Raw genomic sequence first — 57,671 nt, 5'->3', positions numbered from 1 at the left:
TTGATTATACCGCTAATCTCTCACAAGAATTAATTGAAAAATATTGTTTAGCTCAGGGTGAGATTATTCCTGTTGTGTACAAATAAAAAAAGCTGAACTAAAAATAATTTTTAGAACAACTTTTTTAGATATTGATTAATAGCACTATTAAGACACTACATATTTATCAAAGTCACATGCTGTTTTTATTCAGGAAATGAATTCAAATTCAATGTTTCGAGTTCTTGTTTTTCGTTTTCGAAAATAATAAACACTTTAAATTCTGGGTGCGATGCTAAAAACGTTTTGACCTTTTCAATTCCCATAGCTTGAAATGCAGTAGCATAGGCATCGGCAATCATGCAATTTTTAGTAATTACTGATACACTTAAAATATTTGTTTTTGTTGGATAGCCCGTTTTAGTATTGATGATATGCGCATATCTATTTCCATTGTCATCAATTTTAAATTTTCTATACGTCCCAGAGGTGGCCATAGCTTCATCTTTTAAACTTATAGCTTTGTAAACAGATTGTCCACCATCAAACCTTGGTTCATCTAGGCCTACACGCCAGGGTGTGTTTTTTTCCAAATTTTTTCCTCTAGCACGTATTTCGCCTCCAATTTCTACTAAATAATTGGTTATCATCTTATGCTCAAGAAATTCACCAATAACGTCTACACCATAACCTTTGGCAATAGCATTGAATTCTAAATAGGCGCCTTTAGGTTTTTCTATTTTTAGAGTACCATCTCCTAAATAAATTGGACGAATTTTATCTAATCCTACAAATTGCATTAAACTATCAATAGTCTTACTATCTGTTAAAAATTTATTTTTATCGGCTCCAAAACTCCAAGCGTTAACAACATTCCCAATGGTTGGATCAAAGGTGCCTTCTGTAGCTTTAAAAATGTCTTGAGACATTACCAGTACCTTTGCAAAATGATCGTCCAAAACAATAGTTTCATTTCTGTTTAATTTAGAAATATCAGAATCTGGTATATAAGTAGACATGGATTGGTTAACAACATTAAACAAACTATCAAATTGTTTACTGTAGTCCTTTTCAGAATTATATATGACATTGTAAGTGGTTCCAAAAACAGGCCCAGATAATGTCATATTTTGAATAGCTTCACTTTGTGTTTTTGTTTCCTTTTTACATGAAAAGAAGGCACAAAGAATAAGTACCAATGTTAACTGTTTCATTTAATTTAAATTTGGTTCTATGACCTGAATGCCGTTATATTCTATTAAATAATCTTCATTAAGGTGTACTGGTAAATCTTCACCATTAGGGTTTCCTAGACCAACACCAGCATACAATACTTTGGCGTCTTTTTCAAAAGCATGCTTTTTAAAAGTTTCCATCCAAACAACATCATAATTATTAGGGTTTTCTGGAAGTTTCACCGCTCTTACAATCACAAAAAAGTATTGACTTTTTTTATCAATACAAACAAATTGTGGATGCCGTTTCAATTTACTATTAATAGCTACAAATTCAAATCCACGCTGTTCTAAATCTTTTCCAACATGGTTCATAGCTAGATTATGAAGTTCTTGTTCTGTTAAGGCTTTACTCATGACACAAAGATACGATAAATGCTTTTTTTGATGACATTAAATAACAATTACGATACTTAGATATAATATAAAATCTTTTACAATGAAATTATTAAAATACATCAAAGTAGTTATCGTCATTTTTACATTGTTTTCTTGCAGCAGTGGAGACGACAACAACCCAAATGAAAATATAGCGGGTAGAATCTCAAGTTGCGACAATGCTATTGGGTATACAGGTTTGTACTGGGATTTCGCAAATGCCAAACCAACTGGTTTAACACAAGTTCCGTTAATACAAAATCCTGGTCAGCAATTTGTTCACAGTCAAATACCACTTCTAGGATTTACAATACCTCAAGGTTTTACAGCCTTTGAAGTTACAGATCCGCAAACTCAAACTTTAGGTGTTAATGTATTTAGAGATGACAATGCCGTTTTATTCCGTTGGGTACCAACAAGTACTATATTTAACCAAGCGGTACCTTCTCAAAGTGTTATTGCCAACGAAATAAATACAATGTTTAACTTCTACGGTTTTAACGGAACACCAGATGTGCTCTGTTCTGAATTTAAGCAACAGGTCATATCAACAATTCCAATGGAGTTTAATGCACGATTACTTCGTTTTAATGGGAGAATTGCCCAAGTTTGGGTTATTACCACTTATGCTGCTGGAAACACTTATGTTACAGTATCTGTAACCACAGCTCCCGAAACAGAATATGACACACAAGTAGCCAATACTTTTCTGCCAATAAACTTTCAGTTGTACGTTAATGAAAGTGGAGGCATCGTAGACAATGATATGGATGGATTTGATATTCTTCGTGATCCAGACGACAACGACCCAACTGTACCAGGAAACAATTAACGGTTTGAATTAGTCTCTGAAAAGTCTTCAATATGATATTGAAGGCTTTTTTTATGATGACATTTTAAAACCACTACGATGTTTAATAAAACAACAATACGATGATAACAGCAAAACATCCTTTCTTAAGTATTATGATAAGTACAATTCTAGTCTCTTGTACCTTTTCTAACTCAGGAAATAGCCAAACGAACAGCACTAACCTTTCTGCTAAAAGAAACAACAATGAACTTCATCAAAATAATTTAAAGTATAACAATGTATACGACAAAAACAACGGTTTAGTTATCTGTAGAACACCATTACCAAAAGATTGGAATTATGATTCTCGAGAAAATGCAGAATTCACCATAACTGGAGATCATAACATTAAAGTATCCAAAACAGAAACGCACAATTATGCTTATGCCAGTGATAATTTTTCACTACAATCACTAAGCCAAATGCAATCTCAAGATTTACAAATTGCGCCTGTAGAGTCTCTCCGTCAGATTTTACAAAACTATGTTATTCCTTCTGCACAATCTCAAGGGTATTCACTTATTAAACAATATGATCTCCCAAGTGTTCTAAAGTTTTGGCATCAATTTGAATCAGGAATGTTAAATACAGGAAGTAAAAGACAGTATAATGTTCTGGGAACTGACTGGAAAGACGCTAATGGAAACAGATCCTTTATAGTATTTGTTCAATCTATCATTTACAAAGACAGTTTTGTGTATTGGACCTTTCAATCTACAGAACTTGAAGCGCCTTCAACTCATTTTGAAAAAGCTAAAAACGCCTATATCTATGGCCTAGCAAACACTCAAATTAACATGCAATGGCAACAGGCTAAAAACACAGAACTATTAAACACTATCAGGCGAAACAATGCCTTCTGGGAAAATGCAACTAGGCAAAGTAAAATAGCTCATAACCAACGTATGGCAGCGATAAATGCTAGAGGAAACAGCACAAGATCTATTGGAGACACCTATAGCGACATTCTAGATATTAGTCATGCCGGTTATCTTAAAAGAAACGATATGAATAATGCTGGCCAGTCAAAAACAATAAATATGATTGGAGAACGATCTACAATTTCTAATATGGCCACAGGTGAACGCTATAACGTAAATGCCGGAAGTAAATATTATTGGGTAAATACTAATGGCGAATATTTTGGTACTGACAATTCTTTTTATGATCCAAGAATAGATAAACGCATTAATCATGAGCAATGGTCTCAATTTGAAATCGAAAACTAATTGAACAAATGTGCAATACCATAAAATTTTTAGCATCCTTTGATGACATTATTTGAGGTTTTCGATGTAATAGAAACAAGTTCTTAATTAAAATCAAACTTATTATGAAACAGTATATTTACATATTAGCATTAGCCCTTATTTTTTCAAGCTGCTCGTCTGATGACACTAGTGACCCTAGCAACTCAAATCCAAGTAACTTTTCTGCAAATACAACAGATTTGAGGTTTGATGGAGCCACGATAGAATGGACAGATGCCATAGACCCCGATGGAGACAATGTTACTTATGCCATTATTCTAGAAGGGCGGGAAATAGCTTCTGGAGGCACAACTTTAGTTTATAGTTTTTCCGGACTGGAGCCAGAAACAAATTACGAAGGTTATATTGAAGCCAGAGATGGTAATGGAGGAACATCTCGAGCAGATTTCTTTTTTACCACAGAACCCGAAGTAATAATAATGAACGTCGAAATAGAATATAGAAGCTGGACTGGAGCAGGAGGATATGGCATAGTTGCCTATTTTGAAGTGCCAGCGGTGGATAATGCCGTAAGTTATTTTTTAGAGATTTTGGATTATACGCCAGATGTTATCCCTTCTAATGTGGGACGAACTTATTCATGGACACCAGACGACAACTTACCGCAAGGCAATAACGTTGGTTCTGGAGCTAGTCATCTCGTTGAGTATACTCCAGGTATTTATCATGCCAATACGAGTACATCGAGTGGTCCATTATCTGGATTTTCTGATGTAGAAAATTATTATGCATCTATAGTCGCTAATGCACAGCTAACCATTACAGTGGGAGAATGAAACTAGAAAATCTTAAAACACCTTAATTGTTCACTGAAGTTTTTTAAATGGATAAATATCTTTATCCATTTAAAAAACTATTCAAACGACTACTGTTTGTTAGAAAATGAAATAATTGTATCTTTCTAATGTTTAGCTATTAACATGAGGAGAGTTTACGAAACTGACTATAAACTACAATTAATTAGAGATATTAAGGACAATGATGCCGTTGCCTTAAAAAGCATCTACGCCGCTAATTATTTTAAGGTAGAGGCACTTGTACTTAAAAACAATGGGACTAAAGAACATGCTAAAGACATTTATCAAGAAGCCTTTCTAGCGGTATGGCAAAACATAAAACAAGACAAATTCACACCAAAGAATGAATCTTCTGTACATGGTTATCTATACACAATAGCAAAGAATAAATGGATGGATTTTTTAAGATCAAAAGAGTACAAAAAAACAATGGTTTCAGATCAAATAAACAATTTTAACGCTCCTGAACTTGATGTCGATACAGACACTAACAAACTGAAAGAGCAACAATTAACAAATGTCATGCAAGCATTTAAAACACTTGGGGAGCCCTGTAAGTCGCTCTTGCGTCAGTTTTATTTTGATAAAAAATCTATGAAAGACATTGCACAACACCTACAATTAGACGCAGCATCAACCCGAAATAAAAAATACAGATGCATGCAACAACTAAGAGCATTAGCATTAAAAACTAATACCCAATAATGAACCCAAACACCAACATATCGCAAGAGTTATTAGAATCTGTTGAACGTTATTTCAACGGAAACATGACTGCAGATGAACTTAGTGCTTTTGAAGGCAAACTTAAAAGCGATATAGATTTTCAAACGCAAGTTGAAGATATTAGAACATTACTTTTTGGAATAGAATCACAATCACTAAAAGAACAACTAGACGATTTCCACAATGAAATCCCTAATACTTCTGCTAAAAAAGCCCAATCTAAAGTACGATTTTTACATTTCGGAAAAATTGCAGCAGCAGCAATTGTTGTTATTGCTATAGCTAATTTTTGGTTTTTCAATCAAAGTCCCAATGAAAAATTATATGCTAACTTTTTTTCTCCAGATCCTGGTTTAGCAACAACCATGAGTTCAAATTCTAATTTTGAGTTTTACGATGCCATGGTAAATTATAAACAAGGTGATTATAAAGCGGCTATTTCAAAATGGACGACAATTCACCAGAGCAAACCAAAAAATGATACACTAAATTATTTTTTAGGTGTAGCGTATATGGCTAATAAAAATGAATCTAAAGCCATCACCTATCTTGAAAAAGCTATTGAAGAACCAACCAGTAACTTTAAAAGCGAGGCCTACTATTATTTAGGCTTAGCATATTTGAAAGAAGGGCATATTGAAAAAGCCAAATCTAGTCTTGAAAACTCTAATAACAACAATAGTAAAGCCCTCTTATCTGCTTTAAATAACTAAGCAACTTTTAAAATTGATGTTTTATGAAACAATGGCGTAATTGTTTAAAAATGACCATTTTATTTGGAGGATTCTTGAGTGTTTTTAGTAGTTACTCTCAAAGTACCATATGGGATGGTGCGCAAACTATCGATTCTTTAATTTCGGTCAAAGCATTTAAAAAAGCTGATACACTCATCCTTACTAATATTAACGATTTAAGGCATAAAAAATCCTATTTAGAACTAACCAAGCGGATCTACTATTTTGGTAAAATAGCGTTGAACTTAAATCCTAAAGACGTGGCTATTAAAAAAGTCAATGACTTTGCTAATAGTATTACAGATGCCACAGACTCTCTCGCAGTTTCGCGCCAAAAACACTTGGTTCTTGCTAGGTTCTATGTGTTCCTTCGTGATTATCAAAACGCAGCAAATCAGAACTTACTGGCTCTTGAAGAGACAAAAAAAATGCCAGATGCCACAGGTGATCTATTTGGTTTAATACATCATAATTTAAGCATAGATAACAGAAGACAAGGAAATATCAAAAAAGCAACATGGCATAGTCGTAAATCTTTAGATTATTATTTGTCGTATCCTAAATCTGACAAATCTAAAGTACTAGATGCGTACAATTCTTTAGGTGCCAGAATGTGGGATGTCTTTAAAATTGACAGCGCTTTGTTTTATTTTAAAAAAGGAGAAAAAATCATAGATGAACTGGAGCCTACAGCTATGAATAAATTTTACCATAGAGCTAAATCGCAATCAAACATTAGCTCTGTTAGTTCACTTCTAGGAAATTCTATTGAAGCCATGCTTTACAATGAAAAAGCCATTAAAAATTATTCTAACTTTATTAAATCTGATTCAGACGGTAAAGATTTCTTCAAAGAAGAGGCGCGATTATTTTTATTTTTAACGATTGAAAATTATGCAGACGATTTCAGCAAGCAAGCAAACTATACCAAAGCAAGAGATCTTATTCAATATGTCTATGACCAAAAGCTAAAATTTCTGTCTCCAGACGACTCTGAAATTGCATATTCTGCGTTGCAATTGGGTAATATATATTTAAAACTAAAACAGCATAAACTTGCCGAAGAATTATTTAATAAAGGATTAGAAATCTATACGAAAAGTGAGCAAAAAAATTACTTAGGAATTGCTGATGCCTATTACTATAAAGGTGTTATTAACGAGTATTATAACAAGGTCGATTTAGCTAAAACATATTACGAAAAAAGCAAAACCTATTACGAAACTATTTTTGGTGAGAATTATGATAAATTTTATCTGGATGCCATGGTCAATTATTCAAATTTCTATTCCAATAATGGTTATGCAGAAAAGGCCATAGAAATGGCTACCAATGCTTATGATTACGTTGTGAAAAATCAAGGACAAACAACAGCTTTAGAAAGTTCACAGTTATTAAATTTAGCTTCCATTCATTTTAACTCTAAAAACTATAACAAGGCATTTAATTATATAAACAAAACACTAAAACTTCTCAATACTTCGAGTAACGAACAAATTAATGAGTTCAGCATTGAAAAGCCTAAAGCGCTCTTACTGAAATCAAAAATAGAAGTCGAGTTACATAATTCGAAAGACTCTTTGTTTTTAAAAGATCAATATGTAAATATAAAAAAGGCTATTTCAATTTTAGAAAAACAAAAAACGGTAATAACCGAAGACCAAAATTTATCCATTATTCTTTATAATAATGATGAAATTTTTGAATTTTCAAAGCAACTTGCATTAAGACTATACAATCAAACTAAAAACCCTATTTACCTCAAAGAACTGCTTAGTTTGCACGAGTCTAAACTTTATAATAAAATTAGACAGCAACTTAATGTAAAACAGTCTTTTACCACAAAAGATATTCCTGAATCTGTTTTAGCAAAAGAACAACAGTTAAAAGCAGATCTTAATTCAATTTTAAAAAATCAAAATAACATTGAGTTCTTTATTGAAACCAATAAGACATGGCAAAACTTTCTTGAAACACTTCAAAAAGATTATCCAAAATACTACAACCTAAAATACGCATCTGTTGCAAAGTCTCTAGACTATTTTGACACACATTTTCCTGAGAATTCATCAATAATTAGATATGTATTTATCGATAAAAACCTCTATGCTTTCGTGATTGAAAAAAAGAAAATAGAAGTGCATAATATCGATGTTACTGCATTAAATAAACTTTTATTTGATCATAAAAACAATCAGCCAATCCTAGAAAACAACTTAGAGACCAACCACAATCTTTATAAGGTTTTATGGAAACCTTTCGAAAATACTATCACTAATAAAGACATCATTATTATTCCAGACAGAGATCTTTTTAATTTGAGTTTTGATGTACTTACACCTAAGCATGTCGCAAATTTTAAAGCGTTGCATACCGAAAGTTTATTAAGCAAATACAACCTGTCTTATAATTACAGTCTACTCTTAATCAACAAAAATAAAACTCCAAGTTTTTTCGAAAATAACTTTGTTGCCTTTACGCCAGAATTTAATGATCAAATGAAGACTAAATATAAAGCGGCTATTACCGACTCTGTGTTTCTAGACAAAACATACCTAACACTTTTACCTCAACCTTTTGCCGTAGATTTAGCAGAAGAATATTCTAAATTATTTGATGGTACCTCCTTTCTTAATGAAGACGCATCAAAGCAAATATTTACCGAGCAAGCGAAAGAGCATAAGATAATACACATTGGCACGCATGCCGAATCTAATAACGTTTCGCCAGAATTGTCTCGCCTCATTTTTGCTAAAAGTGCTGCGAAAGAAGACAATTCACTCTATACTTACGAAATTTACAATCAAAACTTATCCTCAAATCTCGCTATTTTAACCGCATGCGAAACTGGAAAGCCAACGTATCAATCTGGTGAAGGTATGATATCATTAGCCCATGCGTTTAATTATGCTGGTAGTGAAAGTATATTAACAAGTCTTTGGAAAATAGATGAAAAATCCAGTTCTGAAATATTAAAACTATTCTACAACAATTTAGCTAATGGTTTAAAAAAAGATGAGGCACTTAGACGCGCTAAATTAGATTATATCGCATCTGCAGAGGGAAGAACAGCAGCACCTGAGTATTGGGCTGGGTTAATTTTAATAGGAGACTCCAACCCAATCGAGATACAAACGTCATCCAATATTATATTTTGGTTAACTATTGCATTTGTGTTTTTAATTCTAATGATAGTTGTTGCAAAGAAAAAAAGCGTTTTCTAAATATAGAAAACGCCTTATATATAATAAACTCCTTTAAATTTTCCCCAAAACAAATAACATTCGAGTTTATACCTTCTCATCGGAGTTTTATTTAAATGTGAGCATTTCTCACTTAAACCTAACAAATTTTGAACTACTAAAAGTGTAATTAGAAACCGGTATAACCGCATCTTTTTCAAGTTGATACCAAGGCGACAGTGTAGCGTCTTCTAAATTTTTTACCAAATGAACACTTTGCGCAGGTGTATTACCTTGAAACAGTAAAAAACGTTTTTCTCCTTTTTCATTAATAACCTCATCACATATCATCACAATATGTCCTGGCGTTCCTCCTTTAATAAGCATATCTCCTATTTTAAGTTGACTTACATCTTCAATTTCTGAGAGTTCGTTAAATAACGATAAGGTTCCTGAGTAGGTGTAGATTAAATTCAAATACTTGTAAAAATTGGCTTCTGTATCATTAGGACTTGCTGTTTTACTAAAGGTCACCTTACTTCCGTTAATTTTTGGACGATACCCTTCGGCATATTTTTTCCATGAGCAATAATGTCCAGAAGTGAAATTAAAGCCTATCTCATCTTTTCTATTATTTTTCCATAGATATTCACTCCTAATTCTAATAAGCGCATCGGCACACTGCTGAAGTCCATTTTGAGGCACAGGTATTTCTAAAATACCCACATGACCACCTTGCCAAAAATAAGCAGTATCATCATAATTTATAATCTTACTCCCAAATGGTTTTAACTTATAATGTCTAAGATATTCTTCAAAACTCCCTTTTGCATAAGCCACACGTTTATAGCCTTCAGGACAATTAACACGCGATTTGATAGTTAAACTATCCTTATTTATTAGACTAGGTGTTTCTAAACTTGCCTTTACTGTATGCACTACTCTTTTTACCGGTTTTAACTGAAACGCTAAAAGAATAAGACATATAATAATACCAATAGTGAGTAATAGTTTTTTCATAGTATAATTAACGTTAATACATTAAGCTTTGTTATTCAACAGATAAAAAACTTAGTATATTTATCATATTAAGACAAACATATGAGTTCATCAGCTTCGGAAAAAGCATTAACATCAGAAAAATTTAATGACCTGAAATTAAAAAAACCAGCAACAAATAGTGTTGGTTTGCCTGCAGTAACATCGGCCATTAAGCATGCATTAAAATATATGGATGCGAAGACAGCTTTTGAAATATCTAAGAAAATAAATCAAAAAGGAGGTTTTGATTGCCCAGGATGTGCATGGCCTGATCCAGATGACGAGCGTTCTTCACTTGGTGAATATTGCGAAAATGGATTAAAAGCCATGGCAGAAGAAGCTCAAAACAAAATAATTGACGCCTCTTTTTTCGCTAAAAATAGTGTTGATGAGTTAGCCGAACTCTCAGATTTTCAGATTGGAAAATCTGGTAGATTAGCACAACCCATGTATCTCGCTAAAGGCGCTGCGCATTATACAGCTATTAATTGGGAAGATGCATATAAAAAAGTTGCTGATCATCTTAATAATTTAAGCACTCCTGATGAAGCCATTTTCTATACCTCAGGCCGAACAAGTAATGAAGCTGCTTTTTTATACCAACTATTTGTTAGAGCCTACGGAACTTCAAATCTTCCTGATTGCTCAAACATGTGCCATGAAGCAAGTGGTAAAGCCTTATCTGAAACCCTTGGTATAGGAAAAGGCTCAGTAAAACTTGACGATATATACAAAGCCGAATTAATTCTGGTTGTTGGTCAAAACCCTGCAACAAACCACCCAAGAATGTTGACAGCTCTTGAAAAGTGCAAAAAAAATGGCGGAAAAATAGTAGCCATAAACCCCTTACCAGAGGCAGGTCTAATAAAGTTTATCAACCCACAAAGTCCTCAAAAAATCATAACAGGAGGCACCAAGATTGCTGATGTCTTTGCTCAGGTTATGATTAATGGAGATGTCGCTCTGATAAAAGCCATCTTACTTAAATTGGTAGAAGCCGATGTGACTAATAATGCCGTTTTTGATCATGAATTTATTCAAAAGAATACAAGTTTCTATTCTGAATTTATTTCAGATTTAAAAACGTACAATTTTGACGATTGTGTGAAACGTTCTGGTGTTTCTGAAAGTGTCATTTTAGACATTGTTGATTTAATTATCAAGCGAGATAAAATTATTATCTGTTGGGCTATGGGTTTAACTCAGCATAAAAATGCTGTAGACAATATTAGAGAGTTTGTAAATATTCTACTTTTAAAAGGAAGTATTGGAAAAGAAGGTGCAGGAACTTGCCCAGTTAGAGGGCATTCTAATGTTCAAGGGGATCGTACTGTTGGTATTTGGGAAGCTGCTCCTCAAGCCTTTTTAGATAAAATTGAAGCCAAGTTTAACTTCAAACCACCAGTAAAGCATGGCTATGCCGTTATTGATGCTATAAAAGCAATGCATGAGAAAAAAGCAAAAGTTTTTTTTGGTTTAGGAGGAAATTTTATTTCAGCGGCACCAGATACAGTGTATACGGCAGAGGCCTTAGGAAATTGCGATTTAACCGTTCATGTGAGTACTAAACTTAATCGGTCTCATTTAGTAACAGGAAAAGAAGCATTGATACTTCCGTGTTTAGCCCGTTCTGAAAAAGACGTACAAAATGGTCAGGAACAACTCCAAAGTGTCGAAAATTCAATGGGTGTGGTCTCGGCTACAAAAGGAATTCTAACACCTTGTTCAAATCAGCTTCAAAGTGAAGTTGCCATTGTTTGTAATATCGCTCATGAAACTTTAAACGAAAAATCCACTGTAAACTGGTTACGTTATATAGATAATTATGCGCTTATAAGAGATGATATTCAAGAGGTGGTAGCAGGATTCGAAGATTATAACAATAAACTTCAACGACCTGAAGGCTTTTATTTACCTAATGGTGCCCGAACCAGACATTTCAAAACTAAAACAGGGAAGGCACACTTTTCTATTAATAAATTACCTGATTGGCAGTTAAAAGAAGGCGAGTTTATGATGACCACCATAAGAAGTCACGATCAATTTAACACTACTATTTATGGCTTAAATGACAGATATCGCGGTGTTTTTAATGAACGACGTGTTGTTTTCATAAATCCTGAAGACATGGAACAAAAAGGTTTAATGGCGAAAGACATTGTTAATATAACATCTACGTTTAATGGCGTGATGAGATCAGCACAAAAATTTAAAGTTATTCCTTATAAAATCCCTAGGCATTGTTGCGCCACATATTTTCCTGAGGCCAATGTTTTAGTGCCAATAGATAGCTATGCACATACAGCAAAAACACCATCCTCTAAAAGTGTCATTGTTACTATAGAAAAAGAAATCATTCAAAACATACCAAAATAACAGTTTAATATTATGAAAACACATTGCACACCTCTACTTTTTTTGTTTTTATTTTTTAATTCAATATTACAAGCACAGGAAGCCTATTTTCAAACAGATCCAACACTGACTCCAGATGGAAAAACTATAGTATTTAGTTATGATGGTGATTTATGGAAAACTCCTACTTCTGGTGGTGAAGCCTTACGAATCACAGCTATGGATGGTGAAGAAACTCTACCTCGAATTTCTCCAAATGGGAATTGGATTGCATTTAGTGGTACACAATACGGCAACAAGGATATTTATATTATGCCTATTAATGGTGGAGAGATTAAACAGCTTACATTTCATGATGCAGCAGATGATGTAGACAGCTGGTCTTGGGACTCAAAGCAAATTTATTTTACTTCTTCGCGTTACAATCGATTTGCTGGCTATGCTTTAAACATAGATGGAGGGACACCTGTGCGATTGTTTGATCATTATTTTAACAATGTGCACAATGTTGTTGAACACCCAAACACTGGTGAAATCTTCTTTAATGAGAGTTGGGAAAGTAAAAACTTCACTCATCGTAAACGTTATAAAGGTGATTACAATCCTGATATTAAGTCGTATAATCCAAAAACCGACACCTATAAAGAATATACAAGCTATAGAGGTAAGGATATGTGGGCAACAGTAGATCGAAATGGTCAAATATTCTTTGCTTCAGATGAGAACAACGATGAGTATAACCTCTATACATTTTTAAACAATTCTAAAATAGCTCTAACTAAGTTTTCATCGTCTATAGGGAGACCACAAGTAAGTGCAAATGGTCAAAAGGTAGTATTCACGAAAGACTACCAAATCTTTATATATGATGTGGCCACTAAAAAAGCACAGAAAGTGGCAATAAGACTAAATAGAAACAATACCCTTTCTAAATCGCAAGATTTCAAGGTAAAAGACAATATAAGTTACTTCGACATTTCGCCAGATAACAAAAAAATAGCCTTTGTATCACGTGGAGAGTTATTTGTATCTGATATCAAAGGTCAATTTATCAAAAAGCTAAATACCACTTCAAATGAGCGTGTTTTAGAAGTGAAATGGCTAAAAGATAGTAGAACATTATTGTACAATCAAACGGCAAATGGTTACAGTAATTTATTCACCATTTCGGCCGATAGAGATGGCACAGAAAAGCGTGTCACCAATGAAGCCAAGAATAACATCAATATTGTTCTGGATCACAAACTTGAAAACGCATGTTATATAAGCGGAAGAGACGAACTCAAACTTATGAGTTTAGGTTCATTTAAAAGTAAAACTATTGTTAAGGACGAGTTTTGGGCACTATATGCAGGTGCGGCTTACTTCTCTCCAGATGATTCTTATCTGCTTTATAATGCATATCGAAATTTTGAACTCGATATTTTTACATATCATATTCCATCAAAAAAAGTCATCAACTTAACCAATACAGGGGTTAGCGAATCTAATCCTGTATGGTCGCCAGATGGCAAGTACATTTTCTTTGAATCTAACTTAACTGAGCCGGGTTTTCCTAGAGGAAATAGAGAAGTTCATATTTACAGAATGGCATTAGATAAGTATGAAGCTCCTTATAAACTGGATAAATTTGATGCGCTTTTCAAAGAAGAAAGCAAAGACGATAACGATGATAAGGACAAAAATGATGACAAAGAAGATGCATCTTCTAGCGCTGTTACTATCGTAATTAATGAAAACGGCCTAATGGAACGTATAGAGCGTATAGGTCCTAATTTTGGATTACAAGGTGGTATAGATATTATTGGTAAAGATGAAACTACTTATATTTATTATTTTTCTAATCATGATAAAGGCAACTATAATTTATGGCGAACCATTATTAAACCTTTTGAACCTAATAAAACTGAAAAAGTAGGAACACAAAGTATTAGAGGTTTTCAAACAAAAATTGTAAAGAACACTCCATATATGCTCGTTAATGGCGCCATTAATAAAGTAAATCTAAGCTCTAATAAGCTCACTAAAATTAAAATCGACGCTACATTTCAGAAGAACTTAAACGATGAATTTAATCAAATGTTTTTTGAAGCATGGGCAGGTTTTGAATCTAATTTTTATGATGAAAATTTCCATGGAGAAAATTGGCAGAAATTAAGAGACAAATACGCCTCTTTTTTACCTTATATAACAAAGCGTTCACAGCTTAGCCTATTATTTAATGATATGTTAGGTGAGTTAAATACGTCTCATTTCGGATTCAGATCTAATGGTCCAGAAGATGATGCTTATTATGGAAGTAGAACGATGGAAACCGGAATTCAATTTGATAAAAACAATCCATATACTGTGGCGCGTATTGTTGCTAAAAGTCCTGCTGACGTCACTGGAAAAGATATTAAATCTGGTGATGTGCTTACACATGTTAATGGTCAGGCTGTAGATGCAAAAAGGAACAGAGCCTACTATTTCAGTAAGCCATCAAGGGATAGAGAGATACGTCTAACTTTTAACAGAGCTGGCAAATCACACGATGTGAGTATTCATCCTATTTCATCAGGAAATTTAAGAGGTTTATTATATGACGAATGGGTTGCTAATAATCAATCTTATGTAGATCGTAAAAGTGGAAATAAGATTGCCTATGTGCACATGAAGAATATGGGAGGAGGCCAGCTGAACAATTTCAAAAGAGAAATGGTATCTGAAGCCTATAATAAAGAGGCCTTAATTCTAGATTTAAGAAATAATACTGGTGGTAATGTTCATGATGACGTTTTACAATTCTTAGCACAAAAGCCTTATGCTCAGTGGAAATATCGTGAAGGCAAACTTGCTCCTCAACCAAATTTTGGACCTGCTGCAAAACCTATCATTATACTTGTTAATGAGCAAACTCTTAGTGATGCCGAAGTAACTTCAGCTGGATTTAAAGAGCTCGGATTAGGAAAAGTTATAGGAACAGAAACGTATCGTTGGATCATATTTACATCTGGCGCAGGATTAGTAGATGGCTCTTTTTATAGGTTGCCATCTTGGGGTTGCTATACTTTAGATGGAGATAATTTAGAGTTCACTGGTGTAAGTCCAGACATCTATGTAAAAGAAGACTTTAAAGACCGCTTACATGATAATCAACCTCAACTCGATAAGGCTATTGAGGACATTTTGAAAAGCCTAAAAAAGTAAACATTATTAATGCGTTTAAAAATAGAGTTCTTATATAATAGTCTAGTTGTAACACTTGTATGCTTCTTCCTACTTATAGTTAGCTGTAAGCATCAAAATGACCTGCCAGATCCTTTAGAAGCTGGCTGGAACAATGAGTCGGTTTGTGAGGTTGTTGAAGACAATGCAAATGCCAGAGTACTTAAGTGTACATTTAAACCAGGTGTTGGACACGAAAAACATTACCATAGACCGCATTTTGGATATACCATAGCGGGAAGTAGATTCAGAATTAAAGATACTACAGGAACAAGAGACGTAAATGTGCCAACGGGTTATAGTTTTAGTAAAGATGAAATGACTGTCCATGAAGTATTAAATATTGGTGACAGCACAGCCGTTTTTTTAATAGTAGAATACAAATAAAACGTCATGAGTGGATTTGACATTGTTATAGTAATTACCGTAATCCTATGTGCCAGACTTGGTATACGATTGGTTGCGGCATATATTAAAATGAAACAGGAATCAAAGGAAGATTATCCGAAAGACAACTCATAAGCTACTGCGCTTTAAAAAACAAAAAACCAACTCAATTGAGTTGGTTTTTTTTATCTAGATTCCACATCGTTATTGCGAAGTGATTGTCATAATTACATAACATTTAGTGTCTATCCACCAAAGTCATCAAATCTAATATTCTCGTCATCTATACCAAAATCTTCACCCATTTTTTGAACAGCTTGATTCATTAATGGAGGGCCACAGAAGTACAATTCGATATCTTCTGGTGAATCATGCTTTGATAAATATTGGTCTATTACCACTTGATGAATAAAACCTACAAACCCATCACCTGCTTCGTCATTTATATCAGCCTTAACTTTCCAATTGTCTTGTTCTAGTGGTTCTGATAATGCCAAATAGAATTTAAAATTTGGAAAATCTTTTTCTAATGCTCTAAAATAATGTATATAAAACAACTCAGCTTTAGAACGTCCTCCGTACCAATAAGTAACTTTACGACCTGTTTTAATAGTTCTAAACAATTCGTATAAATGCGAACGCATTGGCGCCATACCAGCTCCTCCACCAACGTACAACATCTCAGCTTCTGACTCATTGATAAAGAATTCGCCATAAGGCCCCGAGATAGTCACTTTATCTCCTTCTTTTTGGTTAAAAATGTATGACGATGCAATTCCTGGATTTACATCCATCCATCCACCTTTGGCACGATCAAAAGGAGGTGTTGCAATACGAACGTTAAGCATGATTTTTCTTCCCTCAGCAGGGTAAGAAGCCATAGAATATGCTCTTTCAACAGTTTCAGTATTTTTCATTACCAATGGCCATAATCCAAATTTTTCCCAATCTGGTTTAAATTTATCTGGCTCTCCTGGATGATCTTCAGGATGCGCAGTAACATCCATTTCAGAATACTTAACTTCAATTTCTGGAATTTCAATTTGAATATAACCACCAGCTTTATAGCCCATATCTTCTGGAATCTCTACAATAAATTCTTTAATAAACGTGGCTACATTATAGTTAGAAACAACTGTTGCTTCCCATTTTTTAATTCCAAAGATTTCTTCCGGAATGGTGATTTCCATGTCTTGTTTTACCTTTACTTGACAAGATAAACGAGCACCATGTTGTAATTCTTTTCTACTGAAATGTGGCGTTTCTGTAGGTAATGCTTCACCACCTCCAGATAAAACGTGACATTCACATTGTATACATGTTCCACCTCCACCACAAGCAGATGGTAAGAATATTTTTTCTCCTCCTAATGTTGAAAGTAAAGTACCTCCAGAAGCCACTTGAATCTCTTTTTCACCATTTATCTTAATCGTTACTGGACCAGATGGTGATAATTTTTGTTTAACAAACAATAATAGGGCAACCAATATTAATGTTACTAATAAAAATGCTGCTACTGTAGCTATTACTGTTCCTAATGTTCCTGCTGCTAATACCATGTTAATTAATTAGTTGTGTTATCTCCAAATTCATTATTCTCTTCCTCATTTTGAAGTTGTTGTACTTCTTCTTGAGGATTTGTGCTTTCTTCTTCACCTCCAGTTAACATTCCACCAAAACTCATAAAACCAATAGCCATAAGTCCAGTGATAATAAATGTAATTCCTAAACCTCTTAGAGCAGGTGGCACATTAGAGTATCTAATTTTCTCGCGGATAGCGGCAATAGCTAAAATTGCTAAGAACCATCCTATACCAGAACCTATACCATAAGTTGTAGCTAATCCTAATGTTGCTATTTCTCTTGATTGCATAAATAATGAACCACCTAAAATGGCACAGTTTACAGCAATTAATGGTAAAAAGATACCAAGAGAGTTATATAATGAAGGAGAGAATTTCTCTACTACAATTTCCACCAATTGTACCATGGTAGCAATTGTTGCAATAAACATGATAAATGATAAGAAACTTAAATCATAATCTGCATACTCTGGTCCCATCCAAGATAGTGCTCCAGGTTGTAATATATATTGATCCAACAACCAGTTTAAAGGCACTGTAATCGCTAATACGAAAATTACAGCGGCTCCTAAACCAACAGCTGTTGACACTTTCTTAGATACGGCAAGGTAAGAACACATCCCAAGGAATGTGGCAAATACCATGTTATCTATAAATATTGATTTGAAAAATAATTCTATATGTTCCATATTTTATATTTTTTCCTCTTTCATTTTTTCTCTAACTAGAATAACGCTTCAGAGAAATTGAAGAGGATTTTAATCCTCAATTAATGTTTTGTTTCTTGTACGTTGTACCCAAATAATAATACCTACAACTATTAATGCCATTGGCGATAATAACATAAATCCATTATTCTCATAACCAAATGCATAAAGTCCAGTTTTCTCAATAGGGTCTCCTAATACAGGAATACCTAATAAAGTTCCAGAACCTAAAAGCTCTCTAAAAAACCCTACAATAATTAATATTACAGCATATCCTAATGCGTTTCCTATACCATCCAAGAATGATCTCCAAGGTCCATTACCTAAGGCAAAGGCTTCAAAACGTCCCATGATAATACAGTTGGTAATAATTAATCCTACAAAAACGGAAAGGGTTTTACTTAATTCGTATGCAAAAGCTTTCAGAACTAAATCCACTATAATTACCAAAGTTGCTACAACAATAAGCTGTACAATAATTCTAATTTTTGATGGAATAATATTTCTCATTAATGAGATAACCACATTACCTACACCTAATACAAACAATACGGAGATTGACATTACTATAGATGCCTCAAGCTCTGCTGTAATTGCCAAAGCCGAACAAATACCTAATACTTGGATTGTAATTGGGTTATTATCTGCTAATGGATCTTTTATTAAAGCTGCGTCTTTTTTTGAAAGTAAGCCCATATTACTATTTTTTTAAGTTTTTAAAATAAGGCACATAAAGTTTCAAGTCACTTTTAATCATTGCCGAAACACCATCACCTGTAATAGTGGCTCCTGCAATAGCGTCTACCTCATTATCTGTTTTATCATTATTTTTTGGATCTGCATTACCCTTGGCAACATTAATTCCTTTAAAACTTCCATTGGACATTAAGTGTTCTCCAATGAAATCATCCATAAAGAAACGTTGTTTAATATTAGCACCTAAACCAGGTGTTTCTCCTTTATGATCAAAATATGCACCTTGCACAACCATATTCTCGTCCATAGCAACATAAGCCCAAATGGCATCCCATAGACCTTTCCCTCTAATTGGAGCGATATAATATGTCTTACCATTTTCATCTTCTCCAACAAACAGAGGTAATTGTCTTTCTTCACCTGCCTTTGCTTTTGCTTGCTCTTTCTTAACATCGATTAAATATGCTTGATCATTCTCTACAGCCTGACCATTTTTACTTACAACCAATTGTTGTTTGATGTATTTATCAAATAATTGTGGAGCATCATCTGTTGATACAAAGTTTGCACTAGTACCTTCATTTTCATTTATGCCCATAGCATAGAGAATATTTTGTTGTTTCTCTAAGCGTTCATTTTCAGAAATTCTAGGCTTTAATGAAGACGCTAAATACGCCAATAAAGTTCCTACAACTAATACCATTGCTATTGCAAATATTACGGTATATGAGTTTTTATCTGTTCTCTTTTCCATCATTAAGCAGTTTTAACTTTTAGACGTTTCATTCTTTTCTTCACATTACCTCGAACTACGTAATGATCTATAGTTGGTGCAAACACATTCATTAATAGAATAGCTAACATTACACCTTCTGGATAGGCTGGATTAAATACACGAATCATTATTGAAATAAACCCAACTAAAAATCCGTAAATCCATTTTCCTTTATTTGTTTGCGAAGCTGTTACAGGATCTGTAGCCATAAAGACTGTACCGAAAGCAAATCCACCAATAAGTAAATGGTGCCAAAACTCTGTATTCATCAAGCCAAAGAATTTGCTTGACTCTGTTATCCATCCTGAACTTACTACACCATTAAAAATTAATCCCATGGCTAATGCTCCTAAAACAGATGACAACATAATTCTCCAGCTTCCAATCTTCGTAAAGATTAAAAATAATCCAGCCAATAGAATTAAAATTGTTGATGTTTCACCAACAGAACCAGGAATAAAACCATTGAACATATCCATGATCTCATAACCAGCTCCTTTATTTTGAGCTAGACTTCCTAATACTGTTTCACCAGATATGGCGTCAAGTTTTTCACCAGCTGCAATCAATTGATCGCGCTCAACCGCACCTTGAACCCAAACTTTATCACCAGACATCCATGTTGGATAAGCGAAGAATAAAAAGGCTCTAATGGTTAAGGCAGGATTTAGAATATTCATTCCAGTACCACCAAACACTTCCTTTCCAATAACAACACCAAATGCTACAGCAACTGCAAGCATCCATAACGGTGTATCAATTGGTACAATTAAAGGCACTAACATACCTGTTACCAGATATCCTTCTTCTACCTCATGTTTGTTTTTCATTGCAAACAAAATCTCAATGGCTAAACCTACACCATAAGACACGATTACTAATGGAATAACTTTCCAGAAACCAACCATAAAGTTGTCCATAGTCCAAAATCCAGAACTAAAGAAACCACCTGTTGCTTGTTGAATCTCTCCAAATGCTAAGTGATGTTGGTAACCAGCGTTAAACATTCCAAAAAGCAAACAAGGAACCATTGCCATAATCACAATGTTCATGGTACGCTTTAAATCATCGGCTGCTTTTATATGAGTCCCATTATGGGTTGTCTCATTAGGTAAGAATAAAAACGTATGAATTGCCGAAAATGCAGGCAACCATTTTTTGTCTTTGTTCTTTTCTCTAAAATTATGTAAACTACTTTTTAAACCCATTATCCTATCTCTTTAAGCATTAAGTCTAATCCTTTTCTAATTATATCTTGGTGTGGCTGTTTGGAAACACAAATAAATTCTGTCAAGGCAAAATCTTCAGGTGCTACTTCGTACATTCCTAAAGCCTCCATCTCATCTAAATCTTCGTACATACATGCTTTTAGAATTTGCATCGGATAGATATCCAATGGAAAAACTTGCTCATATGATCCAGTCACAACAAAAGCCCTATGTTCACCATTTGTATTGGTGTTTAGGTTATACTTTTTCTTCGGATTCAACCAAGAAAACGTCAATGCTCTTGATGTTGATATTTTATTAAAAATTGGTTTATTCCAACCAAAAAATTCATAATCATCTCCTTCAGGGATAACGGTAATGACATTATCATAATATCCTAAACTCCCATCTGGTTTTACTTGTTTTCCAGATAATACATTACCAGAAATAATACGATCGTTTCCATCTTTTTCAACACCATTATCGTACACCATAGTTGCCACTTCGCTTCCTATTTTGGTTTTAAAGTATCTCGGTTTTTTAACTGAAGAACCTGCTAAAGCCACAATGCGTTCTGCATTAAATTTACCTGTAAGCAATAATTCACCAATAACAACAAGGTCTTGTGCATTTACAGTCCAAACAGTCTCGCCTTTATTTATAGGGTCTATTTTATTAATATGAGTTCCAACATTTCCTGCAGGATGAGGACCAGATACTTGATGAACTGTCGCGTCATTCATATTTGCCAATGGTGAGTTGTTAGACCCAACAGCAATATGAACTTGACCATCTGTTAATTTTGATAAGGCAGAAACAGCCGCTTGTAATTCGGTCTCTTTTCCTTCTAAAACAAAATCTAAATCGGCCGCTAGAGGAGCTGTTGCATAACCAGAAATAAAAATCGATTTAGGCGATTTTTCAGGATTTGCAATTACATCATATGGTCTTTGCTTAATAAATGCCCAACAACCTGAAGCCAATAAATGGCCTTTTATTGCCGCTGCATCAGCGTCCATATTAAACTTTCCAAAGTCTTTAAAGGATTGCTCCTTGTCCGCTTGAATCTTAATAGCATCAATACGTCTTTTAGGACCTCTTAATACTTCTACCACAGTTCCTGAAACTGGAGACACGAACTTAATGTCTTCATTTGATTTATCATAAAAGATAACATCACCTGCTTTTAACGTAGCACCTTCTTTGGCTACAAGTTTCGGAATAACACTGTGAAAATCTTCGGGTCTGATAGTGCAGAAATTACTTATAATGGCTTGTTCAACTGCTTTTTCAGCTTCACCAATAAGTTTTATATCCAGACCTTTTTTAATCTTAATGTCTTTTGACATACGCTTTATATTGAAATTAGTTGTCTAAAAATCGGTGCAAATTTACGAATTTACCACGTAATAAAATAGTAAGGCTTTCTAAGTTTGTTATTTTTAAGGATTCTAAATAAGCTGAACAATATTAAGGCATAGATTTTGTTTATCTTTACATATCAAACTATTATTAATGATTAAGAACACTTATTATTTTCTGTTAGCTTTACTGGTTTCGAATTTGGGATTTTCCCAAGTTGAAGAAGTAAATCCTCCCGATTATATCAAGACCATCACCTTTAAAAGTAGAACGTCTTCGCAAGGACAACTCCCTATTATTAGATTAGGTGAGGCCTTTAATTTAGAATTTGACGTTCTCACTACAGATGAGCCCGATTTCTATTACAAAATAGAGCATTACAATTATGATTGGACGAAATCTAATTTGGTAAAAATGGAATACATGAGCGGCTTTGATAATTTCAGAATCATCAATTATCAAAACTCATTTAATGCCTATCAACTCTATTCTCATTATGATCTACAAATCCCGAATAAGCAAACACGGGGTTTAACCAAATCTGGAAATTATATCATCTCTATTTTTAACGAGGATGACGAACTTGTATTCTCTAGAAAATTTATGATTTATAAAGAACAAGTAGGTGTAGGCGTTAGCATTAAAAGGTCTAGAGATGTCAAATACCTAGAGAGTAAACAGAGTGTTGATATTGTTATAAATTCTGGTGGTTTAAACTTAAACAATCCTAAGGAAACTGTAAAAACTCTAATCATTCAAAACAACAATTTACACACGGCCATTACCGGAATTAAACCTCAATACACTATTGGAAAAGAGCTTATCTACAAATACACCACAGAAACAGCATTTTGGGCAAGTAATGAATTTCGGTTCTTTGAAACTAAAGATGTTAGAGGGGCCAATGTTGGTGTTCAATTTATAGACCTTAAAGATATTTACAACAGCTACTTATTTCTTGACGGACCACGATATAGTCAGCCTTATACTTATAATCCTGACATTAACGGTAATTTTTTAATTACTGCTTTAGATACCGATGACGTAGATATTGAGGCCGATTATACAAAAGTTCATTTCTCTTTGATTCATCCAAAACTTGAAGATGGTAAATCTGTGTACGTCTATGGGAATTTCAATAATTATGGGCTAGACGACTTAAACAAAATGTCATATGACGATACAAGTGGTCGATACGAAGCTGTAATTAAACTCAAACAAGGATTCTACAACTATAAATATGTTGTTGCCGATAGTAAAGGCCAAATAGATGAAGGTAAAATTAGTGGCAATTTTTGGCAAACCGAAAACAATTACAAAGTACTCGTGTACTATAGAGATTTAGGTGCTCGTTTTGACCAGCTTATTGGTTTTGGAGAAGCAAATTCGGTAAATATTACTAATTAATCTCTGAGTGCTAATTGCTTAAAAGTATCGTAATTCAATTGTCGGTCAATAAAACGTTTAGTAGATTCATCATACGACACGCAATTTTCAATAGGTTGAGCATATAAATGTAAACTTATAGAAGAGCCATTAGCACTATTTTTTAATTTATGAAACCCAATTTTGTCGTTCATAAACGTAAGCTGCTGTGGTATTACTTTTTGTGATCCTACCTCCCTTAAATGATCTAAGTCATCAAGACTAAACATAACTTCTTCCATTTCTCCCTCTAGCAAATACACCCAGCAATCTTCACCATCATGACCATGAATAGCCGTGCCTTGACCTTTTTCCCAACACAATAGAATAAGCTCAAATTTATCATCTCTATACAAACAGTTTCTCGTGTATTTTTCCTCAGACCAACTTTCAAACGGTTTAAAGTCTATAGTCTCGAAATTAAAATTATTAAGCACACTATTGTAATCTTCAACTGAAGACTTCGACAAAATCGCTATTAGTTTTTGAATGTTCTCTGGAGATTTCAAAGTAAGAATCTGATATTTAAGGGGATTTTCATATTATTCCGAAAAATAGGAATAAATTTACACAAGCCAAAATTTAAGACCCATCACTGCAAATGCAAAACGATTTATCTTTGTTCTCAGAACTCGTAGAATTGCTAATTTCTGAAGAAAAAAATCATCCTGTAGCAACTCCTATTGACACAAATGTTCTCTATGAGACACTCGATCTTCAACTTACTAATGAGCCAACTATTGACAGTGATTTTAAGACTAGCTTAAAAGACATTATTAGAAGTACTCCTAAAACAGCATCTACGTCTTTTTTTAATCAATTATTTGGTGGAAGAATTCCAAGAGCTACATTAGGCGATTTACTGGCTGTTATGCTCAACAATAGCATGTACACATACAAAGTAGCTGGACCGCAAGTAGGCATTGAAAAAACGGTATTACGCAAAATTTGTGATATTATTGGTTATCCAAGTTCTGCAGATGGCACTTTTGCTCCTGGTGGGTCTATGAGTAACTACATGGCAGTACTAATGGCTAGAGATAAATACAATCCTTCTGTTAGAAATGAAGGAATTAATAACATAATGACACTCTACACCTCCGAGGTATCTCATTATTCTATTGCAAAAAATGCATCTTTTATAGGTGTTGGAAGACACCAAGTAAGATCGATAAAAACAAATGACAAAGGCCAAATGTTAGCCGAAGATCTAGATGCCAAAATCACTCATGATATTGCTCAAGGATATCAACCTTTTTTCGTGAATGCCACTGCCGGAACTACTGTTTTGGGAGCCTTTGACGATGTTAAACAACTCAGCAAAGTTTGCAAAAAACATGATGTCTGGCTACATTTAGATGGTGCTTATTGTGGCGCTGTTATTTTTAGTGATGACTATAAACATCTAACCAATGGTATAGAATACACCGATTCATTTAGTGTAAATGCTCATAAAATGCTAGGAACTCCATTGAGTTGTTCTATAATTGTTACAAGAGACAAAGCCCATTTATATCAATCTTTTTCTAATGAGGCAGACTATCTGTATCAAACCAATAATGACGATTTTAACTTAGGAAAAACATCACTGCAATGTGGTCGCCGAAATGATGCCTTAAAATTATGGACGCTTTGGAAATCTGTTGGTGGTAACGGACTTAAATCTATAGTAAACCATCAATTCCATCTAGCAGATATTGCCAGAAATTACATAAAAAACCATCCTGACTATACCTTATACAGTTATGACAACTCCATTTCGGTTTGCTTTAACTATAAAGCTATTCCTGCAAAAACTTTGTGCACAGCTCTATATGAGCATTCACAATTAATGGTAGGTTTTGGGAATTTCCGAAATCAAGATTTTGTGAGAATGGTAACTATTAATACTGTCCTTCAAGAAAAGGACATCATTAACTTTTTTAAAACCATTGAGGAATTTGCAATTTCAACTGATTTTTAAAACCGTTAATCGGCTGAAAATCTAAATGTTGTTAAAAATTTGCATAATTTTAAAAAAGTGTCCAATTTAGTTGAAAATTATTTATTTTTGTAAGCTATTATTTTCAATAATTCATGGTTCAACAAGTTACAAGTGGGATTAAAATCTCTGTCGAAACATCTTTCGAAGGTACATTTTATAAAAACTATAAAGTGCACTTTGCTTTTGGCTATAAGGTAACTATTGAAAACCAGAGCAAAGATTCTGTCCAACTCAATTCAAGATATTGGAGAATACTAGATGCACTCAATAATGTTGATATTGTTGAAGGCGAAGGTGTTATTGGTAAAAAACCTGTTTTAAAACCTGGAGAATCACATACCTATAATTCGGGTTGCTTGTTAACCTCTCCTTTTGGTGCCATGCAAGGTCACTATAATATGGTTAACTTTACAAACACCAACAAATTCAAAGTTATTATTCCTTCGTTTAAATTAAGTGCTCCTTTTGCTCTTAATTAACTGAAAAATGTTTTTGAAATTCAAACTTGTAGGTTGTATCATTCTGCTTGATATGAAAGAACTTACAGTTAGAATAATGTACAAACTCGTAGGCAGAATTAATATCAAAACCCTCTAAAGTAATTTTATAAATTCCATCACAATCTATATCGCCATGTGGTGAAATTCGTCGATACCTATAATTCACTTTGCAATTTAAATCATGAATCTCAAACCACGCTCCAGCGCCAATACCACTTAACCATTGAGCATGATCAACCTTAACATTATTTTGTTTGGGTTCAAGGCCGCCAACCATACTTGGCCTATACCCTTTAAGTACGTCTAAAAACAAACGTCTATTCTCTTTAGCTACTGTTGACTTAAACTCAGAAATCTCACCGGTTTCCGAAACCTTATATACAAAATCTTCGGTATCAGCAATCACAACGTTTCCTATTGTACTTGGTGTAAATCCCTTTGACTTAATAAGTTTCGATTTAATCTTCTCATTTGTGATACTCGCAATCAAACTATCTGTCACAAAACGTGCACAGTTGCATGCCTCTTTTACAAAAGCCGCATATCTCACAAAACCTTTGCTTTGCTCATTGTTAATATAAGTTCTTGCTTTTTTGTAATCAATAGCACTGCATACAGAAGCATATAAATGACCTTCTCCATGTGTTAATTTAGGTTGCGTTGCCAAAAACTTCAGAATGTCCTCAAGATTTTGAATGGTATCACCTTCAATCTTAGCTTGGATCGGGAAATTTAGCTCAAAATCTGTTTCTCTTCCTCTCACTCTTCCGTGAGATGAAGTCGTCACATATCTTCCAAAATCATGATATTCTAAAATACCTGTAGACTTATCAATAAGAACTAAAGCAGCATGTCCAGCCCTTACATGTTTTTTATTTCCAATAAAAAAAAACCTCAAAAATCTAGAGTACCACTCATCTGCATGAGAGACAATTGTTTCTGGGTAAGCTAGAGTTAGAATAATTCCGTCGTTCATATAAATAGTATTGATGGCAACTTACAAAAATTTACCCATTATTTTAACCTTGTTTTAATGGTCATTTCGTCATTAGTCGTCAAAAAATCGTAACTTTGCATCTTCAAAATAAAAAGCAATTTCTAAATCAAAAATTTAAGATGGGAAAAGGATTTTTCAACGTACCAGTAGCTATAAATGAGCCTGTAAAATCTTATGCTCCAGGATCTCCTGAGCGTGAAGCAGTTTTAGCCGCTTACAAAAACATGTGGAATACTAAAATTGATGTTCCATTATATATTAACGGAAAAGATGTGACGACAGGAAATACTAAAACCATGTCTGCACCTCACGACCATCAACACATTGTAGGAACGTATCATTTAGCCGAAAAATCTCATGTAGAAGATGCTATTGCTACGGCTCTTAAAGCTAGAGAAACATGGGCTGAATTACCTTGGGAACAACGTGCGGGGATTTTCTTAAAAGCTGCCGAATTAATTGCTGGACCTTACAGAGCCAAAATTAATGCAGCAACCATGATTGCTCAATCGAAAACAGTACACCAGGCTGAAATTGACGCAGCGTGTGAATTAATAGATTTCTTGCGTTTTAACGTACAATTCATGACTGATATTTACCATGAACAACCTGAAAGTACAAGCGGCGCTTGGAACCGATTGGAATATCGTCCTCTTGAAGGGTTCACATATGCAGTAACACCATTTAATTTTACTGCAATTGCAGGAAATCTTCCTGCTTGTATGGCCATGATGGGGAATGTAGTAGTTTGGAAACCTAGTGATAGTCAAATATTTTCTGCAAAGGTAATTATGGATGTATTTAAAGAAGCTGGTGTCCCTGATGGCGTTATTAACGTCGTATTTGGAGACCCTGTTATGATTACAGATACTGTAATGGACAGTCCTGATTTTTCTGGATTACATTTTACTGGTTCAACATACATTTTTAAAGAACTTTGGAAAAAGATTGGAAATAATATTCATAACTACAAAACCTATCCTAGAATTGTAGGAGAAACTGGAGGTAAAGATTTTATTATTGCCCACAAAACAGCCAATCCTATTCAAGTTGCTACAGCCATCTCCAGAGGTGCTTTTGAGTTTCAAGGACAAAAATGTAGTGCAGCTTCAAGGGCTTATGTACCTTCGAACTTATGGGAAACTGTGAAAAATCGCGTTATTGAAGATGTAACATCTTTTAAAATGGGGTCGCCTGAAGATTTAAGTAACTTTGTTACAGCTGTAATTCACGAAGGATCATTTGATAAATTAGCTAAGTATATAGATGCTGCCAAAAATGATAGTGATGCTGAAATCATCGTTGGTGGACATTACGATAAAAGCAAAGGATATTTTATTGAACCAACTGTTATTGTAACTAACAATCCAAAATACACGACTATGTGTACAGAATTATTTGGCCCTGTTATTACAATTTACGTATATGATGAAAATGAGTATTCTGAAACTTTAAAACTAGTAGACGAAACTAGTGAATATGCATTAACTGGAGCTGTTTTAGCTACAGATAGATATGCAATTCAAGAAGCAACAAAAGCACTTCAAAACTGTGCTGGAAACTTCTATATTAATGATAAACCAACAGGAGCAGTTGTAGGTCAACAGCCATTTGGAGGAGCAAGAGCATCTGGAACAAATGACAAAGCTGGTAGTGCTTTAAACTTATTGCGTTGGGTATCTCCAAGAATGATAAAAGAAACATTTGTAACACCAACAGATTATCGTTATCCGTTCTTAGGATAAAACCTTATATGTCAGCATTTAAAAATCCTCAAATTGAACAGTTTGAGGATTTTTTTTACGTTTAATCTTAAAACGCTAGATAACATACGGTTAACTTAATGAAACTTTGTATCTTGTTAGTCACATTAAAAAAAATAATTGACTATGATGAAAAAGTACTTTTTACCTCTATTATTATTCCCTTTTTGTGTTCAGGCGCAAACGATAGAATTTGAATCTACACGTACAGCAGATTTTACTGGCTATACTGGCGAGACAGAATTTGCAGGATTAGGAGAATATGAAATATTTCTAGATACAGATACTGGTGTTCTTGACAAACCCATCATCTTAGTCGATGGATTTGACCCAGGAGACACAAGAACCATTGCTGGACTATACAGTTTATTAGATTTCACTGGTTCTGAAGGTGATCAAAATTTAGCCGACTTAGTTCGAGCCCAGGGATTTGATGTTGTTATTTTAAATTTCCCATCATATTTCAGGCTTAATGACAACTCGCTTTTAAATATTGATGACGCTACTGATACTAATGCCGATATGGTAATTGATGAACTTGACTATCCTGGTAGCACACTTGTAAATGGTGGTGCAGACTTTATAGAGCGCAACTCTATGTTATTAGTTGATCTTATTGAGACACTAAATGCAGACAAAGTTGGCGACGAAGAATTAGTAATAATTGGTCCTAGTATGGGCGGATTAATTTCTCGTTTTGCATTGAATTTTATGGAAAATGATGCTGGATTAGATCACGAAACACGATTATGGATCTCGTTTGACTCACCTCATCTCGGTGCCAATGTGCCATTAGGTTTCCAACACCAATTCAATTTTCTTGGATTTGGTCTAGGTGACGATTTAAATGTAGTTCAATTACAAGATGTTGTAAATGGACTATTAAAATCACCTGCCGCAAGACAATTATTAGTTGATCATTTTGAAGCTCATCTTATGGATGGTAGCGAGTTTGATTTTGATCCTACAAAGTTATTACCCGAAGCACATCCTTATAGAGCTATTTTTGAAAACAACATCAATAGTTTAACCCCAACAGGTTTTCCTCAGAATACACGAAACGTATCTATTATAAATGGTAGTGGAATTGGCGCTGCATATAAAGCCGTCGATGGCACCACAGATGTGACACCAGGTTTTGCTGCTTTAGCCATTGAGGATCTCGAAATCCCTGGATCTCCATTACCGCAAACAACAGCCGATATTAATATTAACTTTACACCTTTTACAGAAGATGATATGGGTAATAATGTTGGCCCTCAATTAATTAGTAAAGTTTTTGTGGAAGGATTTTTGATTTTTGGTTTTATAACTCTTGTAGATGTCGAAATACAAGCAGAAGCTCCAAGTTTTTCAGATGGTGTTGATGCAGCTTCAGGAGGTCTTTTCGATCTAGGAGGCTTTACAGATGGACTCGGTGGAGATCCGATTATCGATAATTTTCTTACTTCATTAACAGTAGATAAGTTTAGTTTTATCCCTTCTGTTAGTGGAATGGCCTTAGAAATCACAAACAATGAAGTTAATTGGTATCACGATATTAATCTTGGTGATCCAGGTGGCACAGGAGATACTTTAAACAATACACCTTTTGTAAATTGGTATATGCCAGATGCGAATGAAAATCACGTTGAACTTACTGAACAAAATGTAGCATTTGCTCTAACTGAAATTTTTCAAGAAACCTTGTCAAATACAGATTTCGAAAACATAGCATCAATCAAGGTAGAAAAAAATCCTATTGAAAATGAACTAACAATTTTAAGCAGTGAGGTTCTAGATGACGTCAATATTTCTTTAATAGATATTACGGGGAAACTTGTCTTTTCATCTCATCAGACCTTAGATAGACGATCAAGCATTCCTTTAAATCTAGATTCTGGACTATATATTCTAAGTCTTCAATCAAAGGAAAACTTCAATTACCGAACAAAGATTATTATAAAATAACATAAAAGCCCTCTCAAATTTGAGAGGGCTTTTTTTTTAGAATTTTCTATATTCCTTGTAAGTATTTTATCAATACTTCTACAAAGACTTCATGATAATATTATATTTCATCATTGGCGTTTTTGCAAGTATTGTTGGTGCTCTCCCTTTAGGCGCATCCAATATAGCAGTTATAAATACAACAATAAAACAAAATGCAAAACAGGCTTTTAAAATCGCTATTGCAGCTGGTGTTGCCGAAGTAATTCTTTCCTACTACGCACTACATTGCAATATGGTTGTGAGAGATTTTTTTGACCGTAACATGTGGATTCAAATTACCATTGTTATTATTTTAATGATCGTTGGTGGGTTTTTATTTTTCAGAAAAACCAAAACAAAAGCACCTAAGAAAAGAAAGTTAACTTCATCTAAATATGCCACTGGCTTCTTTTTAGGAATCTTAAATCCTCCTGTTCTAATTTATTGGATTGTTGCTTTTGGTATTATTAATAATAATGACTTAATGCTATCTCTTGGCTCACCTCTATTTGTGTTGTTTCTCTTTTTTACTGGTGTATATCTAGGCAAACTTTTAACCTTATATCTCTATAGTAAATTTAGCATTGCCATTAAAAATAAGGTTCAAAATATTACCATTGTTATCAATAAAGTTACTGGAGTATTACTCATTGTTATTGGTGTTGCTCAAGCAATAAAATTATCATTTTAATGTTTTGTGCGATTAGATTGCACTCATATATTAAAGTGTAAACCTAAGCACTAAGCCTTCATTTGCTCTTACATTAAAAACAGTATTATCTTCAAAAATGAGATATTGTCCTTTAATACCCACCAATTTACCAGTATAAGTCTTTAACTTTTGAATATTAAGACTTTTAGGCTTTTCAGGGTATTTATGAACTGGAAATTTAAGGTTTGTTTCGGTGTTTGAAGCGATATAATAACCCTGAGCCTCATTAGGAATGAATTTTTTTAAGCGCTCACGCCACTCTACTAAGTTTTCATCCTCAATTTCATTTTTAAGCATTTTTCTCCAATTCGTTTTATCAGCTACATGATCTTTTAAGGCAACTTCTGTAATTCCAGCTAAATATCGGTTTGGCACCTCAACAATTTCAATTGCCTCATGCGCACCTTGATCAATCCAGCGTGTTGGAACTTGACTTTTTCTGGTCACACCAACTTTAACATTACTAGAATTTGCGAGATAAACAATATGGGGCTGTAATTGTGCTTTTTTTTCGTATTCCAAATCTCGATCTTCTTTTCCCAAATGTGCTGTGCTTAATTCTGGACGCATAATCCAATCACCAGCTTGAGGGATATCAAAAAAATCCTGTTTACAAAATCCTTGACGGTAAATAGGTCTATTTAAACCACACTTTAAACATTGATACTTTACAAATTCCATCGTAATGGTTTTATCTATTAACTGATTCATATTCAGAAAATCATCTTCGAAGACTAAATAATATTGAATAGGTTCTACAAACTCAGTTTGCATTTTTGTTAAAACACCTTGATAAAACATATAAAAAAAAGTATTATTTTTAAAACTTAAAGATACTATAAAAATGCCGATTCCATTAGTAAATTCTATTGCTTCGTGGTTCTTAAAAAAACGATTTCATCAAATTGAATTGTTTTTAAAATACCCTAATGAAGTGCAAAATGAATTACTTTTTCAACTCCTTTCTGCCGCAAAGGATACTGAAATTGGTAAGGCGTACGATTTTGACTCTATCTCAAATTACCAAACCTTTTGTGAGCGTATTCCTATTTCTTCTTATGAAGATTGTCAAGATATGATTGAACGATCACGACGAGGCGAACAAAATATCTTTTGGCCTCATCCCATCAAGTGGTTCGCCAAATCGAGCGGAACAACAAATGCCAAAAGTAAATTTATACCTGTTAGTACCGAATCTTTAGAAGATTGCCATTATGCTGCCAGTAAAGATTTACTGTGCATGTACCTCAACAACAATGAGGATTCACAATTATTTACGGGTAAAAGTTTGCGCCTTGGAGGAAGCAAAGAACTCTATAAAGAAAACGGAACTGTATTTGGCGACTTATCTGCAATACTTATAGACAACATGCCATTTTGGGCTGAGTTTAGTAGCACACCAAGTAGCAAAGTGTCTTTAATGAGCGATTGGGAAATAAAAATGAAAGCTATTGTTGAGGAAACTAGAAATGAAAATGTAACCAGTTTAGCAGGCGTCCCTTCTTGGATGCTTGTTTTACTTAATAACGTCTTAGATGCCACTGGAAAAGATAACCTCTTTGACATCTGGCCAAATCTAGAAGTCTATTTTCATGGTGGTGTAAGTTTCGTTCCTTATGTAGATCAATATAAAGCCATACTACCAAAACCTCATTTTAAATATTATGAAATATACAATGCTTCGGAAGGCTTTTTTGCCATTCAAGATCAAAATAATAGCAGTGAGTTATTGTTAATGCTAGACTATGGAATCTTTTATGAATTTATTCCTATGGACACCTACGGAACTCCACAACAGAAGGTAATACCCTTAAATGATGTTGTTGTAGGCAAAAATTATGCTGTTATTATTACTACAAATGCTGGACTTTGGCGTTACAAGATTGGAGATACTATACGGTTTACATCTATCAATCCATATCGCATAAAAGTATCTGGAAGAACCAAACATCATATTAATGCTTTTGGAGAAGAGCTAATTATTGAAAATGCTGAAGATGCTCTACGCGATGTATGCTCTACAACTAATGCAGAAATTGTAGACTATACAGCTGCTCCAATTTTTATGAATGGTAAAGACAAAGGATCTCATGAATGGTTAATTGAATTTAAAAAACCGCCTCAAGACCTGCATACCTTTAATACATTATTGGACACAAAATTAAAATCATTAAATTCGGATTATGAAGCAAAACGCCATAACAATATGACATTAAACATGCCAACTGTTCACGTCGCAAGAGAACGTCTCTTTTATGACTGGTTAAAACAACATGACAAACTTGGAGGTCAGCATAAAATACCGCGATTATCTAATAGTAGAGAATATATAGATGAGCTATTAAGTTTAAATTTTTCATCTTAATGTTTTAACCATTCATCGATAAAATATGCGTAAACCCTAAATTAGTCGGATTTACACCCTCTTTTATCTAATAAACACAATAAAAAAAGTTATTTAATGTTTTAGATTATAATTTTAAGACATAATTAATCCCAAAAACCCTCACAATGAAAACGCCTTTCCTCACGGTGTTTACCCTACTATTATGTATGGTATCCTCACCTACCGTTTCAAACCTAAACGACGAATCCAATAATCCAAAACGTATTGATAAGCACAATAAAAGCGGATTAGAATTTTATGTTTACAATTCTGATGTTAACACAAAATATTCTGAAATCCCATCGGCTGTGTTTAAAAACAAGCTGATTATGGTATCCTCTAAGAAAATTGGCGGATTAGGAAATGGTATAGATAAACATACTAATGAGCCATTTTCAGAATTATTCTGTCTTGATATTGATGCTTATGGTACTGCCAAAAACCCTTTGTTTTTCTCAAGAATCATAAACACTAAAGACAATGAAGGGCAGGTTGCTTTTTCTCCAGACGAACAAACAATGTATTTCACAAGAAGTAAACGCGAAAACTCGCGTAACTATCAATTATACAAAGTTGTTCTTGAAGAAAATTCTAATGGTAACTGGGTAAATGAAGTAGAATTAAACATTAGTAATGATGGCTATTCTATAGAAAACCCACATGTTTCATTTGATGGTACCGAACTCTATTTCTCATCAAATATGCCGGGCTCTTTTGGAGGCTATGATTTATATGTCTCACATATTAATCCAGACGGCTCTTTAGAACAACCCCAAAATCTTGGGCCAAAAATAAATACCCAATTTGATGATAAGTTTCCTCATTTATCAAAAGACGGAAAAAAACTATTCTTTTCATCAAAAGGTCATAATGCCATTGGCGGTTTCGATATTTTTGTAAGTTCTATTTCAGAAGACATTAAAACACCTAGAAATCTTGGTACTGAGGTCAATTCAGAATTTGATGAAATTGCTTTTATGTTTACAACTGAAGACCAAGGCTTTTTCTCTTCTAACAAAGAAGAAGGTGAAGGTAGTTTCGATATGTATCGTTTTAAATCCAATATTATTTACCAACAGTTACAAGGTGTTGTTGTAAATGATCAAGAAAAACCATTACCCAATACAACAGTGGTTTTATATGATGTAGACGGAAATGAGCTTGAACGTCAAACAACAGGAATTGATGCATTCTATAGCTTTAAAGTAAAAGCATACGAACGCTATTCTCTTAAGGTCTTGAAAAAAGGATTCGAAAAATTCGAATCACGATTTTCGTCATACAAAACAGACGCTTTAATTTACAAAGAAGTCTTAAAGTTGTCATCTAAAGTATCGGCTTTGGATCATTAATATGATAAACCATTTTTAAAACATCGATGAACGGTAGAGGTTTTTCCCACACAACGAGTATTTATTGATGTTCGTCCAAAAGCTGGCAAAGTCATTTTTATTCTGAAATTATTGCTCCTATATTTACGAAGTCTTGAAGCAAAATAATGTTAGAAAGACCTAGAATTGTAAAAAAATATTCAAAATATTGTTTAGCAATATTAGTTTTTAAATCCTAATAAAAAAACCACTCTCGGGAAAGAGTGGTTTTCTTTTTTTTACTGAAATCTCAAATTTCAATTTAAGAAACTGCCTTCAATTTTTTAAGTTTTGTTTTGGTAAGCTTACCTTCGGCGTAAGACTTCGTTACGTTTAATTTCTTATCGTTTGAGCTTGGCATTTCAAACATAGCGTCAGTTAAGATTTCTTCGCATAGTGAACGCAAACCTCTTGCTCCTAGTTTATACTCTATTGCTTTGTTCACAATAAACTCTAAAGCACCTTCAGTTATAGAAAATTCGATATCATCCATAGCAAACAATTTCTTGTACTGCTTGATAATCGCATTTTTAGGCTCTGTTAAGATAGCCCTTAATGTATTACCATCTAAAGGATCCATGTACGTAAGTACTGGAAGACGACCAATGATTTCTGGTATAAGACCAAAATCTTTCAAATCCTTTGGTATAATATACTGCAACATATTATCTGGATCTGCAATTTCATCATCATGAGATGCCTTATAACCAATAGCAGCCATATTTAATCGTTTCGAAATTACACGTTCGATACCATCAAATGCTCCACCAGCAATAAATAAGATATGTTGTGTATTAACTTCAATGAACTTTTGATCTGGATGCTTACGACCTCCTTTTGGTGGCACATTAACAACTGTTCCTTCAAGTAGTTTTAATAAGGCTTGTTGTACACCTTCTCCAGAGACATCTCTTGTAATTGATGGGTTATCACTCTTACGCGCAATTTTATCGATTTCATCAATAAACACAATGCCACGTTCGGCCTTTTCCAGGTTATAATCTGCGGCCTGAAGTAAACGTGTTAAAATACTTTCTACATCTTCTCCTACATAACCTGCTTCTGTTAGTACAGTTGCATCAACAATGGCAAGTGGTACATTAAGCATTCTTGCTACAGTTTTTGCCATTAATGTTTTTCCAGTACCTGTTTGTCCAACCATAATAATATTTGACTTTTGAATTTCAATATCATCATCTGATGAAGGCTGTAATAAACGTTTATAATGGTTATACACCGCTACAGACATTACTTTTTTAGTGTGTTCCTGACCTATAATATATTCGTCAAGAAAAGACTTAATCTGCTGAGGCTTTTTAAGCATTAGTTCTGAAGACAACTCTGCATTATCAGACTGCTTAGATTCTTCTAAAACAATACCATGGGCTTGCTCTATGCATCGATCACAAATGTGCGCATCCAAGCCAGCAATCAATAGATTGGTCTCTGGTTTCTTTCGTCCACAAAACGAACATTCTAATTCTTCCTTTGCCATAAATCATTTTAAAACCTACGGGTTTCTAAAAACCAATAAGCGTTTGTTTTTTATCCTCTTGATAGTACTTCATCTATCATTCCGTATTCTTTAGCTTTATCTGCCTTCATCCAGTAATCGCGATCACTATCTTCGTAGATTTTGTCGTAATCCTGCCCAGAATGCTTACTAATAATCTTATATAACTCCTCTTTAAGGGTTAATATTTCACGTGCTGTAATTTCAATATCACTCGCTTGTCCTTGCGCGCCTCCTAGAGGTTGGTGAATCATCACACGTGAATGTGTTAATCCGCTACGTTTTCCTTTTTCTCCAGCGCATAACAACACAGCTCCCATAGAGGCAGCCATTCCTGTACAAATAGTTGCTACATCAGGCTTAATTAACTGCATCGTATCATAAATTCCTAAACCAGCATACACACTCCCTCCTGGTGAGTTGATATATATTTGGATGTCTTTAGAAGCATCTGTACTCTCTAAAAACAATAATTGCGCTTGAATAATATTGGCTACTTGATCATTAATCGCAGTCCCCATAAAGATAATACGATCCATCATTAAACGCGAGAATACATCAAAAATAGCGATATTCATTTGGCGCTCTTCAATAATATTCGGTGTTAAGGCCGTTGGATACATACTACTAATAATTTTGTTGTAATATGTGCTGCTAATGCCTTGATCTTTTATTGCGAATTTTTCAAATTCTTTTCCGTAATCCATATATAGTCTTCAAATTTTTTAATGTAAACAAAAAGCGTAAGACGGTGAAGTCTTACGCTCAAAGATACTAATTTATAATATTATTTCTCCCATTTAAAAAAATAGTGCCAGTCAATACTCAAATATCGAATTTCAGCTTACCTACTTCCTTTTGGCAGAATACCCATTATGGGTTTAGCTGTAAAACTCTTTTACAAAATCGTCGTAAGTTATCTCTTTTGTCTTAAGATTAGCTTCGGCTTTGTATAGGTTTAACAGTTTTGTACTCATCAATTGATCTGACAAACGTTTTACCTCATCTTTATTAGATAAGATTCTTGCTGCAATACCTTCTAACTCTTCATCACTAGAACCTGTTTGACCAAATTGTGCCATTTGCGCTTTAATCATCTCTTTAGCGTGATCCTTTAAATCATCAAATGATACTTGAAGGTCATGCTTTTCAATTAACTTACCTTCAATTAATTGATAGCGCATGCTCTTTTCAGATTTTTCGTATTCCTCTTTAGCCTGCTCTGCATCCATCACTTCTTCACCTGCAGTTTGCATCCATTTTTGTAAAAACTCAGCTGGTAAATCAAATTTTGTATTGTCTACCAAATACTCAGTAACATCATTTAATAGCTTTTGATCACCTTGCTGTGCAAATTGCTTTTCAGAATCTTCTTTAATTTTAGCCTTCAATTCTGTTACAGAAGTTACAGCTTTTGGCCCAAATAACTTATCAAATAACTCTTGATCTAAATCTGCTAATTCTCTAGAATTAATCTCATTAATTGTAAATGAAACCTCAATCTCTAAACCGTGAGCATCATCATGAGACACCTTTAAGAAGGTCATTAAATCATGATCATCGTTAAATAAACCTTTAGTTTTTAATGTAATCACATCACCAACTTTAGCACCAATAAATTTCTTTGCAGTTGCTTTTCCTTTAAACTTATCTAAAGTAATCATTGTTGAGTTATTGATTTCTTTCTCTTCGTTAACAAAAACACCTGTGATTTCAGAATCTTTTGCTACTTCAGTTTCAGAAACAATTTTACCATATTGTTTTCTAATATGTTCAACTTGATTGTCTAACATTTTATCATCAGCAACGATGTTATAATGTGTAATTGCTTTTTTACCTTTTAAGTTAACATCAAACTCAGGCGCTAATCCCAATTCAAACTCGAAGCTAAAGGCATCTGCATCCCAATCTAAATCATCTTGAGGTTTTGGTAATGGATTACCTAAAACGTCTAATTTTTCTTCGGTTAAGTATTTACCCAAAGCATCTTGCAAAAGCTTATTTACCTCATCAACTAAAACAGCCTTACCATATTGCTTTTTTACTAAGCCCATTGGTACATGACCTTTTCTAAAACCAGGTATATTAGCCGATTTACGGTAATCGCTTAATATTTTTTCTACTTTATCGCTGTAATCTTCTTTAGCGATATCTACTTTTACCACTGCATTTAATGCATCGATGTTTTCTCTTGTAATATTCATTGTATCTACTATAAACCCAAAATGGGAATTAACTTTTTGTACTAAAAAGGGCTGCAAAAATACGACTTTTTTTGCAACCCAACAATAGTTTAATTAACTGATTTTGTGACTACTTTTTCTTCTCTTTTAAAAACGAGTAAGCAATAGATTGTGAGATAGATAACAGAATACTAAAGAGTAAAGCTGTCCAAAAGCCATTCACACCAAAACCATCTATAAATTTATCTGCTAATAATATGATACAAGCGTTGATTACAAATAAAAATAGGCCTAAGGTAACGATCGTAATAGGCAAGGTTAAAATAATGAGTATTGGTTTTACAATAGCATTTAACAACGCTAAAACAACAGCTACAATTATAGCCGATTGATAACCATCAAGTCCTACGCCTGGTAAAAAATGGGCTAACAACATCACAATACCTGCGATGAGTAATATTCTAATTATAAGATTCATAAGCTCTATGTTTTGTTGTTATGAAGTTACAAAATTTATAACTGCATCGTAAAAATCGGCTGGATTTTCGGCATGCAACCAATGACCAGCATTACTAATGGTTTCTATTTTTGCAAGTGGAAAGTGTTGCTTAAGCAATGCTTCATCGCTTGGCATCACATATTCGCTTTTGTCTCCTCTTAGGAATAGGGTTAGTTTTTCAAATTTGTTATGCATAGGTAGTGCTTCTCCAACTTCGGATACGTTGGCTTTTAAAACATCTAAATTAATTCGAAGTCCGAGCTGTCCCTTTTCAACCCAATATAAATTTTTAAGCAAGAACATACGTGTTCCAACTTCGGAAACATACTGCGATAAGAAAGTGTCTGCCGCTCCCCTAGTTTTTATATGGTCAAAATCTAAGGCACTGAGCCCTTCTAAAATAGCATCATGATGTATGGGATAAAAACGCGGACTTATATCTGCAACGATCAATTTTGATATGAGTTCAGGATATTCAGTCGCGAAGAGCATGGCCGTTTTCCCCCCCATTGAATGCCCCAACAAAATACTATCTTCTAATTGATGTTCATCACAATATTGTTTTAAGTCTTGAGCTAGCACTTCGTAACTAAATTCGTTATCATGAAAACTGCGCCCATGATTACGCTGGTCTACCAAATGTATTTCAAAGCCTGCATCTGCAAACTTATTCCCGAGTGTTTTCCAGTTATCGGACATACCTAGAAATCCGTGGAGGACAATAAAAGGTTGCCCTTGTCCTATAATTTTTGAGTGTAGCATCATTGTAATTGTTGTAAATACATCTGTACGACATTTTCAACACCTAAGTATAAACTTTCAGATACTAAAGCGTGTCCGATGGACACTTCTAATAAACCAGGAATATTCTGCTTAAAAAACTTGATATTCTCTAAAGACAAATCGTGTCCTGCGTTAACACCTAATCCAATTTCATTAGATAACTCGGCCGCTTTTGTAAAAGGCCCAATTGCTTCTTTATTGCCTAATCCATATTGATGTGCGAAAGTTTCGGTATATAATTCTATACGATCTGTCCCTGTTGCTTTAGCACCTTCTACCATCTCTAAAATAGGATCTACAAAGATGGAGGTTCGAATAGCATTCGATTTAAATTCGGAAATCACTTCAGTTAAAAAATCTTTGTGTTTTATCGTATCCCATCCAGCATTAGATGTCAAGGCATCAACAGCGTCTGGCACCAAAGTAACCTGGGTTGGTTTTACCTCTAGTACTAAATCCACAAATGATTTTATTGGGTTTCCTTCAACATTAAATTCGGTATAAACTTCTGATTTTAAGTCTCGTGTGTCTTGGTATTTTATATGGCGTTCATCTGGTCTTGGATGAACCGTAACACCTTCGGCTCCAAATCGCTGTACATCTTTTGCAAACTGAACAACGTTTGGTGTGTTACCGCCTCTCGAATTTCTTAAGGTTGCTATCTTATTGATATTTACGCTTAACTTGGTCATAACTTTATAATTTGATTACAAAAATACAAAGTCCTTCAACCTTAATTGTGGTTATTTTTAATTAATTTTGAATAGAATTTAACAAGATTATGCCTTTACGAGAATACATTATTAACGATATAAAACCACTCAATATAAATGATAAGGTAAGTGATGTTCAGCTTATATTTAATGAATTGACCTATTCACATATTCCTGTTGAAAATGAAGGCACTTATCAAGGCTGCATTTCTGAAACAGATGCACATTGTTTTGAATCTCAAAAAACTATAGCCAATTGCAACTACGCCCTAGATGGTTTTTACGTAAGAGCAGACACTAATTGGCTTGACGTACTTGAGACTTTTGCTCAAAACTCATGTAATATCATGCCTGTACTTGATAAGCATAATAATTACTTAGGCTATTATGAACTAGGTGATATTATTGGTTTATTTAATGAAACACCATTTTTTGCAGAACCTGGTGGCATTCTTATTGTAGAAAAGGGGATTCAAGATTATTCCTTTAGTGAAATTAGCCAAATTGTGGAATCTAATGATGCCAAAATACTTGGTGCCTTTGTGTCTAAGATGGAAAGTGACGTGATTCAAATTACGTTAAAAATTGGAAACTCTGGACTTAATGATGTGATTCAAACCTTTAGACGCTATAGCTATAATATAATTTCTGGTCATGAGGAAGACACTTACGTTGAGAATCTCAAAGAACGCTCAGAATATCTTAAGAAATACTTAGACATTTAATGATGAAGGTAGCCGTTTATAGTCAGTATTATCCAGAAAAATCTTTAAAGTCATTTGAAGACCTTATCAAGGTGCTTTTAGATAATAATGTACAAGTGCACGTAGAAGACACTTTCTATAATGCTTCGAAAGACTTGGTTGATATGAACTCAACTGTTCAAAAATTCTCGACACTAGATGAGAGTTACGACCTATTAATAAGTGTAGGTGGTGATGGTACCATTTTAAGAGCAATTACCTTTGTAAGAGACTTTTCTATTCCTATTGTAGGCATAAATACAGGACGATTAGGATTTTTAGCTACCATTCAAACCGATGAAATTAAAGTCGCTATTGAGCATATTCTCAATGGGAAATACAAAATTTCAGAACGCACCTTACTTAGTGTTGAGACCAATTCTGAAAATGAAACCTTAAAAGACACTAACTTTGCGCTTAATGAAATTGCTGTAAGTCGAAAAAACACAACCTCTATGATTATCGTAGAAACCCATTTAAATGAAGAATACCTTACTTCATATTGGGCAGATGGACTTATTGCAGCAACACCAACAGGCTCAACAGGCTATTCTTTAAGTTGTGGCGGCCCTGTGATAACACCAGAAGCTAACAGCCTAGTGTTAACGCCTATTGCACCTCATAATTTAAACGCAAGACCTTTAGTCATTCCTGATGACACAACTATACAACTAAAAGTAGATGGTAGAGAAGACCAACATTTGATGTCTTTGGATTCTAGAATCATCACACTATCTAATGCTACCCTTATCACTATCAAAAAAGCCAACTTTAAAGTTAAAATGGTAGAGCTCTTAGACGAAAGCTTTATTGATACACTCAGAAAGAAAATGCTCTGGGGAGAAGACAAACGTAATTAAACAATAAAACCTTATAAAATCTGTTTTCTGTAAGACTATTTGCCACAAATTACCATAGGCAATTCATATTTATTATATTTGCAAACTTTTAAAAATTTATGAGGTATTTAATCTTATTTTTATTGAGTATATGTTTCGTGCAAAAAAGCCACTCTCAAATCTATGAAGTTGGCGTGTTTGCTGGTGGAAGCAATTTTATAGGTGATGTAGGACGAACCAACTACGTTAACCCAAATACAGCTGCTCTTGGTTTACTTTTGAAATGGAACAGAAGCCCAAGACATTCTTGGAGAGTCTCAATTATATATTCTGATTTAAAAGGTTATGACCAAAAATCGGATGACCCAAGACGTATAGAACGCGATTATACATTTGACAGTAACCTTTTAGAAATCTCGGCAGGTATGGAATTTACCTTTTGGGATTTTGATTTACACCAAGGCGATTTAAAAATAACACCATATTTATATTCTGGTATCTCAACAGCGAAACATCCTAATTATTTTTTCAACGCTTCTGGCCAATATACCTCAGAAGGTACGGATAGTTGGGCTTTTGGAATTCCAATGGTACTTGGTATTAAAAGTAATATCACGAACCATTTAATTTTAGGTTTTGAAGTGGGCGCCCGATATACGTTTTCGGACGAATTGGATGGTAGTGTTCCAGACGCAAAAGAACTAGAAGTATTTTCTTTTGGTAATACAAACAGTAACGATTGGTATGTTTTTACCGGTTTTACACTAACTTATACATTTGGTCAAAGACCATGCTATTGTAATTTTTAAATGAATTTGAAAGATCAAATATTAACCGAAAAACTTCCACATCACGTTGCCATAATTATGGACGGAAATGGGCGTTGGGCAAAACAGCAAGGTTTGCTTAGGGTAATAGGTCATGAAAACGGAACAAAATCTGTAAGAGATGTTGTAGAAGCAAGTGCCGAAATAGGAATAAAAAACTTAACCCTTTATGCGTTTTCTACTGAAAACTGGAAACGCCCTAAACTAGAAGTTCAAACATTAATGAAACTTCTGGTTAAATCGTTGAAAAAGGAAATTAAAACGCTTCAAGACAATAACATCCGCTTATTAGCTATTGGAAATCTTAAAGATTTACCAAAAAAAGCTCATCAAGAGTTGTTAGAAGTTATAGATAAAACCAAAAACAATACACATATGACATTGACTTTAGCCCTTAGTTATGGGGCTAGAGAAGAGATTGTTAAGGTTATAAAGGAATTAACGGATAAAGTTAAAAATAATATAATTTCTGTTGAAAGTATTGATGAATCAATTATAAATAAGCATCTTTACACGCATAATTTACCAGATGTTGACTTATTAATAAGAACGAGTGGTGAACAAAGGATAAGCAACTTTTTGCTTTGGCAAATTGCTTATGCCGAATTATATTTTACAGACATTCTTTGGCCTGATTTTAAAAAGAAGGACCTTTATGAAGCTTTGATAAATTATCAAAATAGAGAACGACGATTTGGAAAAACAAGTGAACAACTTAGCTAATTACTTACTTTTGAAAACATATATTAAGCCACTACTCCTAGCATTTATTTTTATTACTTCTAATATAGTAGTTGCGCAACAATCAGATTTTAACCAAGGTAAAAAGTACATTTTAGAAGAAGTGACTGTAACTGGTAATACAAGTTACAACCCTGGAACCATTGTGTCTTTCTCAAGACTAAAAATTGGCGAAGAAATTGTCATTCCTGGAGAACAAATTAGTATTGCCATTAAAAAGTTATGGAATTCTAATCTCTTTAGTAGTATAGATATTTATTTAACCAGAACCGAAGGTAATAAAGCTTATTTAGAAATAAATCTTGAAGACCTTCCTCAATTAAATAATATTGATATTCAAGGGGTTAAAAAAAGTAAAGTAGAAGAACTTAAAAAAGAAAATAACCTTGCTAAAGGTGTTTCTAAAGTTACCGAAAACTTAATTACTACAACACGAAATTACATTACCAATAAATATAAGAAAAAAGGGTTTTTAAATACCAAGGTAACGGTTAACACTAAAGAAGTTGATAACGATTCTATTGACAAAAGTCAGGTGGACATGCTCATTTTTATTGATAAAGGTGAAAAAGTAAAAATTAATAAGATCATTTTTAATGGCAACGATAAAGTTTCAGATAAGAAACTTAGAAAAGCCATGAAAAACACGAAACAAAAAAATCCGATACGTATTTTAAAACGTTCGAAATTTATCAAAGATGACTTTGAAGAAGATCTCGTAACTCTTATTGATGCTTATAAAGAAAGAGGATATAGAGATGCAAGAGTCATTTCAGATTCTATTGTTTATAAAGATGATAAGACCATTACGCTCTATATCAATGTTGAAGAAGGAGAACAGTATAAATTTGGGGAAATTAAGTTTGTTGGAAACACTGTTTTTTCAGATAAATACTTAGAAAACTATCTTAAAATTAAAGAAGGGTCTACTTATAATGGTGTTGAATTACGTAAGCGTATTGCAGACAATAGTAAGCCAGATGCCCTAGACTTAACCAATCTTTATCAAGATAGCGGTTATTTATTCTCTACTATAAACCCAGTAGAAACTAGTGCAGAAGGTAATGTAATAGACATGGAAATTAGAATTTCCGAAGGTAAGCCAGCCTATTTTAATAACGTAACAGTTACTGGAAATGATAAAACAAATGACCACGTTATTTATAGAGAGCTAAGAACTAAACCAGGTCAACTATATCGTAAGAGTAATGTTATTAGAACGATTAGAGAACTTGGGCAATTAGGATTCTTTGATGCGCAACAGTTAACACCAAACATGAAAAACTTCAATACACAGGATGGTACTGTTGATATTGAATATCAGGTTGTGGAAAGAGGGTCTAGTCAAATTGAACTCCAAGGTGGTTATGGAGGTGGTGGCTTTATAGGTACTTTAGGATTGTCATTTAATAACTTTGCTATTAAAGATATCTTCAATAAAGAAGCCTACAAGCCAATTCCGTCTGGAGATGGTCAAAGTTTAGCCTTGCGTTTACAGGCATCACAATTTTTTCAAACTTATAGTTTCTCATTTTCAGAACCTTGGTTAGGAGGTAAACGTCCAGTACAATTATCGACATCTATTTCTCATACGAGACAATTTTTATTTGATCCAATTTCAAGACGAGCAGATAAAGACAGACGTTTTAATATTACAGGTATTACCGTTGGATTGGCAAAACGTTTAAAAGTGCCAGATGATTTCTTTCAATTGTCTCAGGCCATAAGTTTTCAGCATTATAACTTAAAAAACTACAATACAGGGTTATTTACTTTTGGTGATGGATACTCAAACAACTTATCGTATACTATTGGTTTAACTCGAAACAACACACGTACAGACCCTATATATCCAACAGGTGGTTCTAATTTTTCTATTAGTGCAAAGTTATCTCTACCATATTCGTTATTTAACGATGTGGATTATGAGGCACTAAAAGACGAACGTGCATTACTTGATCCAACAGATGCAGATGATGTTCAAAGAATTGGTGAAATCGATCAAGAACGTTTTAATTGGTTAGAATTCTATAAAGTTAAATTTAAAGGAGATTGGTATACACGACTTGTTGATAAATTAGTATTTAAATCTAGTGTGGAGTTTGGTTTTCTTGGAGCTTATAACCAAGATAGAGGTGTTATTCCTTTTGAACGTTTCTTCTTAGGAGGAGATGGTCTAGGTAATTTTGCCTTAGATGGAAGAGAGGTTATCCAACTTCGAGGCTATCCAAACCAATCATTATCATCTCAAGATGGTGGTTCTATTTATAACAAGTTTTCTCTCGAATTACGTTATCCTATTACATTAGGAGCTCAAGCAAAAATCTATGCGTTGACCTTCTTAGAAGCAGGAGCATCGTTTGATAACTTTAGAGATTACAATCCGTTTAACGTTAATCGTTCTGCTGGAGCAGGTATTAGAATATTCATGCCAGCATTTGGATTATTAGGTATTGATTTTGGTTATGGTTTTGACGCTCTTCCAGGTCAAACTGTTAGAAATGGATTGGAAACTCACTTCATAATTGGACAACAATTTTAATTTTGGCACGATATTTTCTATTATCAATATGACGATTTAATGAGTGTGTTAAAATTTTTCAGAATATATTTCGTTAATTTGAAAAACCAAACACAATGACAGGATCGTAATTTTAATCTGTCGTTATATAGTTTATAAAAGATATCATAAATCAAAAATAATACAGATGAAAAGTAAAGTTCTTTTTTTAGTGACCGTTTTAAGTCTAATGAGCTTTGTTTCTAATGCACAACGAGGTGTTAGGATAGGTTATATAGATACCGAATATATTTTACAAAATATCCCTGAGTATCAAGAAGCATCCTCTCAACTTGACCAAAAAGTTCAACAGTGGAAAACAGAGATAGAACAACGTCTTACAGTTATTGATTCTAAAAAGAAGCAATTAAACAGTGAAAGTGTTTTATTAACCAAAGAGTTGTATGAAGAACGTCTAGAAGATATTTCTTTTGAAGAAGCTGAAATTTTAGATTATCAACAAAAGCGTTTTGGACCCAATGGAGATTTGATGATTCAAAAACAGCAATTGATTCAGCCAATTCAAGATCAGATATTTGCAGCAGTACAAGAAATTGCTAGTGGCAAGAAATATGATTTCATTTTTGATAAATCTGCAGACGTGGTGATGTTGTTTTCGGCAGAACGATTTGATTTAAGTGAATTAGTTATAAGAAGTATAACACGATCGGCAAAACGAACTCAAGCAAAATCTAGAGCAGATCGTAAAAAAGCTGCAAAAGAAGATGTTGTACCAGTTGTAAATAAGGAAGTTGATGAACGCCAAAAGGCTATTGAAGATAAGAAAACAGCTCGTGAGGCAGAAATTGCTAAACGTCAAGAAGCTCAATTAAAAAGAAGAGATTCGCTTAAAGCTGCTGCTGCCGCAAAACGTCAAAAAATATTAGACGATAGAGCTAAAGCAAAAGCAAAGAGAGATAGTACAAATGCTTCGAAAACGCAAAAAAAGAGTACGACAGAAAAAGGCAAAAATGCAAGAAAAACGGATTCAACAGCAGCAAACGCAGCGTCAGGAACTAAAACACCTGCGCAGTTAGCTGAAGAAAAAAGACAACAAAAAATAAAAGATCGTGAAGCAAGAAAAAAAGCGCTTGAAGACCGAAAAAAGAAAATTTTAGAAGACCGAAAGAAAGCAAAAGAAGAACGCGAAGCTCAGAAAAAAGCAAAAGATTCCGTTCCTGATGATAACTAAAACAATAATTATAACACGTAACAAATTTTAAAATGAAACACTTAAAAACCCTATTATTCGCAGCTATACTATTTGTTGGTACGACAAGTCTTGCAACAGCGCAAAGTAAAGTTGCACATATAAATACAACAGAGTTAGTTCAAGCTATGCCTGAAATGAAAGCGGCTCAAGCAGAAATTGAGAAGTTGTCAAAAACTTATGATGCAGATTACAAAACTTTGGTAACTGAGCTTCAAAATAAAGTAAAGCAATATAGAGCTGAAGTTGATACAAAAACGGAAGAAGAAAACACAAAGCGTGCTCAAGAAGTACAACAAATGGAGCAAAGTATTCGTGAGTTTCAAGCTGGAGCGCAAGAAGATTTATCTAAAAAAGAAGCTGCATTATTGAAGCCTATTTTTGAAAAGGCAAAAGCAGCTATCAATAAAGTAGCAAAAGCACAAGGATTTAATTATGTACTAGATTCAACACAAGGTGGTGGTGTATTAGTGGCTGATGGAAAAGATCTTTTGGCAGACGTAAAGAAAGAATTAGGATTCTAATATAGAAATACTAAATAAATAGACAAGGAAGCCACTTTAAACAAGTGGCTTTTTTATTTTTGTAACTATGAGTAATAAACCTATTGGCATATTTGATTCTGGAGTTGGTGGCACCTCTATCTTTAAAGAGATTCATGCGCTTCTACCAAACGAGGACACCATTTACCTTGCCGATAGTAAAAATGCGCCCTATGGAGGAAAAAGTAAATCTGAAATCTTAGATTTAAGTATTAAAAACACAGAACTTCTATTAGAAAAAAACTGTAAACTTATTGTGGTTGCTTGTAACACTGCAACTACAAATGCCATAAAAATATTAAGAACTACTTACAAAGTGCCTTTTATAGGCATTGAACCTGCTATTAAGCCAGCCGCTTTACATACCAAAACAAAGGCAATTGGTATACTAGCAACAAAAGGTACACTTGGTAGTGAGTTGTTTCATAGAACAACAGATTTATATAGTAACGGCATAAAGGTGGTTGAACAAATTGGTGAAGGCATTGTTCCTTTGATTGAAGCAGGCCTAATTAATAGCAACGACATGAAATTGCTTTTGCAGACCTATATAGAACCAATGATAAAAGCCAATATAGACTATTTAGTGCTAGGTTGTACACATTATCCTTATTTGATGCCTTTACTTCTAGAACTACTCCCAAAACACGTTAAAATTATTGATTCTGGATTAGCTGTTGCCAAACAAACCAAAGCTGTTTTAGAACATCACGAGCTTTTAAACGATAAGAACACTTCTCCTAAACATCTCTTTTTTTCTAATGGCAATATTAATGTGTTAAACGCTATTCTAAATGAGGAGTTTTCAGCGAGTTCTTTAGATTTTTGATTTATTGCTTATATGACTTTACTTTTTGTTTATAACGCTAATTCGGGAAAACTTAATGCGCTATTAGATGCTGGCCATAAGTTGCTGAGCCCAAAAACATATCAATGCAATTTATGTGCATTAACATTTAATACTTTTTCTGAAAATTCTATATGGACATCTTTTAGAGAGAACAGTAAAATTGCTATGGTATTCTATCATAAAGATGAATTTGAAGCAAAATTTCCTAAGTCAACAATACCGTATCCAGCCATTTTAAAATTAGAGGATAATGCGTTAACAATGCTTTTTGATAACGACCATTTAGAAAACATTTTATCTGTAGAAGATTTAATTACCCAGATTAAGTCTAAGATGTGAACCAACTTGAATATTTCACATAATTATTGGCTATTCTATGGATCTCTCCTGAAATTAATTCTTCACTAATATCTTTAATCTTCCTGGCAGGAACACCAGCATAAATACTTCCTGATTCAACAATTGTATTTTCAGTAACTACTGCTCCAGCAGCAATAATGCTATTACGTTCTACAATACAATTATCCATAATAATACTTCCCATTCCAACTAATACATCGTCCTGTATGGTACAACCATGAACGATAGCGTTATGACCAATAGACACATTGTTCCCAATGGTAGTTGCTGCTTTTTGATAAGTAGCATGAATTATAGCACCATCCTGAACATTAACTTTGTTTCCCATCTTAATAAAATGAACATCGCCCCTTATAACTGCATTAAACCATACACTACATTGATTTCCCATAGTAACATCGCCAACAATGGTAGCATTCTCTGCTACATAGCAGTCACTTGGAATTTGAGGTTCTTTTCCATTTACTGGTTTAATGATTGGCATAGCATAATTTTTATATTAGACGAGGTTTTTGAGACTACAAAACGATTATGTTTCTACAAAGTTATCATTTAAAATAAGACAGTAAACCAGATTTTTTAGACGCCGAAACCATAATCTCTTTTCCGTTACTCAATACCACGCTTCCACCTTTTCCTTTAACATATTTGGTAACCTCATTAACATTTACCAAATAACTTTTGTGTACTCTAGCAAAGCCACTTTCGGTAAGTGCATCCTCAAAATACTTTAAAGTTTTGCTTACCAATTTCTTTTTGTTGTTATTAAGGTAAATCTCAGTATAATTATCATCTGCCTTACAATACATAATATCTGATGTTTCTAAAACTTCAAATCCGTCTTGCTGAGGAATTGTAATTTTACCATTGACCTTATGGGTCTTAGGAACCAAAACTTGATCTTGAAGGGCATCTTCCTTTGTTCTTATTTCTGTCACATAATCGACCGCTTTAATCAACTCATCAATAGAAATTGGTTTCATTAAATAGTAGGATGCATGTGCGTTTAACGCATCGATTGCATAATGGTTATATGCGGTTACAAAGACAGTTTCAAAATCGATATCACCAACCTTGTCTAATAAATCGAAAGCATTACCATAAGGCATTTCTACATCAAGGAATACAAGGTCTAATTCTGTGTTTCTAATGAGTACTAAGGCCTCTTCTACATTTGATGCTTCGCCTAAAACCTCTACATTAGGACAGTACTTATTGAGATAATTTTTCAGAATTTTTCTACTTGTTTCTTCGTCTTCAACAATTATGGATCTTAATTTCATTTTTTAGTCTTTTTTTATGGTTACAACGACCTTGGTACCTACATCCTCTGCATCTTGATAATCGTCAATATAAACGTCTACTTTATCTTTGTACATGTCGTTTAGGATGGCAACACGTTTTTTAATATTGCCCATCCCTTTTGATTTTTGTTTTTGTTGATTGGCTGTTTTTAAGTGTTTAGAACGCTCCCTTCCAATACCGTCATCTGCAATTGTTATCGTGATTTCAGTATCATTCTTTTTAGAAATCGTAATATATAAATGGCCTTTTTCAGTTTTGTAACGTAAGCCATGCCATACAGCATTTTCTATATAGGGTTGCAACAACATTGGCGGAATCTGATAAGACTCCACATCAACATTTTCATCTACAGTAATACTATAATCAAACTTATCTTGAAATCTGAAATGTTCTAACTTAGTATATAAATCTAACAGTTCGATTTCTTTTTGCAGCGGGATAAAATCTTCTTCACTGTTTTCGAGCACAGCTCTCATAAGATATGAGAAATCAGATAAGTACTTATTCGCTGTACGCTCATCGTTAATAGCTATGAAACTATTTACCGAATTAAGTGCATTAAAAATAAAATGCGGATTCATTTGACTGCGTAATGATTTTAATGCTAATAGATTATTTGCCAATCGTTGCTGTTTTATGTATTTGTACATAAAGAAAGCCGCAATGAGTAACATAATTAATCCGGCTATTAACGAATAGATAATTAACTGTTGATTTTTACTACGCGCTTGGGCCAAACTTGTTATAAGTTCTTGATTACCCGTTAAACTATTGATTCTGTTTTGTAGAGAATTAATGTTACGTCTAAAGCGATCAGATTGCGATAGTTCCTGTTCACGTTTTATATATAATTCATCTACAACAAGTTTATACGCTTCAAAGGTCTCTTTTCCCATTTCAAAATTTCCGGCGTCAACATGCACATCAGAGAGCTTTTTTGTCGCATCTTTTTTTACTATCAAATCCCCTTTAGCATCCGCTTCTTCAATACTTTTTTCAAGATAAGGTATGGCATTTTCATAATCTTTCTGTAGAAAGTATGCATTCCCTATTTTATAATTTTGCTTTTGTGGTGTTAAGGCACTTTCATTAGCAATAATGGAGTCTCTTTGAACATCTTCTACATCTTCAACAATCTCCTTTCTCAGCTGTATTTCTGCAGAGTAGTTTCTATTAGTATTTTGAAAATCTGCAACCGTAACCTTTTCTTCTAAAGCACGTTTTTTTGTTTCTTTTTCAGCAAGGTTAAGAGAGTTTCCAAAAAACTGCTCGGCTTTATCCACTCGACCAGCACTATTATAAGACTGAGCAATTTTGGAGTTAAGATCTACAATTTTTGGTTTTATAAGATGTTTATTGGCTATTTCTAAGCCTTTTTCATAGGCATCAATAGACGCTTGAAAATTTTTAATACTAAAATAGGTGTCCCCTAAACCTTCATAAAGCGTAACCAATTGATAATTACTCAACGATTTCTTATGTATAGCTTCATAGGTTTCTAAACTCTCTTGGTAATTTTTATTGCGTTCATATGCTTTTGCTAAACCTAATTTAGCTGCATTAGTTTCTTTATTTTGCAGACTCACCCTGTAATTGGTAACCGCCAAATCATACTGTTCCCAATGCATATAAACTTCGGCAAGTAACAAATAGGCTTCGGCATTCTGAGAGACTGTTGTACTCTGCGACAATGCGTCTCCCACAAATCCAATACTTTTTGCTACATCTAATTTCTTATACTTAGACACAGAATCTATAAACGCATTAAATGCTTTTATATCGACCTTAAATTTTGAACTTGACTTTTGACTGATATCAGCCGGTTCAACCTCTACGGTTATTCTATCATTGTCTTCAATAATATGATAGACCGTTTCAAAATCTTTATGCCTTACGATTAACTCATCTCCTTTTCGAGCTTTAATGGTGAATGCGCCATTGGCATCAGTTCTCGTATAGTCGCCACCATTAACTTCAATATTAACTTTTGAAATTGGTTTATAGGTATCACTCTCCCTTACAGAACCTCTAATAGTAAAGAATGGGTTTTTCTCTTCTTTTAATTTTAAGGCATTTTTTTCTGCCTCATTATTTTGCGCAGATAGAGTTCCAAAAGAGCAAAGTATGAGTAAAACACAGAAGCTATATGTTAATAATGTTTTCATTGTTTAAATAGAATGGAATAAACTTACATACTTTAATTGATTAAATAAAATCGTCATCATGCTCAAAACTTAAAATCACAACCTAAATTGCAAGGCTCACTCAGTTAAGTCTCATTTTCCCTCATCCAGTAACGTAGTTCACTCAATATGATTTTTTATTAAAAAAAGTTGATTCTAGATTTACAGCATTAATCAAAAATCGATAAAAAAGTAATGAAAAATCAAGCCCTTAGCATTGTGCTAATTTTAGTTTGCATGGTAATATCCAATGCACAACACAAAGGAAATTATGATCAAATATCAAGGCAGAATATTTTACATTCTGGAAATGCTACCATTTATAATCCAACCGTACAGCAACAAATAAACAAAATATTAAATCCGAGTACACACGTATTTATTGATGTAAAAGCCTTACAAAATGTTGAAGCCACAACATACACCGCCATTTTTAATGTCTCACAAATTGGACCGTCAGCAGACAGTACTAATTTGCTTATGAACCAGCGTATTGATAAAATTAAAAACAGTCTAAAAGCCGTAGGAATTTCAGAAGAAAATTTTGCTGTCGATGTGATTTCATTTGTCCCTAATTATGAAATTGAAGTCCAAAAGAAGTTATTCAGTAAAACCTATACTGAGGTTCCTAACGGATTTGAACTTCAACAGAATTTACATATTCAGTTTACAAAAACCAACCAATTCGAAACCATACTAACAGCTTGTGCCAAAAGTGAAATTTACAATTTAGTTAAAGTCGATTACTACATCGAAAATATTGCTGAAGTTTATAAAAACCTTCAAACAAAGCTTTTAAAACTCATTGAAGAGAAGAAAGCCTATTATAAAGTTTTGGGCTTCGACTTAACCGAATATAATGTTGCTATAGCTGACGATCAGTACTGTTATTTTCCAAAAGATTTCTATCAAAGTTACCAAGCCTTTAATAGTGTTTCCTTTGAAGCCATTAAAAAGAAAAAAGGCGTAACTACAGCAAAAAAGCAGACCTCGTACTATTACCAACCCTTGTCTTATGAGAACTATGATGTCGTCATTAATCCATCTATTTTAGAACCTGTTGTTCAAATAGGAATGAATATTCGATTACAGTATACACCTAAACCTAAAGAAGCAAAACCTAAGCCTGTAGTTAAGACCGAAATTAAACATAAATACTATGTCGTTTCTCCAAACGGTACATTAGATATAAAAGCACTACAAACCAATTAATCAATAATATTATGAAAACAACATTCGTATTTACATGCATCGCCTTATTGATATGCATTCCAGCAGACACTAAATTACCAGATTTCAGAAAGTCAAAAGTGAGTTATTCAGATTTTGAAACCTTGGTTAGACAGGTAAAAAAACATCGAAAAAAAAGATTGATTGATTTTAACGAATTCTTGGCTAAAAGCAAAGAAGAGAACACCATCATATTAGACACACGTTCCAAAGACATGTATGACAAAAAACACATTAAAGGGGCTATTCATTTAAACTTTTCAGATTTCACACAAGAAAACCTTGCTAAGATTATTCCTAACTGGAACACGAAAATTTTAATCTATTGTAATAACAATTTTGAAGGAGATCGTATACATTTCGCCAGTAAAGTAGCACTTCCAAAACTCAGTTTAAAATTAAAAGAAAAAGAAGAAGCAAGAGCACTCACACTAGCGCTCAATATTCCAACTTATATTAATCTCTATGGCTATGGATATGAGAATGTCTATGAGTTATCAGAACTCATATATCCATTAGATGATCGTATAACCTATGAAGGTTTGGCCGTACCAAAAGAGGACAAATAATTATTTAAAAAAAGAACATATGAAAACACTAATTAAGACACTCGTACTCTCATTATGTATTATAAATTTTACATCATGTAATGCGAACGAAAAAAAAGATACAGCATTGGTTTTGGCCAAAACGGAAAGACATAATCCCAATAAACAATTTATAAAAGTGGCTTTGCTCCTCGATACGAGTAATAGTATGGACGGACTTATAGATCAAGCAAAAGCACAGCTTTGGGATATTGTAAATGAACTTTCTTATGCCAAGTGTGGTGAAGATAAACCCAAATTACAAATTGCTTTATATGAGTACGGCAATGATAATTTAAATGGTGATGAAGGGTTTATTAGGCAAGTTTTGGCCTTTAGCAATGATCTAGATGAAATCTCAAAACAACTCTTTTCACTAACAACAAATGGCGGAAACGAATATTGTGGTCATGTTATTCAAACCTCATTAAACCAGTTAAAATGGGGCGAAAACGAAGATGACTTAAAACTCATTTTTATTGCTGGAAACGAGCCCTTTTCTCAGGGTAAAATAAGTTACCAAGACGCCGCTAAACAAGCACACAAAAACGGAGTGAGCGTCAATACAATCTTCTGCGGAGACTACAATCAAGGCATTGCCACCTATTGGAAAGATGGTGCCGATTTATCTCATGGTGATTATATGGCCATCAATCACAATCACGCCACAACCTACGTTGCAACACCTTATGATGACAAGATTCTGAAGCTCAATCAAAAACTAAATGGCACGTACGTTGCTTATGGTCGTATTGGCGAAAAGAAAATGGCGCTTCAAGCAGAGCAGGATTCTAATGCAGAGGGTTACAGTGAGGCAAACGCTGTAAGTAGAACCGTAAGTAAAAGCTCTCACTTATACCAAAACTCAAATTGGGACTTAGTTGATGCCGAAAAAAGAAAGGATTTTAAATTTGAAAATTTAAAAAAAGAAGACCTTCCACAAGAACTCAAGGATAAAAGCATTACCGAAATTAAATTGTATGTAAAAAACAAACGTCAAGAGCGTGAGGTAATTCAACAAGAAATCCAGCAGTTAAATGAGAAGCGTAGATTATATATAAAATCTAAAAACAGTGAAGATAAAAACGGCTTAGAAAACGCCATGATAAAAGCTATAAAAACACAAGCAAAAGAAAAGAAATATACTTGGTAAGGTTTGGGCGTTACCCTCTTTAAATTTACGCTAATTTAAAGAGCGTCGTGCTCTCGGTAGTCGCTTCCAGAGTTATGCTCTGGTGAGCTCCATCAAAACCTCCATCACTAACGCAAAAAAGTCTCGATAGTAACTAACTATCGAGACTTTTTTTGTTATACTTAATTTATGTCTTTAATTAATTGCTGGACAATTACACTCATACTTCTCTCTTCTACAATTGAAGTTGTAACCTAATGTAATTTGGTGAAATCCTCCGTTATTAAATACAACAGAATTTGCTTGATACGAGTAAGTATAAGCAAATACAAAATTGTTATAATCAACACCAACAAAAGGTGTGAAATACTGGAGTTTTTGACTGCTTACTCCAGATCCATCTAAAAATTCAGCACCATCTAAACTCCTGCGATAAGAAATTCCGCCCCAAAGCGTTCCAAAGTCCATATCCTTATAAGCCTTAGCGTTAATATCAATAGATGCTTCTTCTGTAGCATCTCTATACATAAACATTAACGAAGGTTCAAAACTCCAATCGCTTCCAAATTTATGAAATGTGTTCCCTGCAGATAACAAATATGTTCTCAGGTTATCATAGCTTAAACCTTGTTCGTTAAAGTTAATTCCATCATTATTTAAAACATTTTTAACTGTTGCATGAGCATAGAAGTCGATTAAGTGATACGAAAACCCAAAATCTACATTAAAGTTAGTTGCACTTTGCTCAACACCTGCTATGATAGGATCAAATCCATCAGCTAAAAATTCTGTTTCATCTAATTTATACTGAATAAATCCAGCACTCAAGCCAAACGACAACATGTTTAAATCAATTTCATTACGAGAAAACATGATATGGTGCGCATAAGTTAGATACGCTCCTGTTTGAGAATGATACCCATTCTTATCATTATACACAATACCACCTATTGCAGATGGAGAATCTCCTAACCTACTATTAACACTTAATGTTTGTAAATTAGGTGCTTCATCTTGCCCAAACCATTGTGCTCGCGCAGTCAATCTTACTTTAGCACAATTTGCCACTCCGGCCATAGATGGATGTATGAGATAATAGTTATCAGTTAAATAATCTGAATAAATGGGTAGTCCTTCTTGCGCTGTTCCAATAAATGAAAACAATGCTAAACTTGCTATTATATAATACTTTTTTAGATTCATATTAATTTTATCTTTTCAGGGTAAAATGGGCTTTAAATTCTTTACGGTCACCTGTATTAGGTTCATTATACTCAACTACAAACC

At 33.8% G+C, this 57,671-nt stretch carries 53 protein-coding genes (1 of these 53 running past the window's edge); 31 read left to right on the top strand and 22 right to left on the bottom strand.

The features are described from left to right. On the top strand, window positions 1-86 hold the final stretch of the coding sequence (locus Q0787_RS09580; protein ID WP_298902303.1) for a class I SAM-dependent methyltransferase. The gene continues 679 nt to the left of window position 1, outside the view; 86 of the gene's 765 nt are visible here — the last part of the coding sequence; its start codon lies beyond the left edge, outside the window; its stop codon occupies window positions 84-86. Window positions 87-185: 99 nt separating this feature from the next. Here the strand turns inward: Q0787_RS09580 and Q0787_RS09575 are convergent, their stop codons facing one another. Both Q0787_RS09575 and Q0787_RS09570 read right to left on the bottom strand, forming a co-directional pair. Then, window positions 186-1,193 (bottom strand): FAD:protein FMN transferase, encoded by a 1,008-nt coding sequence (locus Q0787_RS09575; RefSeq protein WP_298902302.1) that lies wholly within the window; start codon window positions 1,191-1,193, stop codon window positions 186-188. Beyond that, window positions 1,194-1,571 carry a Na(+)-translocating NADH-quinone reductase subunit F gene (locus Q0787_RS09570; RefSeq protein ID WP_298902300.1) on the bottom strand — a complete coding sequence of 126 codons (378 nt, stop codon included), beginning with the start codon at window positions 1,569-1,571 and terminating at the stop codon, window positions 1,194-1,196. A gap of 82 nt (window positions 1,572-1,653) precedes the next feature. Between Q0787_RS09570 and Q0787_RS09565 the strand changes: the two genes are divergently transcribed. The 6 genes from Q0787_RS09565 (at window position 1,654) to Q0787_RS09540 (ending at window position 9,197) form a co-directional block, all read left to right on the top strand. Continuing rightward, window positions 1,654-2,424 (top strand): hypothetical protein, encoded by a 771-nt coding sequence (locus Q0787_RS09565; protein ID WP_298902299.1) that lies wholly within the window; start codon window positions 1,654-1,656, stop codon window positions 2,422-2,424. A gap of 101 nt (window positions 2,425-2,525) precedes the next feature. Next, entirely contained in the window at window positions 2,526-3,674 is a 1,149-nt protein-coding gene (locus Q0787_RS09560; protein ID WP_298902298.1) for a hypothetical protein, read from the top strand. Between the two features lie 104 nt (window positions 3,675-3,778). Then, window positions 3,779-4,492 (top strand): hypothetical protein, encoded by a 714-nt coding sequence (locus Q0787_RS09555; RefSeq protein WP_298902297.1) that lies wholly within the window; start codon window positions 3,779-3,781, stop codon window positions 4,490-4,492. 144 nt (window positions 4,493-4,636) lie between these two features. After that, the gene (locus Q0787_RS09550) at window positions 4,637-5,218 is read left to right on the top strand and encodes a sigma-70 family RNA polymerase sigma factor (RefSeq protein WP_298902295.1); all 582 of its coding nucleotides are present in this window, start codon (window positions 4,637-4,639) and stop codon (window positions 5,216-5,218) included. Further along, complete coding sequence (locus tag Q0787_RS09545) at window positions 5,218-5,952, top strand: tetratricopeptide repeat protein (protein ID WP_298902294.1); 735 nt, start codon at window positions 5,218-5,220, stop codon at window positions 5,950-5,952. The genes Q0787_RS09550 and Q0787_RS09545 overlap by 1 nt, the downstream gene beginning before the upstream one ends. Window positions 5,953-5,975: 23 nt before the next feature. Beyond that, on the top strand, window positions 5,976-9,197 hold the full coding sequence (locus tag Q0787_RS09540) for a CHAT domain-containing protein (protein WP_298902293.1): 3,222 nt from the start codon (window positions 5,976-5,978) through the stop codon (window positions 9,195-9,197). 108 nt (window positions 9,198-9,305) lie between these two features. Here Q0787_RS09540 and Q0787_RS09535 read toward each other — a convergent pair whose 3' ends face one another. Further along, the gene (locus Q0787_RS09535) at window positions 9,306-10,175 is read right to left on the bottom strand and encodes a DUF4846 domain-containing protein (protein WP_298902291.1); all 870 of its coding nucleotides are present in this window, start codon (window positions 10,173-10,175) and stop codon (window positions 9,306-9,308) included. A gap of 81 nt (window positions 10,176-10,256) precedes the next feature. Here Q0787_RS09535 and Q0787_RS09530 point away from each other — a divergent pair, with 81 nt between their 5' ends. From Q0787_RS09530 to Q0787_RS09515, 4 genes are read left to right on the top strand one after another with little or no spacing between them, the layout of a single operon-like run. Then, window positions 10,257-12,572 (top strand): FdhF/YdeP family oxidoreductase, encoded by a 2,316-nt coding sequence (locus Q0787_RS09530; RefSeq protein ID WP_298902290.1) that lies wholly within the window; start codon window positions 10,257-10,259, stop codon window positions 12,570-12,572. Window positions 12,573-12,584: 12 nt separating this feature from the next. After that, a complete protein-coding gene (locus Q0787_RS09525) occupies window positions 12,585-15,740 on the top strand; it encodes a S41 family peptidase (protein ID WP_298902289.1) in 3,156 nt (1,051 codons plus the stop codon). Window positions 15,741-15,749: 9 nt separating this feature from the next. Next, window positions 15,750-16,145: a cupin domain-containing protein gene (locus Q0787_RS09520; protein ID WP_298902288.1), complete on the top strand. Its 396-nt coding sequence runs from the start codon at window positions 15,750-15,752 to the stop codon at window positions 16,143-16,145. Between the two features lie 6 nt (window positions 16,146-16,151). Beyond that, window positions 16,152-16,280 (top strand): hypothetical protein, encoded by a 129-nt coding sequence (locus Q0787_RS09515; protein WP_298902287.1) that lies wholly within the window; start codon window positions 16,152-16,154, stop codon window positions 16,278-16,280. A gap of 110 nt (window positions 16,281-16,390) precedes the next feature. Here Q0787_RS09515 and nqrF read toward each other — a convergent pair whose 3' ends face one another. The 6 genes from nqrF to Q0787_RS09485 all read right to left on the bottom strand — a co-directional run bounded on the left by nqrF (window position 16,391) and on the right by Q0787_RS09485 (window position 22,463). After that, window positions 16,391-17,704 carry an NADH:ubiquinone reductase (Na(+)-transporting) subunit F gene (gene nqrF / locus Q0787_RS09510; RefSeq protein WP_298902285.1) on the bottom strand — a complete coding sequence of 438 codons (1,314 nt, stop codon included), beginning with the start codon at window positions 17,702-17,704 and terminating at the stop codon, window positions 16,391-16,393. 5 nt (window positions 17,705-17,709) lie between these two features. Next, window positions 17,710-18,417 carry an NADH:ubiquinone reductase (Na(+)-transporting) subunit E gene (gene nqrE / locus Q0787_RS09505; RefSeq protein ID WP_298902283.1) on the bottom strand — a complete coding sequence of 236 codons (708 nt, stop codon included), beginning with the start codon at window positions 18,415-18,417 and terminating at the stop codon, window positions 17,710-17,712. Window positions 18,418-18,486: 69 nt separating this feature from the next. Then, a complete protein-coding gene (locus Q0787_RS09500) occupies window positions 18,487-19,131 on the bottom strand; it encodes an NADH:ubiquinone reductase (Na(+)-transporting) subunit D (RefSeq protein WP_298902282.1) in 645 nt (214 codons plus the stop codon). Window positions 19,132-19,135: 4 nt separating this feature from the next. Further along, window positions 19,136-19,885 (bottom strand): Na(+)-translocating NADH-quinone reductase subunit C, encoded by a 750-nt coding sequence (locus Q0787_RS09495; RefSeq protein ID WP_298902725.1) that lies wholly within the window; start codon window positions 19,883-19,885, stop codon window positions 19,136-19,138. 2 nt (window positions 19,886-19,887) lie between these two features. Further along, window positions 19,888-21,114 carry an NADH:ubiquinone reductase (Na(+)-transporting) subunit B gene (locus Q0787_RS09490; protein ID WP_298902280.1) on the bottom strand — a complete coding sequence of 409 codons (1,227 nt, stop codon included), beginning with the start codon at window positions 21,112-21,114 and terminating at the stop codon, window positions 19,888-19,890. Beyond that, window positions 21,114-22,463: a Na(+)-translocating NADH-quinone reductase subunit A gene (locus tag Q0787_RS09485; protein ID WP_298902279.1), complete on the bottom strand. Its 1,350-nt coding sequence runs from the start codon at window positions 22,461-22,463 to the stop codon at window positions 21,114-21,116. Before Q0787_RS09485 ends, Q0787_RS09490 begins: the two co-directional genes overlap by 1 nt. A 166-nt stretch (window positions 22,464-22,629) precedes the next feature. Between Q0787_RS09485 and Q0787_RS09480 the strand changes: the two genes are divergently transcribed. Beyond that, window positions 22,630-23,883: a type IX secretion system plug protein domain-containing protein gene (locus Q0787_RS09480; protein WP_298902278.1), complete on the top strand. Its 1,254-nt coding sequence runs from the start codon at window positions 22,630-22,632 to the stop codon at window positions 23,881-23,883. Here Q0787_RS09480 and Q0787_RS09475 read toward each other — a convergent pair. Beyond that, window positions 23,880-24,371 carry a cysteine dioxygenase family protein gene (locus Q0787_RS09475; protein WP_298902276.1) on the bottom strand — a complete coding sequence of 164 codons (492 nt, stop codon included), beginning with the start codon at window positions 24,369-24,371 and terminating at the stop codon, window positions 23,880-23,882. The two genes, Q0787_RS09480 and Q0787_RS09475, sit on opposite strands and share 4 nt — an antisense overlap. A gap of 131 nt (window positions 24,372-24,502) precedes the next feature. Between Q0787_RS09475 and Q0787_RS09470 the strand changes: the two genes are divergently transcribed. Further along, on the top strand, window positions 24,503-25,864 hold the full coding sequence (locus Q0787_RS09470; protein ID WP_298902275.1) for an aminotransferase class V-fold PLP-dependent enzyme: 1,362 nt from the start codon (window positions 24,503-24,505) through the stop codon (window positions 25,862-25,864). Between the two features lie 113 nt (window positions 25,865-25,977). Then, on the top strand, window positions 25,978-26,364 hold the full coding sequence (gene apaG / locus Q0787_RS09465) for a Co2+/Mg2+ efflux protein ApaG (protein WP_230936663.1): 387 nt from the start codon (window positions 25,978-25,980) through the stop codon (window positions 26,362-26,364). On the opposite strand, the gene Q0787_RS09460 is transcribed toward apaG, so the two are convergent. Next, window positions 26,357-27,361, bottom strand: coding sequence for a DUF6695 family protein (locus Q0787_RS09460; RefSeq protein ID WP_298902274.1), 1,005 nt, complete (start codon window positions 27,359-27,361; stop codon window positions 26,357-26,359). The two genes, apaG and Q0787_RS09460, sit on opposite strands and share 8 nt — an antisense overlap. 140 nt (window positions 27,362-27,501) lie before the next feature. On the opposite strand from Q0787_RS09460, the gene pruA reads away from it, so the two are divergent. From pruA to Q0787_RS09445, 3 genes are all read left to right on the top strand, one after another. Next, entirely contained in the window at window positions 27,502-29,127 is a 1,626-nt protein-coding gene (gene pruA, locus Q0787_RS09455; RefSeq protein WP_298902273.1) for an L-glutamate gamma-semialdehyde dehydrogenase, read from the top strand. Window positions 29,128-29,271: 144 nt separating this feature from the next. After that, window positions 29,272-31,095, top strand: coding sequence for a T9SS type A sorting domain-containing protein (locus tag Q0787_RS09450; RefSeq protein WP_298902272.1), 1,824 nt, complete (start codon window positions 29,272-29,274; stop codon window positions 31,093-31,095). A gap of 91 nt (window positions 31,096-31,186) precedes the next feature. Beyond that, complete coding sequence (locus Q0787_RS09445) at window positions 31,187-31,807, top strand: LysE family transporter (RefSeq protein WP_298902271.1); 621 nt, start codon at window positions 31,187-31,189, stop codon at window positions 31,805-31,807. Between the two features lie 30 nt (window positions 31,808-31,837). On the opposite strand, the gene Q0787_RS09440 is transcribed toward Q0787_RS09445, so the two are convergent. Then, window positions 31,838-32,629, bottom strand: a complete 792-nt coding sequence (locus Q0787_RS09440; protein ID WP_298902269.1) for a DUF2797 domain-containing protein — start codon at window positions 32,627-32,629, stop codon at window positions 31,838-31,840. A 43-nt stretch (window positions 32,630-32,672) separates the two neighbouring features. Here Q0787_RS09440 and Q0787_RS09435 point away from each other — a divergent pair, with 43 nt between their 5' ends. Then, a complete protein-coding gene (locus tag Q0787_RS09435; RefSeq protein ID WP_298902268.1) occupies window positions 32,673-34,193 on the top strand; it encodes a GH3 auxin-responsive promoter family protein in 1,521 nt (506 codons plus the stop codon). 146 nt (window positions 34,194-34,339) lie between these two features. Next, window positions 34,340-35,566 (top strand): hypothetical protein, encoded by a 1,227-nt coding sequence (locus tag Q0787_RS09430; protein ID WP_298902267.1) that lies wholly within the window; start codon window positions 34,340-34,342, stop codon window positions 35,564-35,566. Window positions 35,567-35,846: 280 nt separating this feature from the next. Here Q0787_RS09430 and clpX read toward each other — a convergent pair whose 3' ends face one another. The 6 genes from clpX to Q0787_RS09400 form a co-directional block, all read right to left on the bottom strand. Next, window positions 35,847-37,079: an ATP-dependent Clp protease ATP-binding subunit ClpX gene (gene clpX / locus Q0787_RS09425; protein WP_298902265.1), complete on the bottom strand. Its 1,233-nt coding sequence runs from the start codon at window positions 37,077-37,079 to the stop codon at window positions 35,847-35,849. Between the two features lie 50 nt (window positions 37,080-37,129). Further along, window positions 37,130-37,804, bottom strand: coding sequence for an ATP-dependent Clp endopeptidase proteolytic subunit ClpP (gene clpP / locus Q0787_RS09420; RefSeq protein WP_230936673.1), 675 nt, complete (start codon window positions 37,802-37,804; stop codon window positions 37,130-37,132). A 174-nt stretch (window positions 37,805-37,978) separates the two neighbouring features. Continuing rightward, window positions 37,979-39,301: a trigger factor gene (gene tig, locus Q0787_RS09415; RefSeq protein WP_298902264.1), complete on the bottom strand. Its 1,323-nt coding sequence runs from the start codon at window positions 39,299-39,301 to the stop codon at window positions 37,979-37,981. A gap of 109 nt (window positions 39,302-39,410) precedes the next feature. Beyond that, entirely contained in the window at window positions 39,411-39,758 is a 348-nt protein-coding gene (locus Q0787_RS09410; RefSeq protein WP_298902262.1) for a phage holin family protein, read from the bottom strand. An 18-nt stretch (window positions 39,759-39,776) separates the two neighbouring features. Then, window positions 39,777-40,544, bottom strand: a complete 768-nt coding sequence (locus Q0787_RS09405) for an alpha/beta fold hydrolase (protein ID WP_298902261.1) — start codon at window positions 40,542-40,544, stop codon at window positions 39,777-39,779. After that, a complete protein-coding gene (locus tag Q0787_RS09400; RefSeq protein ID WP_298902260.1) occupies window positions 40,541-41,254 on the bottom strand; it encodes a pyridoxine 5'-phosphate synthase in 714 nt (237 codons plus the stop codon). The genes Q0787_RS09405 and Q0787_RS09400 overlap by 4 nt, the downstream gene beginning before the upstream one ends. Window positions 41,255-41,343: 89 nt before the next feature. Between Q0787_RS09400 and Q0787_RS09395 the strand changes: the two genes are divergently transcribed. From Q0787_RS09395 to Q0787_RS09355, 9 genes are all read left to right on the top strand, one after another. Next, window positions 41,344-42,000: a CBS domain-containing protein gene (locus Q0787_RS09395; RefSeq protein ID WP_298902259.1), complete on the top strand. Its 657-nt coding sequence runs from the start codon at window positions 41,344-41,346 to the stop codon at window positions 41,998-42,000. 2 nt (window positions 42,001-42,002) lie between these two features. Then, window positions 42,003-42,878 (top strand): NAD kinase, encoded by an 876-nt coding sequence (locus Q0787_RS09390; RefSeq protein WP_298902724.1) that lies wholly within the window; start codon window positions 42,003-42,005, stop codon window positions 42,876-42,878. 122 nt (window positions 42,879-43,000) lie between these two features. After that, window positions 43,001-43,666, top strand: coding sequence for a DUF6089 family protein (locus Q0787_RS09385; RefSeq protein ID WP_366915884.1), 666 nt, complete (start codon window positions 43,001-43,003; stop codon window positions 43,664-43,666). Then, window positions 43,667-44,407, top strand: a complete 741-nt coding sequence (locus tag Q0787_RS09380) for an isoprenyl transferase (protein ID WP_298902257.1) — start codon at window positions 43,667-43,669, stop codon at window positions 44,405-44,407. It abuts the gene before it with no gap. Between the two features lie 10 nt (window positions 44,408-44,417). After that, complete coding sequence (locus tag Q0787_RS09375; RefSeq protein WP_298902256.1) at window positions 44,418-46,967, top strand: POTRA domain-containing protein; 2,550 nt, start codon at window positions 44,418-44,420, stop codon at window positions 46,965-46,967. Window positions 46,968-47,133: 166 nt separating this feature from the next. Then, window positions 47,134-48,177: an OmpH family outer membrane protein gene (locus Q0787_RS09370; RefSeq protein WP_298902255.1), complete on the top strand. Its 1,044-nt coding sequence runs from the start codon at window positions 47,134-47,136 to the stop codon at window positions 48,175-48,177. A gap of 32 nt (window positions 48,178-48,209) precedes the next feature. Further along, the gene (locus Q0787_RS09365) at window positions 48,210-48,719 is read left to right on the top strand and encodes an OmpH family outer membrane protein (RefSeq protein WP_298902254.1); all 510 of its coding nucleotides are present in this window, start codon (window positions 48,210-48,212) and stop codon (window positions 48,717-48,719) included. Window positions 48,720-48,786: 67 nt separating this feature from the next. Then, window positions 48,787-49,566, top strand: a complete 780-nt coding sequence (murI, locus tag Q0787_RS09360; protein ID WP_298902253.1) for a glutamate racemase — start codon at window positions 48,787-48,789, stop codon at window positions 49,564-49,566. 12 nt (window positions 49,567-49,578) lie between these two features. Further along, on the top strand, window positions 49,579-49,926 hold the full coding sequence (locus Q0787_RS09355) for a GTPase (RefSeq protein WP_298902251.1): 348 nt from the start codon (window positions 49,579-49,581) through the stop codon (window positions 49,924-49,926). On the opposite strand, the gene Q0787_RS09350 is transcribed toward Q0787_RS09355, so the two are convergent. From Q0787_RS09350 to Q0787_RS09340, 3 genes are all read right to left on the bottom strand, one after another. Then, a complete protein-coding gene (locus Q0787_RS09350) occupies window positions 49,916-50,431 on the bottom strand; it encodes a gamma carbonic anhydrase family protein (protein WP_298902249.1) in 516 nt (171 codons plus the stop codon). The two genes, Q0787_RS09355 and Q0787_RS09350, sit on opposite strands and share 11 nt — an antisense overlap. A gap of 64 nt (window positions 50,432-50,495) precedes the next feature. After that, the gene (locus Q0787_RS09345; RefSeq protein WP_298902247.1) at window positions 50,496-51,230 is read right to left on the bottom strand and encodes a LytTR family DNA-binding domain-containing protein; all 735 of its coding nucleotides are present in this window, start codon (window positions 51,228-51,230) and stop codon (window positions 50,496-50,498) included. 3 nt (window positions 51,231-51,233) lie between these two features. Beyond that, window positions 51,234-53,417 carry a histidine kinase gene (locus Q0787_RS09340; protein WP_298902246.1) on the bottom strand — a complete coding sequence of 728 codons (2,184 nt, stop codon included), beginning with the start codon at window positions 53,415-53,417 and terminating at the stop codon, window positions 51,234-51,236. A 213-nt stretch (window positions 53,418-53,630) separates the two neighbouring features. On the opposite strand from Q0787_RS09340, the gene Q0787_RS09335 reads away from it, so the two are divergent. From Q0787_RS09335 to Q0787_RS09325, 3 genes are read left to right on the top strand one after another with little or no spacing between them, the layout of a single operon-like run. Further along, the gene (locus Q0787_RS09335) at window positions 53,631-54,647 is read left to right on the top strand and encodes an SIMPL domain-containing protein (RefSeq protein WP_298902244.1); all 1,017 of its coding nucleotides are present in this window, start codon (window positions 53,631-53,633) and stop codon (window positions 54,645-54,647) included. Window positions 54,648-54,658: 11 nt separating this feature from the next. Further along, window positions 54,659-55,234 (top strand): rhodanese-like domain-containing protein, encoded by a 576-nt coding sequence (locus Q0787_RS09330; RefSeq protein WP_298902243.1) that lies wholly within the window; start codon window positions 54,659-54,661, stop codon window positions 55,232-55,234. A 19-nt stretch (window positions 55,235-55,253) separates the two neighbouring features. Further along, the gene (locus Q0787_RS09325; RefSeq protein WP_298902242.1) at window positions 55,254-56,405 is read left to right on the top strand and encodes a VWA domain-containing protein; all 1,152 of its coding nucleotides are present in this window, start codon (window positions 55,254-55,256) and stop codon (window positions 56,403-56,405) included. A 174-nt stretch (window positions 56,406-56,579) separates the two neighbouring features. Here Q0787_RS09325 and Q0787_RS09320 read toward each other — a convergent pair whose 3' ends face one another. Next, window positions 56,580-57,587, bottom strand: a complete 1,008-nt coding sequence (locus Q0787_RS09320) for a type IX secretion system membrane protein PorP/SprF (RefSeq protein WP_298902241.1) — start codon at window positions 57,585-57,587, stop codon at window positions 56,580-56,582. Window positions 57,588-57,671: the final 84 nt, after the last annotated feature.

The sequence above is a fragment of the uncultured Psychroserpens sp. genome (assembly GCF_947492715.1).
In the GTDB taxonomy this organism is placed as follows: domain Bacteria; phylum Bacteroidota; class Bacteroidia; order Flavobacteriales; family Flavobacteriaceae; genus Psychroserpens.
Note: the sequence above shows the minus strand (reverse complement) of the source record. Positions and strands in the feature narration are given on the sequence as shown.

Coding starts and splice junctions, on each gene's coding strand:
- Q0787_RS09575 (WP_298902302.1), bottom strand. CDS start 1,193: ATGAAACAGTTAACATTGGTACTTATTCTTTGTGCCTTCTTTTCATGT.
- Q0787_RS09570 (WP_298902300.1), bottom strand. CDS start 1,571: ATGAGTAAAGCCTTAACAGAACAAGAACTTCATAATCTAGCTATGAAC.
- Q0787_RS09565 (WP_298902299.1), top strand. CDS start 1,654: ATGAAATTATTAAAATACATCAAAGTAGTTATCGTCATTTTTACATTG.
- Q0787_RS09560 (WP_298902298.1), top strand. CDS start 2,526: ATGATAACAGCAAAACATCCTTTCTTAAGTATTATGATAAGTACAATT.
- Q0787_RS09555 (WP_298902297.1), top strand. CDS start 3,779: ATGAAACAGTATATTTACATATTAGCATTAGCCCTTATTTTTTCAAGC.
- Q0787_RS09550 (WP_298902295.1), top strand. CDS start 4,637: ATGAGGAGAGTTTACGAAACTGACTATAAACTACAATTAATTAGAGAT.
- Q0787_RS09545 (WP_298902294.1), top strand. CDS start 5,218: ATGAACCCAAACACCAACATATCGCAAGAGTTATTAGAATCTGTTGAA.
- Q0787_RS09540 (WP_298902293.1), top strand. CDS start 5,976: ATGAAACAATGGCGTAATTGTTTAAAAATGACCATTTTATTTGGAGGA.
- Q0787_RS09535 (WP_298902291.1), bottom strand. CDS start 10,175: ATGAAAAAACTATTACTCACTATTGGTATTATTATATGTCTTATTCTT.
- Q0787_RS09530 (WP_298902290.1), top strand. CDS start 10,257: ATGAGTTCATCAGCTTCGGAAAAAGCATTAACATCAGAAAAATTTAAT.
- Q0787_RS09525 (WP_298902289.1), top strand. CDS start 12,585: ATGAAAACACATTGCACACCTCTACTTTTTTTGTTTTTATTTTTTAAT.
- Q0787_RS09520 (WP_298902288.1), top strand. CDS start 15,750: ATGCGTTTAAAAATAGAGTTCTTATATAATAGTCTAGTTGTAACACTT.
- Q0787_RS09515 (WP_298902287.1), top strand. CDS start 16,152: ATGAGTGGATTTGACATTGTTATAGTAATTACCGTAATCCTATGTGCC.
- nqrF (WP_298902285.1), bottom strand. CDS start 17,704: ATGGTATTAGCAGCAGGAACATTAGGAACAGTAATAGCTACAGTAGCA.
- nqrE (WP_298902283.1), bottom strand. CDS start 18,417: ATGGAACATATAGAATTATTTTTCAAATCAATATTTATAGATAACATG.
- Q0787_RS09500 (WP_298902282.1), bottom strand. CDS start 19,131: ATGGGCTTACTTTCAAAAAAAGACGCAGCTTTAATAAAAGATCCATTA.
- Q0787_RS09495 (WP_298902725.1), bottom strand. CDS start 19,885: ATGGAAAAGAGAACAGATAAAAACTCATATACCGTAATATTTGCAATA.
- Q0787_RS09490 (WP_298902280.1), bottom strand. CDS start 21,114: ATGGGTTTAAAAAGTAGTTTACATAATTTTAGAGAAAAGAACAAAGAC.
- Q0787_RS09485 (WP_298902279.1), bottom strand. CDS start 22,463: ATGTCAAAAGACATTAAGATTAAAAAAGGTCTGGATATAAAACTTATT.
- Q0787_RS09480 (WP_298902278.1), top strand. CDS start 22,630: ATGATTAAGAACACTTATTATTTTCTGTTAGCTTTACTGGTTTCGAAT.
- Q0787_RS09470 (WP_298902275.1), top strand. CDS start 24,503: ATGCAAAACGATTTATCTTTGTTCTCAGAACTCGTAGAATTGCTAATT.
- apaG (WP_230936663.1), top strand. CDS start 25,978: ATGGTTCAACAAGTTACAAGTGGGATTAAAATCTCTGTCGAAACATCT.
- Q0787_RS09460 (WP_298902274.1), bottom strand. CDS start 27,361: ATGAACGACGGAATTATTCTAACTCTAGCTTACCCAGAAACAATTGTC.
- pruA (WP_298902273.1), top strand. CDS start 27,502: ATGGGAAAAGGATTTTTCAACGTACCAGTAGCTATAAATGAGCCTGTA.
- Q0787_RS09450 (WP_298902272.1), top strand. CDS start 29,272: ATGATGAAAAAGTACTTTTTACCTCTATTATTATTCCCTTTTTGTGTT.
- Q0787_RS09445 (WP_298902271.1), top strand. CDS start 31,187: ATGATAATATTATATTTCATCATTGGCGTTTTTGCAAGTATTGTTGGT.
- Q0787_RS09440 (WP_298902269.1), bottom strand. CDS start 32,629: ATGTTTTATCAAGGTGTTTTAACAAAAATGCAAACTGAGTTTGTAGAA.
- Q0787_RS09435 (WP_298902268.1), top strand. CDS start 32,673: ATGCCGATTCCATTAGTAAATTCTATTGCTTCGTGGTTCTTAAAAAAA.
- Q0787_RS09430 (WP_298902267.1), top strand. CDS start 34,340: ATGAAAACGCCTTTCCTCACGGTGTTTACCCTACTATTATGTATGGTA.
- clpX (WP_298902265.1), bottom strand. CDS start 37,079: ATGGCAAAGGAAGAATTAGAATGTTCGTTTTGTGGACGAAAGAAACCA.
- clpP (WP_230936673.1), bottom strand. CDS start 37,804: ATGGATTACGGAAAAGAATTTGAAAAATTCGCAATAAAAGATCAAGGC.
- tig (WP_298902264.1), bottom strand. CDS start 39,301: ATGAATATTACAAGAGAAAACATCGATGCATTAAATGCAGTGGTAAAA.
- Q0787_RS09410 (WP_298902262.1), bottom strand. CDS start 39,758: ATGAATCTTATAATTAGAATATTACTCATCGCAGGTATTGTGATGTTG.
- Q0787_RS09405 (WP_298902261.1), bottom strand. CDS start 40,544: ATGATGCTACACTCAAAAATTATAGGACAAGGGCAACCTTTTATTGTC.
- Q0787_RS09400 (WP_298902260.1), bottom strand. CDS start 41,254: ATGACCAAGTTAAGCGTAAATATCAATAAGATAGCAACCTTAAGAAAT.
- Q0787_RS09395 (WP_298902259.1), top strand. CDS start 41,344: ATGCCTTTACGAGAATACATTATTAACGATATAAAACCACTCAATATA.
- Q0787_RS09390 (WP_298902724.1), top strand. CDS start 42,003: ATGAAGGTAGCCGTTTATAGTCAGTATTATCCAGAAAAATCTTTAAAG.
- Q0787_RS09380 (WP_298902257.1), top strand. CDS start 43,667: ATGAATTTGAAAGATCAAATATTAACCGAAAAACTTCCACATCACGTT.
- Q0787_RS09370 (WP_298902255.1), top strand. CDS start 47,134: ATGAAAAGTAAAGTTCTTTTTTTAGTGACCGTTTTAAGTCTAATGAGC.
- Q0787_RS09365 (WP_298902254.1), top strand. CDS start 48,210: ATGAAACACTTAAAAACCCTATTATTCGCAGCTATACTATTTGTTGGT.
- murI (WP_298902253.1), top strand. CDS start 48,787: ATGAGTAATAAACCTATTGGCATATTTGATTCTGGAGTTGGTGGCACC.
- Q0787_RS09355 (WP_298902251.1), top strand. CDS start 49,579: ATGACTTTACTTTTTGTTTATAACGCTAATTCGGGAAAACTTAATGCG.
- Q0787_RS09350 (WP_298902249.1), bottom strand. CDS start 50,431: ATGCCAATCATTAAACCAGTAAATGGAAAAGAACCTCAAATTCCAAGT.
- Q0787_RS09345 (WP_298902247.1), bottom strand. CDS start 51,230: ATGAAATTAAGATCCATAATTGTTGAAGACGAAGAAACAAGTAGAAAA.
- Q0787_RS09340 (WP_298902246.1), bottom strand. CDS start 53,417: ATGAAAACATTATTAACATATAGCTTCTGTGTTTTACTCATACTTTGC.
- Q0787_RS09335 (WP_298902244.1), top strand. CDS start 53,631: ATGAAAAATCAAGCCCTTAGCATTGTGCTAATTTTAGTTTGCATGGTA.
- Q0787_RS09330 (WP_298902243.1), top strand. CDS start 54,659: ATGAAAACAACATTCGTATTTACATGCATCGCCTTATTGATATGCATT.
- Q0787_RS09325 (WP_298902242.1), top strand. CDS start 55,254: ATGAAAACACTAATTAAGACACTCGTACTCTCATTATGTATTATAAAT.
- Q0787_RS09320 (WP_298902241.1), bottom strand. CDS start 57,587: ATGAATCTAAAAAAGTATTATATAATAGCAAGTTTAGCATTGTTTTCA.